This is a genomic window from Microbacterium sp. T2.11-28 (assembly GCF_950097975.1).
Taxonomy (GTDB): domain Bacteria; phylum Actinomycetota; class Actinomycetes; order Actinomycetales; family Microbacteriaceae; genus Microbacterium.
This window is the reverse complement of record NZ_CATNHF010000028.1, coordinates 168,788-225,267: the sequence shown is the minus strand read 5'-3', so window position 1 is coordinate 225,267 and position 56,480 is coordinate 168,788. Positions and strand designations below refer to the sequence as shown.

Here is a 56,480-nt window from a genome sequence, read left to right as displayed (position 1 = left end):
GTTCGACGGCCGTTGCCATGACGTCTTCAGTCTGAGCGTGGTCGACCTCGAAGATCGGAACCGTCGGCGCGTGTCGTGCGAACGCCGCGACGATCTCGGACCGCTCGACGCCGATGACCACCGCCGCCTTCGCCGCCGCGCCGCGCGCGGCGACCAGTTCGCCGATGTCCACGCCCTTGAGAAGACCCCCGACCACCCACACGGCGCCCGGGTAGGCCGCGAGCGACGAGGCGGCGGCGTGGGGGTTGGTCGCCTTGGAGTCGTCGACCCAGGTGACGCCCTCCGCGACCGCGACGACCTCGATCCGGTGGGGATCGAGCCGGAAGCCCTGAAGGGCGTCGTGGATGTCCTCCGGCGCCACGCCGAGCGATCGAGCGAGCGCCGCGGCGGCGAGGATGTTCGCCACGACATGGGGCGCCGCCAGACCGCGTGCGGCGAGGTCGGCGAGCGTCGTCAGCTCGAGCGCGCTGTGGTGCCGGTCGTCGTGGAAGGCCCGGTCCACCAGGATCCCCTCGACGATGCCGAGGTCGCTCGGCCCGGGCACGCCGAGATCGAAGCCCACCGCGCGGCACCCCTCGACGACCTCCGCCTGCTCCACCATCTCGCGGGTGGCGATGTCCGCCTTGTTGTAGACGCAGGCGATCCTCGTGTTCTCGTACACCTGCGCCTTCGCGTCCCGGTAGGCCGCGAAGGAGCCGTGCCACTCGAGGTGATCGTCGGCGAGGTTCAGGCACACGCTCGCGTGCGGCGAGAGCGGGTCCGGTCCGACCTGCTGGGCGAGATACCAGAGCTGGTGACTCGACAGCTCCACGACGAGGACGTCGAACCCGCCGGGATCGCGGACGGCGTCCAGGACGGGCACGCCGATGTTGCCGCAGGGCGCGGCCCGCAGGCCGCCCGCCTGCAGCATCGAGGCCGTCAGCTGGGTCGTCGTGGTCTTGCCGTTCGTACCCGTGATGAGCACCCAGTGGGCGGCGCTGCCGTCGGCGCGGAGGACCTTGTCGCGGACGCGCCACGCCAGCTCCACGTCGCCCCACAGAGCCGCAGGGCCCTCCAAGGCCCAGGCGACGACGGGGTGATGCGGCGGGAATCCCGGGGAGGCGATGACCACCTCCGGATCGAAGGCGACGAGCTCCCCGGGCACGGAGGTGAGCGCGCCCGTCCACAGCCGCGCGCCGATGACGGGCAGCAGCCGGGCGTACTCCTCGTCGGCGGACTCGGTCAGCACCAGCACGTCCGCGCCGAGCTCGGCCAGCGTGTCGGCGACCGAGAAGCCTGTCACGGACAGCCCCAGCACGGCCACGCGCAGGCCCTTCCAGTCGGCGTGCCAGCTGGTGAGCGCGTCGAGGCGGGCGGAGCCGCCGCTGTGCGGGCCGGTCGTCATAGCGCGGCCAGCCACGCGACGTAGAACAGTCCGACGCCCGTGACGGCGAGCATCCCCGCGATGATCCACATGCGCACGACGATGGTGATCTCGGGCCACCCCCTCATCTCGAGGTGGTGGTGGAACGGGCTCATGAGGAACAGCCGCTTGCCGCCGGTCGCCTTGAAGTAGTACCGCTGCAGGATCACCGACCCGGGCCCGATGATGAAGACGCCCGCGATGATGACGGCGAGGATCTCGGTGCGCGACAGCACCGCCATGGCGACGACGACGCCGCCGATGGACATGGAGCCGACGTCGCCCATGAAGACCTTCGCCTTCGGCGCGTTCCACCACAGGAATCCGACCAGCGCGCCGACGAAGGACGCGGCGATGATCGTCAGCCCCATCGGGTCGCGCGTCGGGTAGCACGCGTTCGCGTAGGCGTCGACGAGCGCGGCGGTGTGGCAGCGCTGCTGGAACTGCCAGAACGTCACCAGGCTGTACGCCGACACGGTGAAGATCCCTGCGCCGGTCGCCAGGCCGTCCAGCCCGTCCGTCAGGTTCGTCGCGTTGGACCACGCGACCGACATGAAGGTGATCCACGCCAGGTAGAGGATCCAGCCGATGACGGCGCCCAGCGCCATGAACGACAGCGCCGGGATGTCGCGGAAGAACGACACGTACGGCGAACCCGGCGTCTCCCCGTATGCGTTGGGGAAGTTCAGGGCCAGCACGGCGAAGGGCACCGCGACGATGATCTGGCCGACCACCTTGCGCCACCCCGAGAGCCCGAGGCTGCGCTGCTGACGCACCTTCATGTAGTCGTCGATGAAGCCGACGGCGCCGAGCCCCACCATCATCCAGATGACGAGGAGGCCGGAGGTCGTCGGAGGGGTGCCGCCCGCATAGCTCCCGACGAAGTAGCCGACGAGCGAGCCGACGATGAAGACGATGCCGCCCATCGTCGGCGTGCCGCGCTTGGTGTGGTGATTCGGGTTGTGCTGGTCCTCGGGCGTGCGGATCACCTGACCCCAGCCCAGCTTCTCGAAGAGCCGGATGAACAGCGGTGTCAGGAAGAGCGTGAATGCGAGCGAGATCGTCGCAGCCGCCAGCAGGGATCTCACGAGAACGATTCTCCCAGACGATCGCCGAGATGACGGAGTCCCGCCGAGTTCGACGACTTCACGAGCACGCGGTCGCCGTCGCGCAGTTCGCCGACGAGGTAGTCGTACGCCTCGTCCTGCGTCTCGAAGAACACCGCCTCGCCGTCCCACGATCCCTCGCCGATCGCGGCGAGGTACAGGCGTCGCGCGGCGGAGCCGACGACCACGATCCGCTCGAAGCGCAGACGCACCGCGAGCAGGCCGACGCGGTCGTGCTCCTCGCCCGCGTACTCTCCGAGCTCGCTCATGGCGCCGAGCACCGCCACCTTGCGCTGGCCGGGCTCGGCGATCTGCGCGATCGTGCGCAGGGCGGCCGCCATCGAATCGGGGCTCGCGTTGTACGCGTCGTTGATGATGCGGACCCGGTCCGACCCGAGGGGCTGCATGCGCCACCTCTCGGCGATGTCGACCGTCTCCAGCCGGGCGATCGAGGTCGCGACGGGAACGCCGAGCGTCTCGGCGACGGTGAGCGCGGCCAGGGCGTTCATGACGTGGTGCTCCCCCAGCACGCGCAGGCGCAGCGGCAGCCGCTCCTCGCCGACCACGATCGTGCACGTGGTGCCGGACGCGGTGACCTCGACGTCCTCGGCGCGCACCTGCGCGGCGCTCGAGCGTCCGAACCAGCGCACCGAGACGCCGCGAGCCTCGGCGACGGCGGCCATGGCCGCCACCCGCGGATCGTCCGCGTTGAGCACGGCCACTCCGCCCGGGCGGACGGCTTCGACGAGCTCGGTCTTCGCCCGCTGCGTCTCCTCGACGCCGCCGAAGCCGCCGGCGTGCGCGAGCCCGACCATGAGCACGGCGCCCACATCGGGGTGCACGAGGCCCGCGAGCTCGGCGATGCGGCCGATGCGCGAGGCGCCGAACTCGCTCACGAGGTAGCGGGTGTCCTCGGTGACGCGCAGCATGGTCACCGGAGCGCCGACCTCGTTGTTGAACGAGTCGCGGGGTGCCACGGTCTCGCCTTCGTCCTGCAGGATCCGGGCGAGGAGATTCTTGGTCGTCGTCTTGCCGTTGGAGCCGGTGATCCCGACGATCTCGAGCGCGCCGCCGGCCCGCACGCGCGCGACGACGTCGCGCGCGAGGTCGGCCAGCGCACGGACGGCGTCCGGCACGACGATCTGCGACACCGCGTCGTCGACCGGATGCTCGACGATCGCGGCGGTGGCGCCCGCCGCCACGGCCGCTCCGACGAAGCGGTGCCCGTCGGTGACCTCGCCGGGCTTGGCCACGAACACGCCGCCCGCCGTCATCGCGCGCGAATCGGTGTCGACGACCCCGGAGACGACCGTGTCGGGCGTGTCGGAGCCGTGGAGCTGAAGGGTTCCCGAGACCGCCTGGGCCACCTCGGCGAGCGTCATCCGGATCATGGGGTGGATCTCCTCGTGCGTGCTCGCGTCAGTCGGTCAACGGGAGCAGGGGGGTGTCCGACTCGGAGGGCATGATGCGGTAGTGCTTGAGCACCTGGGTCATCGCCTTCTTGAAGACCGAGCGGTTGGCCGACGACATCCGCTCCTTCTTGGGCTCGTCGAAGACCGTCAATACAACGTACTGCGGATCCTCGGCGGGCGCGTAACCCACGAGCGAGGTGAAATACAGGTTCTTCTTGTACCCGCCCTTGCCGTTGTAGATCTGCGCGGTGCCCGTCTTGCCCGCCATCCGGTATCCGTCGATCTTGATGTCGTCGGCGAGCGTGCCCTGTGCGAAGACGTTCTCGAGCATGAGCCCGACCTCGTCGGCCGTCGACTCCTCGATGACCCGAACCGGTTCGGGTAGGTCGGGGGTGACCACGGTCCCGTCGGCGTGGGTGCAGGACTCGACCAGCTGCGCCGGCATCCGCACGCCGCCGTTGGCGATCGTCTGGTACACACTGGCCACCTGGGTGGCGGTGACGGTGAAGGCCTGCCCGAAGGTCGTCGTGTAGTAGGTCTGGTTGTCCCAGTCCTCCGGGAGGAGGCGGAAGCCGGTGTCGGGCTCTGCCGACCAGTTCAGCGCCGTCTTCTCCCCCACCCCGAACTTGGTCAGGTATTCGTAGCGCGTCTGCGGGTCGACGAGGGCGCCGAACTGCGACATCGCGACGTTCGAGGATCGTACGAGGCCGCCGGTGAGCGTCATCGTCTCGGTGGCGTGCGACTCGGAGTCGTTGATGACCGCCCCGTTGTCGAACGTCATCTTGGACGGGACGACCACCGACGACAGGTGGGTGAGGCCGGCCTTCTCGATGACGGTCGCCGCCGTCACCGGCTTGTACGTCGAGCCGGGCTCGTAGGAGAACCGCGCGAGGCGGGAGCCCCGGTCCTCGGCCTTCGAGGCGGCCGGATCGTTGGGGTCGACGGAGGAGGTCTCGGCGAACGCGCGGATCTTCCCCGTGGCCACCTCCATGACGATGATGCCGCCCCACTCGGCCTTGTACCGCGCGGACTCCTCGGAGATGAGCTGCTGCATGTACCACTGCAGGTCGCTGTCGAGGGTGAGCTGCAGCGTGCCGCCGTCGACGGCCGCCTTCTCCACCTCGGTGCCCGGGATCTTCACGCCGTCGCGGCCGCGCTGATAGGTCAGCGTGCCGTTCTGCGCCGCCAGACAGGAGTTCTGGAGCTTCTCGACGCCCTCGAGGGCGTCCCCGTCCGAGTTCAGGAAGCCGATCACGTTGCCCGCGACCGCACCGTCGGGGTAGGTGCGCGAGGGCACCGCCGTGAAGGTGAGGAACGGCAGATCGAGGGCGGCCAGCTCGCGATAGGTCTCGGTCGACACGTAGCGCTTGACCTGCGCCCACTGGGAGTGCGGATCGGTGGCGAGCTTGTCGACGACGATCGCCGTGACGTCCTCCGTCTTCTGTCCCGTGACCGCCGCGATCCGCGCCGCCAGCTCCGGCCACGCGATCATCTCGGGCTTGCCGTCGGCCCCCTTCACGACGGTCCCGTCGGCGTCGCGCTTCTTGATGCCTTGTGCGGCCAGCTGCGGGTCGATCGACACGTCGTAGACGAGGGTGCTGGTCGCCAGCACGCTGCCGTCGGTGTCGACGATGTCGCCGCGGGTGCCGCGAAGGGTGATCTTGGTGCCGCTGGCGAGCTTCTGCGACTGCTCGATGTGATCGCTGGCGTTGACCACCTGGATGTCGACGAGGCGCACGACGAAGGCCGCGATCACCGACAGCACGACCAGCAGCGCGATGACGGTGCGGCGGCGCGGACTGCGAGTTGCTCGTGTGGTCATGGCTCAGTGGGTGTTCGGGGTCGGGAGGCCGTCGGCGACGGCGGGAGGGACGGCGGGGTCGATGACGAGCTCGGGATCCGAGGTCGCACCGGAGCCGAGGCTGGAGTCCGGATCGGTCGCCAGCGGCACGCCGCCGGCCAGCGCGTTGGGGACGGCGGCCTTCTTCAGCGCTTCGATGCTGGAGGTCCCCGACGCCGCCTTGCCGGCGCCGATGATCCCGCCGTCGCTCAGGCGCAGGTAGCTGGGCGCCTGGCCGGTGACCATCCCGAGCGCGGCCGCGTTGGCGGCCAGGTACTGGGGCGAGCTGAGCCCGGCGACGTCGTCCTCGAGGATCTGCTTCTGCCAGTCGACGGTGCGCTGCTGCGTTGTGAGCTCCTTGAGCTCGTACGAGCCCTGCGTCATGAGGATCGACAGTCCCATCTGGGCCCCGGCGATCGCCACCGCGCCGGCGACGGCGATCACGCCGTAGAGCAGCCTCGGCCGGCGCGCGGCCGCCGGTGCCGTGACGGCGTGGAGCCGGCGGTCGGCATCCTCCCGCCGCGACGGATCTGCCAACGGAAATGCCGCGAGGAGCGGTTCGCTGTCCCAGGCGTTGACGCTCATGAGGCCTCCCTCACCCGTTCGGCGGCGCGCAGACGCACCGGAGTGGCACGAGGATTGCGGGCGCGCTCCTCCTCGGAGGCCATCTCCGCACCACGCACGAGCAGCGAGAACCGCGGGGCGTGCTCGGGCGGCTCGAAGGGCAGACCCGCGGGCGCCGTCGACGTCGTCGCGTCGGCGAACGCGCGCTTGACGAGGCGGTCCTCCAGCGACTGGTACGACATGACGACGATGCGCCCCCCGACCCGCAGGAGATCCATCGCCGCCGGGATCGCCGTCTCGAGGACGGCGAGCTCGCGGTTGACCTCGATGCGCAGCGCCTGGAACACGCGCTTGGCCGGGTGACCGGACCGTTCCCGCTGGACCGCCGCCGGCGTTGCGGAGACCAGGATGTCGACGAGCTGCGCCGACCGCGTGATCGGCTCCCGGCTGCGGGCGGCGAGGATCGCCCGCGCGTAGCGGCCGGCGAGCTTCTCCTCGCCGTAGCGCTCGAAGATGCGCCGCAGATCGCCCTCACCGTACGTCGCGAGGATGTCGGCGGCGGTCGTCCCGGCGGTCTGGTCCATGCGCATGTCGAGAGGAGCGTCCTGCGAATAGGCGAACCCGCGGTCGGCCTCGTCGAGCTGCAGCGACGAGACGCCGAGGTCGAACAGGATGCCGTCGACCGCGCTGCGCCCCGTCGAGGCGACCGCGTCGGCGATGCCGTCGTAGACGGTGTGCACGAGGGTGACGCGCTCTCCGAACCGCGCCAGCCGCTGACCGGCGATCCGCAGGGCGTCGGTGTCGCGGTCGAGGCCGATGAGGTGCACCTGCGGGAAGCGCTCCAGCAGCGCCTCGGAGTGGCCGCCCATGCCCTCGGTGGCGTCGACGAGCACCGCGCCCTCGCGCTGGAGGGCGGGGGCGAGCAGCTCGACGCAGCGGTCGAGGAGCACCGGGGTGTGGATGTCGCGGAGGTTCATGATGTGCGGCAGGCGACCCGGGATCCTGATCCCCATCCGCCCCGACCTGGCACCGGGGAAGTGTGTCAGGGCGTGCGGCTGGGAGTCAGGATCACGGCTCAGAAGAGGCCGGGGATCACCTCCTGCTCCATGTCCGAGTAGGTGTCTTCGTTGTTCTGGGAGTACTCGTTCCAGGCCTCCGCGTCCCAGATCTCGGCGTGGGCTCCGACACCGGTCACGACGAGCTCGCGACCGAGGTTCGCGTAGGCGCGCAGGTGCGGCGGCACGGTGATGCGACTCTGGCTGTCCGGCTTCTCGTCGCTCGCTCCCGACAGGAACATGCGCTGGAAGTCGCGCGCCTGCTTGTTGGTCAGCGGAGCTTCGCGGATGCGCTCGTAGATGCGCTCGAACTCCTTGGTGCTGAAGACGTAGAGGCAGCGCTCCTGACCCCGCGTGACGACGACGCCGTCGCCCAGATCGGTGCGGAACTTGGCCGGGAGGATGACGCGGCCCTTGTCGTCGAGCTTCGGGGTGTAGGTACCCAACAACATCGAGCCTCACCCCCTTCTCTGCCCGGCCGCCTGAAGTTGTCGCCACTTTACTCCACTTTCCTCCACTTAACTAGGCAAACTCGCCCCTGATGAGCGCGGACTCCCCCACAACGCAAAAAAAGCACCGACCCGAAGGTCGGTGCTTTGAGTGGGTGAGCCGCGTGCGCGGCGCGTCAGGCGGTCAGTCGCGGTCCTGCCGGCGGTCCCAGCGGTCGTTCATGCGATCCATGAAGGAACCGGAGCCGGCCGGTCGCGACGCGCCTCCGGCCGGGGCCGTCTTGCGCGAGCCCTCGGTGCGCGGCCGTGCGATGCCGCCCCGCGTCGGCGTGACCGCGAGCACGACGCCGCCGACCATGAGGAGGAACGCGATGACCCCGACGATGACCAGCGAGGTCGACACGCCGATCACTAGACCGGCGAGGCCGAGGAGGACGAGCACGCTCCCGTAGACGATGTTGCGGTAGCTGAGGGACTGCCCCTCGCGGGGCGCGCTCACGACATCCGCGTCGTTGCGCATGAGATGGCGCTCCATCTCGTCCAGCAGACGCTGCTCCTGCTCTGACAGTGGCATGCATCCCCCTCTTGAGGTCTCGAGTGCTCCGATTGTACGCGGGAGCGTCAGAACTAGGCTAGGCCTGTGACACTCTCCGCAGATGCGATCGTGGCAGTTTCCCAGCGGATGGAGAGGTTCGCCGAGGACCGCCTCGCCGAGGCCGACGAGCTCGGCCCCGATGCCGTGTCCTTCGCCCGCTCGGCGGCCGACACGATCGACGGCGGCAAGCGTCTGCGCGCCCGCTTCTGCCTGACGGGATGGCAGGCGGTCGCCGATGCCGGGAGCGGCCGTCCTGCCCTCCCCGGCGACGACGTCGTGGCCGCGGCGGGCGCGCTGGAGATCTTCCACGCGGCGGCCCTCGTCCACGACGACCTCATCGACAACTCGGACACACGGCGCGGCCGGCCGGCGGCGCACCGCGCCCTCGAGGCCGCGCACGGCGCCGCGCGCTGGAACGGCCCCTCGGCGGTGTTCGGCCGTTCCGCCGCCATCCTGCTGGGCGACCTTCTGGTGGCGTGGAGCGACGATCTGTTCGAGGAGGGCCTGCGTGCAGCCCCTCATGCCGCCTCCGCGCGCGCCGAGTACGCGCGGATGCGGCGGGACGTGACGGTCGGCCAGTACCTCGACATCGCCGAGGAGGCTGCGGCGGCGACCGTCCCCGACGCTGAGCACGCGGGGCGCGCGCTGCGGGTGGCAACGTTCAAGTCCGCGCGCTACAGCGTGCAGCAGCCGTTGATCATCGGAGCGGCACTGGCCGGCGCCTCGGAGGCCCAGCGCGACGCGCTCGCGCGATTCGGGCTGCCGCTGGGGCTCGCGTTCCAACTGCGCGACGACGTCCTGGGCGTCTTCGGCGACAGCGCGGTGACCGGGAAGCCGTCGGGCGACGACCTGCGCGAGGGCAAGCGGACCCTCCTCATCGCCTACGCGCGAGAGACCGTCACCGCGGGCGCCCGCCGCACCATCGACGAGCTGCTCGGAGACCCGGCTCTGGACGATCAGCAGATCGCGTCGCTGCAGCGCACCATCGTCGACTCCGGCGCCCTCGAGCGCGTGGAGCAGCTGATCGCCCGCTACGCCGGCGAGGCCGACCGGGCACTCAGCGGCGCAGCACTGGACAACGCCGCCGTCGGCGCCCTGCGGGATCTGGCGCGCGCCGCCGTCGCCCGCGCAGCCTGACGGCTGCGACGGATCTGCTCAGGCCTCTGCCTGCGCGACGCGGCGGACTTCGCTCTTGCGCCCGGCGCGCAGCGCCTCGATGGGAGGCATCCCGATCGACTCGTGGTGCGCCAGGAGCCAGTCGATGACCTCGTCGTCCGAGAAGCCGGCGTCCTGCAGAACGATGATGGTCCCGCGGAGGTTGCCGAGCGGCGCCGCATCGACGAGGAAGACGGACGGCACCCGCAGCGCGCCGTCCCGGCGCGAGCCCACGAGCTGCTTCTCATCGAGGAAGCGGCGGATGCGCCCGAGCGGCTCGCCGGTCAGCTCGACGAGCTCAGGGAGCGACAGCCATTCCGTGGGATAGGAGGGGGTGGATTCACCGGTCACCCCTCCACTATCGCACCCGGATCGCCTCGTCGACGCCGCGATCGGTCTGAGGAAGTCACATCTTTCACTTTGGTCACTCTGGTTGACACCTGTATACATCCGTGACAGCGTGGCGAGGTCGAAACGAGGGGGAAGCTCTTGAGACGCACGACACCATTCACGACGACGACGGCACCGGTCGCCGTCATCGGGACGATCGCCCTGTCCCTGACGGGCAGCCCCGCGCACGCCGGGCCCAGCGCGCCCGCCGAGCGGGCTCAGCTGCGCGGACTCCCTGCGGCCGCCGGCACGGTGGAGGCGCTCGCCTCAGCGGCGACCGCCCTCGCACAGGCGTCCGCACGCCCGAAGAGCCACACCGTCGTCCGCGGCGACACCGTCAGCGCGATCGCTGCGCGGCACGGCCTGCGCACCGCCGACGTCCTGGCGTGGAACGGCCTCGGCTGGAAGTCGATCATCCACCCCGGCGACGTCCTCAGGCTCTCGCCGTCGGAGAGCGCGACGACGATGCACCGCGCGAAGGCGGTGTCACGGGACACGTCCCATGGAGCCTCAGACGCGCGCGGCGCAGGCACGCACACCGTGACGAAGGGCGACACCCTCTGGGCGATCGCCCGCAGCGAGGGGGTCAGCCTGGCGCGGCTCCTGCGCGCGAACGATCTCACGACCTCGTCGATCATCTACCCCGGTCAGAAGCTCGAGATCCCCGGGCGGGCGGCCGCACCGGCCGCGGCGTCGGCCGCGCGGAAGTCGGCATCCTCGTCCGGGTCCGCGGCCAAGCGGGTCGTCCTCGACGACGAGCAGGTCCGGGGCGTGAAGACGATCATCGCGGTCGGGCGGGAGCTCGGCGTCCCCGAGAAGGGCATCGCCATCGCGCTCGCGACGGCCATGGTCGAGTCCTGGATCCGCAACGTCGACTACGGCACCCACGATTCGCTCGGGCTGTTCCAGCAGCGGCCCAGCATGGGATGGGGCTCAGCCGACGAGGTGCGCGATCCGCGGCGGGCGACGGCCGCCTTCTTCGGCGGCCCCGGCGACCCCAACGGGACCGCCACACGCGGGCTCCTCGACATCGACGGGTGGCGCGACATGGAGTTCGGCGCCGCCGCGCAGGCGGTGCAGGTGTCCGCCTACCCGCATCGCTACGCGACGTGGGAGGACCAGGCGTACGAGTGGCTCGAGGCGTACGGCTGATAACGGTCTGGTCGCCGGGGGTGAGCCGCTGCCCGGGGTCGCGGTGCTGGCTCCGTAGACTCATCGCGTGAGCACGAGTCAGCAGGCGGATCCGCTGATCGGCCGTCTCGTCGACGGCCGATACCGCGTACGCGCCCGCATCGCGCGCGGGGGCATGGCCACCGTCTACGTCGCCACCGACCTGCGTCTGGAGCGACGCGTCGCCCTCAAGGTGATGCACGGCCATCTGTCCGACGACACCGTGTTCCAGAGCCGCTTCATCCAGGAGGCGCGGGCTGCCGCACGGCTCGCCGACCCGCACGTGGTCAACGTCTTCGACCAGGGTCAGGACGGCGACATGGCCTACCTGGTCATGGAGTACCTCCCCGGCATCACCCTGCGCGAGCTCCTGCGCGAGCAGCGGCGCCTCAGCATCCCGCAGACGATCACGATCATGGACGCCGTCCTGTCGGGCCTCGCCGCCGCCCACCGCGCAGGCATCGTGCACCGCGACGTGAAGCCGGAGAACGTCCTCCTGGCCGAGGACGGGCGCATCAAGATCGGCGACTTCGGGCTCGCCCGTGCGACGAGTGCGAACACCGCGACGGGCCAGATGCTCCTCGGAACCATCGCCTACCTCGCCCCGGAGCTCGTCACCCGCGGCACCGCGGACGCCCGCAGCGACATCTACGCGCTCGGCATCATGCTCTACGAGATGCTGACCGGCGAGCAGCCCTACAAGGGCGAGCAGCCCATGCAGATCGCCTACCAGCATGCGACCGACTCGGTGCCCCGCCCGAGCGCGAAGAACCCGGGCGTGCCGGAGCCCCTCGACGAGCTGGTGCTGTGGGCGACCGAGCGACAGCCCGACGAACGCCCCGTCGACGCGCGCGCGATGCTCGATCGCCTGCGCGAGATCGAGAAGGATCTCGGCGTGCACCCGCAGGTCGTCCGCCCCACCCAGATCGGCGTGGTGGTCGGCGACGGCGCCGCGGACTCGGGCGAGCTCACCAAGGTGCTGCCCGGCACGTTCACCGCGCCGGTCGTCTCCGCCGAGGTCGACAACGCCACGAAGCTGCGTCGGCGCACGCGCCGCAACAGCGCGAAGGGCATGTGGCTGCTGATCCTCGTGCTGCTTCTCGCAGGCGGCGCGGGCACGGCCGGATGGTGGTTCGGGTCGGGACCGGGCTCCCTCGTCGCCGTGCCCGGCCTCGCCGGTTCCACGTTCGACGAAGCCGAGGAGGCCCTCAGCGAGCTGGGCCTGGTGGCCGTCAGGGGCGGCGAGCACACGCTCGAGGTCGATGAGGGCCTCACCATACGCACCGAGCCGGGGACAGGCAGCCGCCTGGAGAAGGATGCCGAGGTCGAGGTGATCCTCTCTCTCGGGCCGGCGACCGTCACCCTTCCGAAGCTGCAGGACCGGACCGTGGACGAGGTCTCAGCCCTCCTCGCGGACGCCGAGATCGAGGTGACCGACTCCGTGCCGTACTTCACGTCGTTCGCCGAGGACCACGTCGTCCGCGTCTACGTCACCGAGCAGGGCCGCGACGAGCCCGTCGCGTGCGCCGACGGCTGCGATGTCCTCCAGGGCTCGACCGCGGAGATCCGCTACTCGCTGGGGCAGGTGCCGGACGTGGCCGGGGACCGTCTCGAGGACGCCCAGGCCACTCTCTCGGAGGTCGGCCTGAAGACCTCGACGACGGAGGAGTTCAGCTCCGAGGTCGACGAGGGCCGCGTGATCCGGATGCTCCCGCGCAAGGACGGCGGATCGTGGCGGCCCGGCGAGACGATCACGCTCGTGGTGTCCAAGGGCCCGCAGCTGTTCGAGATCCCGAGCGTCGTAGGACAGACGCGAGACACCGCCGCCCAGATGCTGCGCGACGCCGGCTTCGAGCCGAGCTACTCCGGTCTGTGGAACGCGTGGCCGGACGGCTTCACCGAGGTGACGAGCCAGGACCCCGCAGGCGGCGAGTACCGCGTGAGCGGGACGGTCGTGACCCTCCAGCTCACGGTGACCGGCTGACGCCCAGGCGGCGAGAGGGGTGGGGGCGGCGCGACCGCGATCGCGCCATCCCCGCCGCAGCCGTCAGCGCTTCTCGAGCTCCTCGGCCACGAGGAAGGCGAGCTCCAGCGACTGCATGTGATTGAGTCGCGGGTCGCAGAGGCTCTCGTAACGCGTCGCCAGAGTGGCCTCGTCGATCATCTCGGACCCGCCCAGGCACTCGGTGACGTCGTCGCCGGTCAGCTCGACGTGGATGCCGCCGGGGAAGGTGCCCACCGCGCGGTGCGCCTCGAAGAAGCCCCGCACCTCGTCGACGACATCGTCGAAGCGCCGCGTCTTGTACCCGGTGGGCGTCGTGATCCCGTTGCCGTGCATCGGGTCGGTCACCCACAGCGGGGTCGCGCCGGCATCCTTCACGGCCTCCAGCAGCGGCGGCAGGGCGTCGCGGATCTTCCCCGCCCCCATGCGCGTGATGAAGGTGAGACGACCCGGCTCGCGGTTCGGATCGAGCTTGTCGATCAGCGCCAGGGCCGTGTCGGTCGACGTCGTCGGGCCGAGCTTGACGCCGATCGGGTTGCGGATCTTGGAGAAGTAGTCCACGTGGGCGCCGTCGAGGTCGCGGGTGCGCTCGCCGATCCACAGGAAGTGGGCCGAGGTGTTGTAGGGCGTTCCGGTGCGCGAGTCGATGCGCGTCATGGGACGCTCGTAGTCCATGAGCAGGCCCTCGTGACCCGTGTAGAACTCGACGCCGCGGAGCTCGTCGAAGTTCGCTCCGGCCGCCTCCATGAACTTGATGGCGCGGTCGATCTCGCCGGCCAGCCGCTCGTACCGCGCGTTGGCGGGATTCTTCGCGAAGCCCTGGTTCCAGCTGTGGACCTCGCGGAGATCCGCGAAGCCACCCTGGGTGAAGGCGCGGATCAGGTTCAGCGTCGAGGCGGCCGTGTGGTACCCCTTCAGCAGCCGCCCGGGGTCGGCGGCGCGAGAGGCCTCCGTGAAGTCGTAGCCGTTGACGATGTCGCCCCGGTACGCCGGCAGGGTCACGTCGCCGCGGGTCTCGGTGTCGCTCGAGCGCGGCTTGGCGAACTGCCCCGCCATGCGTCCCATCTTGACCACGGGCATGGAGGCGCCGTAGGTGAGGACGACAGCCATCTGCAGCACCGTCTTGATGCGGTTCCGGATCTGCTCCGCCGTCGCCCCCGCGAACGTCTCCGCGCAGTCCCCGCCCTGGAGGAGGAACGCACGGCCGCCGGCGGCGCGCGCCAGGCGGTCGCGGAGGTTGTCGACCTCTCCGGCGAAGACGAGCGGCGGCAGTGTCGCGATCTCGTCGGAGACCGCCGCGACGGCGTCGAGATCGGTCCAGAGGGGCTGCTGCTTGATCGGGAGCGAGCGCCAGGTGTCGAGGGCGTCGAGCGGTACGGGCATCCGCTCAGTCTAGTGGCGACCGCGAGGAGGCCGGATCGGTGTGACGGGGCGCCCGGTCACGCGGTGCGCGGCGCGCGGTCCTTCACCGTCGATGCGTAGACGTCGTCGTACTGCTGCTCGCCGAGCCGCTGCAGGGCCACCATGATCTCGTCCGTGACGGAGCGCAGGATGTAGCGGTCGCCTTCCATGCCCTGGAACCGGCTGAAGTCCAGCGGCTCCCCGATGACCATGCCGACGCGTCCGATCCGCGGGATGGAACGGCCGATCGGCATGATCTCGCCCGTGTCGACCATGACCACGGGGATGACGGGGACACGGGCCTCGAGCGCCATGCGCGCCAGACCGGTGCGGCCCCGGTACAGCTTGCCGTCGGGGCTGCGCGTGCCCTCCGGGTAGATGCCCAGCAGGTCGCCCCGTCCGAGGACCTGCAGGCCGGTGTTCAGCGAGTCCTCGGAGGCCTTGCCGCCGGTGCGGTCGATCGGGATCTGGCCGGTCGCCTTCATGAACATCCGGGTGGCCCACCCCTTGAGGCCTTTGCCGGTGAAGTAGTCGCTCTTCGCAAGGAACGACATCGGGCGGTCGATCATGAGCGGCAGGAAGATCGAGTCGCTCACCGACAGGTGGTTGCTGGCGAGGATGGCGGCACCCGACGCCGGCACGTTGCTGCGGCCCACGATCCACGGCCGGAAGATCGCCTTGACGATCGGTCCGATCACGACGTACTTCATGAACCAGTAGAACATCGCTCAGCCCCGGATCCTGGCGAGATCGGCGACCCCGATGAGACCGGCGTCGTTGCCCAGGGTGGCGATGGCGAAGCCGGCCACGGGGCGCTCGCCGTACCCCGGCAGCGATGTCTCGTAGGCGAGGCGGACCGGCTCCAGAAGGCGCTCGCCGAGGTCGGCGACGCCGCCGCCGATGACGAACAGCTCGGGGTCGAGAACTGCCTGGAACTCCCCGCACGCCTCGCCCAGCGCCGTGGCCACCCGGCGGACGGCCTCGAGCGCTCCGGGATCGTCGGCCGCGACCAGTCGCGCCATGTCGGCGCCGTGCACGATGCCGCGCTCGTCCTGGGCGGCGGCGAGGGCCGCGCCGATGCCGCCCGCGTCGGCGATGTCGGCGATCTCTCGCTGCAGCGCGCGGCCGGAGGCGTACTGCTCGAGGCAGCCGTTCTGACCGCAGCCGCAGGGCCGACCGCCGCGGATGAACCGGATGTGGCCGAGCTCGCCGGCGATGCCGTTGCCGCCGACCAGCAGCCGGCCGTCGATGACGACCGCGCCTCCCACGCCGGTCCCGAGGGTCAGCATGACGAGGTTCGCGCAGCCGCGTCCGGCGCCGAAGCGGTACTCGCCCCAGCCGGCGGCGTTCGCGTCGTTCTCCAGGGTCACCGAGCGTCCGATGCGGGACTCCAGCTCGGCGCGCAGCGGCTCGTTGCGCCAGTCGATGTTGGGCGCGTGGATGATCACCGAGCGGGTGGCGTCGATGAAGCCGGCCGCGGCGACGCCCACGGTGCGCACGTCGTGCCGCGATGCCAGCTCCCGCACCATGTCGGCGACGGCGTCGGCGAGCTCGTCCGGGTTCTCGGGAGTGCTGACGCGCAGCTGCTCCACGATGGCGCCGTCCTCGGCGACGACTCCCCCGGCGATCTTCGTCCCGCCGATATCGATGCCGACGCTGTGCACGATGCTCCCTCCACGCCGGCGATCTGCGCACGGCATCCGCAGAAGTCTAGTGCGATGCTCTGCGGCGACGCGGGCCGGTGGACCGGGTATTGCCACCGGCTAGACTCAGTCCCATACCCGTCACTTCCGACGCTGTACCGGTACCGAAGGAGTTGCCGCCCATGAGCGCCGTCCAATTCGAAGTCCCTGCCGTGGTCCCCGCCGATCCGCAGGCCAATGTGAGCGATCTGCTCGTCGAACGCGTGAAGGCGACTCCGTCGCTCGCGCTCTTCGCCGTGCCCGACGGCCCCGACGGGGCGAGCTGGCGCGATATCACCGCTGCCGAGTTCCAGCGCGAGGTGATCGCGCTGGCGAAGGGCTTCGCGGCCGCCGGCATCCAGCCCGGGGACAAGGTGGGATTCATCGCGCGCACCACCTACGAGTGGACGCTGGTGGACTTCGCCCTCTTCTTCGCCGGGGCCGTGATGGTGCCGATCTACGAGACCAGCTCCGCCTCCCAGATCAGCTGGATCCTCTCGGACTCGGGGGCGATCGCCGTGATCGCGGAGTCCGAGGAGCACGCCTCCCGCATCGCCGAGATCCGCGGCGAGGTCCCCCTGGTCCGCGAGGTCTGGACGATGGCGTCCGGGGACCTCGACGATCTGCGCTCCCGGGGCGCGGAGGTCGCCGATGAGGAGATCGAGCGCCGTCGCAACCTCGCCGTGGGCGCCGACATCGCGACCCTTATCTACACCTCGGGATCGACCGGCCGGCCCAAGGGATGCGTGCTGACCCACAGCAACTTCGTGGAGCTGTCCCGCAACTCGGCCAAGGCGCTCTCGGAGGTCGTGACCACGCCCGGCGCCTCGACGCTGCTGTTCATCACCACGGCGCACGTCTTCGCCCGCTTCATCTCGATCCTCGACATCCACGCCGGGGTCAAGACCGGGCACCAGCCCGACACCAAGCAGCTGCTGCCGGCGCTGGGCTCGTTCCAGCCGACCTTCCTCCTCGCCGTCCCGCGCGTGTTCGAGAAGGTGTACAACTCGGCCGAGCAGAAGGCGGAGGCCGGCGGCAAGGGCAAGATCTTCCGCGCCGCCGCCCACACCGCGATCGAGCACTCCCGCCTGCTGCAGGAGGGCAAGAAGGTCCCCCTCGGCACGAGGATCAAGTTCGCCCTGTTCGACCGACTTGTCTACAGCAAGCTGCGCGCGGCGATGGGCGGCCGGGTCACGTACGCCGTCTCGGGCTCCGCGCCGCTCGGCGCCCGCCTCGGCCACTTCTTCCACAGCCTCGGCGTGACGATCCTCGAGGGCTACGGCCTCACCGAGACCACGGCACCGGCGACGGTCAATCTCGCGACGAAGTCGAAGATCGGCACCGTGGGTCCCGTCCTCCCCGGCGTCGGTGTGCGCCTCGCCGACGACGGCGAGATCGAGGTCCGCGGCATCAACGTCTTCAAGGAGTACTGGCGCAACCCCGAGGCGACCGCGGCGACCTTCGACGACGGCTGGTTCAAGACGGGCGACATCGGCTCGTTCGACGAGGAGGGCTTCCTCACGATCACCGGCCGCAAGAAGGAGATCATCGTGACGGCCGGCGGCAAGAACGTCGCGCCGGCCGCGCTGGAGGACCCGATCCGGGCCAACCCGATCGTCGGCCAGGTCGTGGTGGTGGGCGATCAGAAGCCGTTCATCTCCGCACTGGTCACACTGGACCCCGAGATGCTTCCCACGTGGCTGGCGAACAACGACCTGCCGGGCGACATGCCGCTGAAGGAGGCCGCCAAGAACGCCAAGGTGCGCGCGGAGGTCCAGCGGGCGATCGACATCGCCAACAAGGGCGTCTCGCGGGCGGAGTCCATTCGCAAGTTCGAGATCCTCGACTCGGAGTGGACGGAGGCCAGCGGCCACCTCACGCCGAAGATGAGCATCAAGCGCAACGTGATCCTCACGGACTTCGCCGCGCAGATCGATGACCTCTACGCGGTGCCGGTGACGACGACGAACGTCTCCCTGGGCTGACCGAGGGCGCGGGTCCGGCTGGTCAGAACCAGTCGGACTCGCGCACTTCCCGCATGGCGATGCGCCGGGTCGCGGGATCCAGCCGCTCCAGGTAGAGCATGCCGTCGAGGTGGTCGGTCTCGTGCTGCAGCGCCTGCGCGAACAGCCCGTCGCCCTCCAGGACGAGCTCGCGCCGTTCGAGGTCGACGCCCACGACCTTCGCGTGCGGATAGCGGACCGCGTCGTGCCACAGTCCCGGAACCGAGAGGCATCCCTCGCCCGTGGGCACCGGCTCGCCCGACAGCTCGACGATCCGCGGGTTGAGGACGTAGCCGATGTCGCCGTCGATGTTGTAGCTGAAGGCGCGCACTCCGACACCGATCTGGGGGGCGGCCACGCCCGCGCGACCGGGAAGCGCGACCGTGTCGAGCAGGTCCTGCACGAGGGCGCGCACACCCTCGTCGATGTCGCCGACGGGTGCTGCGGGGGCGCGGAGGACGGGGTCGCCGAAGAGGCGGATCGGACGGACGGCCATCAGACGGTGGCGAGGATCCGGAGACCCTCCACGACGGTCGCCGCCAGCTCGCGCGCGGCCTGGCGGGTGGCGGGCTGCAGCTCGCGGAAGGACACGGCGCTGCCGGCGGCCAGGTGCGGGTCGTACGGCATGCGGACGACGGTCCGCACGCGCGTGCGGAAGTGCGCCTCGAGCTCCGACGCGCGCACCAGAGGGGCTCCCGGGCGCGCGGTGTTGAGCACGACGACGGCGTTTCGCACCTGGTCCTCGAAGCCGTTGGTCTCGAGCCACGTGAGCGTCTCGGAGGCGAGGCGGGCCTCGTCCACGCTCAGGCCCGCGACGATCACCAGCACGTCGGCCAGTTCGAGGGTCGCCTCCATGACGGAGTGCACGATCCCGGTGCCCGTGTCGGTGAGCACGATCGAGTAGTAGTGCGCCGCGACCGAGGCGACGTCGTGGTAGTCGCGGTCGTTCAGGGCCTCGGACACGCGCGGGTCGGCGTCCGACGCCAGCACGTCCAGGCGGGTCTCGTCGCGGGCGACGATGGACGAAAGGTCGTTGAACCCGACGACGTCGCTGCGCACCCGGACGAGGTCGCGGACGGTCTTGCCGCTGGTCCTGCCGATGCGGTCGGCGAGCGTGCCGCGGTCCGGGTTCGCGTCGATGGCGATGATGCGGTCGTCGCGGGCGTCGGCCAGCGCCATGCCGAGCAGGGTCGACACCGTGGTCTTGCCCACGCCTCCCTTGCGCGAGAGCACGGGCACGAACTTCGCTCCTCCGCCGAGCGGTGCGGCGATGCGTCGATCGAGATCCTTGCGCGCACGCGCGCGCTTCCCGTCGCCGAGGTTGATACGGCGGCCCGACACGGCATACACGAAGTGCTGCCAGCCGCCTTCGGGCTCGGGCCGCACCACGTGCGCGGGGTCGAGCAGACGATCGGCGGTGAGCAGGTCGGAGCTCTCGCGCCCGGCCTCGAACTCGCCGAGCCGCCGCGACTGCAGCGGGACATCGGCGGTGCGGGGATGCACACGCTCGACCGCGTGCTTGGCGTCGTGCTCGTCGAGGTGGTGCGCCTCGCGCCGGGTCGCCGGCTGCGGCCCCGTCGCCACGGACTCGTCGACCACCAGCTCGGCGTCGATCGTGTTCTGGTCGCCCGCCGGGGCGTCGACGAGGAGGTCGTCGGCACCGAGGAGGTCGTCGTCGCCCAGCAGGTCGTCGTCGCCGTCGGCGAGCGTGGGGAGGTCGACGTCGACCTGCGCGGTCGAACCTCCGACCAGGCCGATGCCGGCGGTGTCGATGCTGCCCGCGGTCAGCACCCCGTTCTCGAGTTCGTCGGGCGTCTTGTCGTTGCGCTCAGGCGTCACTGCTGTTCACTCCAGGTGGTGTCCGGGCCGGGACGTGCGGATGCGCGCCACGGTCCAGAGTGCAAGGCTACTCGGAGGGCCTGATCACGAGCAAAAGATCGCCCGCCTCCACCTGCGCCGTGGCGGGGATGACCACCCGCTCGACGGTGCCGTCGACGGGTGCGGTGATGGCCGCCTCCATCTTCATGGCCTCGATCGATGCCACCGGCTGCCCGGCCGTGACCGTGTCCCCCACCGCCGCTTTCAGGGTGACGACGCCCGAGAACGGCGCCGCGACCTGTCCGGGACGGGAGGTGTCGGCCTTCTCGGCCTGGCGCGCCTCCACCGTGATGCTGCGGTCCCGCACGAAGACGGGGCGGAGCTGGCCGTTGAGCGTCGTCATCACCGTGCGCATGCCCTTGTCGTCGGCCTCGCCGATGGCCTCCAGCCCGACGTAGAGCTGCACGCCGCGCTCGATCTCGACGACGTGCTCCGTCCCCGGAGCGAGCCCGTACAGGTAGTCCGCCGTCTCCAGTGCGCTGAGGTCGCCGTAGGTCGAGCGGACCTCGCGGTAGACGCGGGTGGGCGCGGGGAAGAGCAGCTCGTTCAGCGTGGTGCGACGCGTCGCCGAATCCCCCGCGAGGGCCGCCTCGTCGGCCGCGGAGATCTCGGTGACCGCGATCTTCACCTCGCGCCCCCGGAGGACCTTGGTGCGGAAGGGCTCGGGCCAGCCGCCGGGGAGATCGCCGAGCTCGCCCGCCATGAATCCGACGACGGAGTCCGGCACGTCGTACTTCTCGGGGTTGGCGGCGAAATCGGCGGGGTCTGCCTTCACCGCTGCCAGGTGCAGCGCGAGGTCGCCCACGACCTTCGACGACGGCGTCACCTTCGGCACGCGACCGAGGATGTCGTTGGCCGCCGCGTACATGTCCTCGATGAGCTCGAAGTCGTCGGCGAGGCCCAGCGCGATCGCCTGCTGACGCAGGTTGGAGAGCTGGCCGCCGGGGATCTCGTGCGTGTAGACGCGACCGGTGGGTCCGGGCAGTCCGGACTCGAACGGACGGTACAGGTGGCGCATCGCCTCCCAGTAGGGCTCGAGGTCGGCGACGGCCGGAAGGCTGAGGCCCGTATCGCGCTCGGTGTGGGCCAGCGCGGCGACCAGGGCCGACAGCGAGGGCTGGCTCGTCGTGCCCGCCATCGGAGCGGCGGCGGCGTCGACGGCGTCGGCCCCCGCGGCGCTGGCGGCGAGCAGGGTCGCGAGCTGCCCGCCCGCGGTGTCGTGGGTGTGGACGTGGACCGGGAGGTCGAAGCGCTCGCGCAGGGCCGCGACGAGGCGCGACGCGGCCTCGGGGCGCAGCAGACCCGCCATGTCCTTGATCGCGAGGACATGGGCGCCGGCCTCGACGATCTGCTCCGCCAGTCGCAGGTAGTAGTCGAGCGTGTACAGGTCCTCGCCGGGATCGAGGAGGTCGCCGGTGTAGCACAAGGCCACCTCGGCCACGGAGGTGCCCGTCGCGAGCACCGCGTCGATGGCGGGACGCATCTGCGACACGTCGTTGAGAGCGTCGAAGATGCGGAAGATGTCGACCCCCGACGCCGCCGCCTCGTGCACGAACGCGTCGGTCACCGCCGTGGGGTACGGGGTGTAGCCGACGGTGTTGCGACCGCGCAGGAGCATCTGGATCGCGACGTTCGGGAGGGCTGAGCGGAGCGCGTCCAGGCGCTCCCAGGGGTCCTCGCCGAGGAAGCGGAGAGCCACGTCGTACGTCGCGCCGCCCCAGGCCTCCACCGAGAGCAGCTGCGGGGTGAGCCGCGCGACGTAGGGCGCGACAGTGGCGAGGTCGCGGGTGCGCACGCGCGTCGCCAGGAGCGACTGGTGCGCGTCGCGGAACGTCGTCTCGGTGACCGCCAGCGCCGTCTGCGCGCGGAGGGCGGCGGCGAATCCGGCGGGTCCGAGCTCCTGCAGGCGCTGGCGGGACCCGGCCGGCGGCTCGCCCGTCAGGGCGAGGGCCGGGAGCTTGGTGGCCGGCGCGATCGCGATGGGGTTCTCGCCGTGGGGCTTGTTGACCGTCACATCCGCCAGCCACGCCATGATCTTCGACCCGCGGTCCTTGGACTCGCGACCCCGGAGCAGCTGGGGCCGCTCGTCGATGAACGCGGTGCTCAGGTCGCCGGCGACGAAGGCGGGGTCGTCGAGGACCTGCTGCAGGAAGGGGATGTTGGTCGAGACGCCGCGGATGCGGAACTCCGCGAGCGCGCGCCGCGAGCGCACGACGGCGGCCTGGAAGTCGCGGCCCCGGCAGGTGAGCTTCGCGAGCATCGAGTCGAAGTGCGGACTCACCTGCGAGCCCGCCGCGGTGGTGCCGCCGTCGAGCCGGATGCCCGCGCCGCCGGGCGAGCGGTACGTCGTGATCTTCCCGGTGTCGGGGCGGAAGCCCTGCGTGGGGTCCTCGGTGGTGATGCGGCACTGCAGCGCCGCACCGCGCAGCCGGATCTGCTCCTGCCGCAGTCCGAGGTCGTCCAGGGTCTCCCCCGCGGCGATCCGCATCTGCGACTGCACGAGGTCGACGTCGGTGACCTCCTCGGTGACGGTGTGCTCGACCTGGATCCGCGGGTTCATCTCGATGAAGACGAACTCCCCGGTGCGCGGGCCGGCGGTCTCGAGCAGGAACTCCACGGTCCCCGCGTTCTGGTAGCCGATCGACTCGGCGAACGCCACGGCGTGGCCGTGGAGGGCGTGGCGGATCTCGTCGGACAGGTTGGGCGCGGGAGCGATCTCCACAACCTTCTGGTGGCGCCGCTGCACCGAGCAGTCGCGCTCGAACAGGTGCACGGTGTTGCCGGCGCCGTCGGCGAGGATCTGCACCTCGATGTGCCGGGGCCGCTGGACGGCCTGCTCGAGGAACACCCGTGCATCCCCGAACGCACTGTCGGCCTCGCGCATGGCCTCCGCGAGGGCGGGGGCGAGCTGCTCGGGCGTCTCCACGCGCCGCATCCCCCGGCCTCCGCCGCCCGCGACCGCCTTGACGAAGATGGGGAAGCCGATGTCGGCGGCCTGTGCGACCAGGACATCGACGTCGTCGGATGCCGGTGTCGAGCGCAGCACGGGCACGCCGGCGGCGATCGCGTGCTCCTTGGCCGTGACCTTGTTGCCGGCCATCTCCAGCACCCGCGAGGGCGGGCCGATGAAGGTGATCCCGGCGGCGGCAGCCTCGGCGGCGAGTTCCGGGTTCTCCGAGAGGAAGCCGTAGCCCGGGTAGATGGCGTCGGCCCCGCTCTCCTTCGCGACCCGGATGATCTCCGAGACGTCCAGGTACGCACGCACCGGGTGACCCTTCTGGCCGATCTCATACGCCTCGTCGGCCTTCAGCCGGTGCAGCGAGTAGCGGTCCTCGTAGGGGAACACGGCGACGGTCCTCGCCCCGAGCTCGAAGGCGGCACGGAAAGCGCGGATGGCGATCTCTCCGCGGTTCGCGACCAGGATCTTTCGGAACATGCTCACCTCACGTGGGATGACCGGGGCGTTCACACCATCGGACGCCCGATGCCAGCAGGCGCCGGAGTGCCTGAGTGTGCTCACAGCCTAGGGGAAGGTAACGTAGTGCCTCGTGCACGTACTCTCCGTCAGCTCCCTCAAGGGAGGGGTCGGCAAGACCACCGTGACCCTCGGACTCGCCTCAGCGGCGTTCGCCCGCGGCGTCCGGACTCTCGTCGTCGACCTCGACCCGCAGTCCGACGTGTCGACGGGGATGGACATCCAGGTCGCGGGCCGGCTCAACATCGCCGACGTCCTCGCGAACCCGAAGGAGAAGGTGGTCCGTCAGGCCATCACCTCCAGTGGCTGGGCCAAGGTGCACCCGGGGACCATCGATGTGATGATCGGCAGCCCGTCGGCCATCAACTTCGACGGACCGCACCCGAGCGTGCGCGACGTGTGGAAGCTCGAAGAGGCGCTGGCGACGATCGAGGCCGACTACGACCTCGTGCTCGTGGACTGCGCGCCCTCGCTGAATGCGCTCACGCGCACCGCATGGGCCGCCAGCGACCGCGTCATCGTGGTGACCGAGCCCGGCCTGTTCTCCGTGGCCGCGGCCGACCGCGCGCTCCGCGCGATCGAGGAGATCCGTCGCGGCCTCTCCCCCCGTCTGCAGCCGCTCGGCATCGTCGTGAACCGCGTGCGGCCGCAGTCGATCGAGCACCAGTTCCGCATCAAGGAGCTGCGCGACATGTTCGGGCCGCTCGTGCTCACTCCTCAGCTTCCGGAGCGCACCTCGCTGCAGCAGGCGCAGGGCGCTGCGAAGCCGCTCCACATCTGGCCGGGCGACTCCGCCCAGGAGCTGGCCGGCGACTTCGACGCGCTGCTGGACCGTGTCATGCGGACGGGCCGCATCATGACGGCCGGCGAAGCACGCGCCTGATCGACGGCATCGCCGTACGCGCGTCCGCGGACGCGCACCACCGTGCATGGGTCCGCGTCTGCAGCGCGGAGCGTGAGGCCGCTCAGGCGGAGCGGACGGCGCGGCGAGCGGCGAGCTCGTCGACGGGATCCGGCGCCTGCGGGTCGAAGTCGAGCAGCGTCGACTCGACCTCGTGGAGGACCTTGCCCACGGCGATGCCGAAGACGCCCTGACCGCGGCTGACGAGGTCGATCACCTCGTCGTTGGACGTGCACAGATAGACCGACGCACCGTCGCTCATGAGCGTGGTCCCGGCAAGATCGCGGATACCCGCCGCGCGCAGCTGATCGACGGCGGTGCGGATCTGCTGCAGCGAGATGCCGGTGTCGAGGAGGCGCTTCACGAGCTTGAGCACGAGGATGTCGCGGAAGCCGTAGAGACGCTGCGAACCCGAGCCGGAGGCTCCGCGCACCGTCGGCTCGACGAGCTCGGTACGTGCCCAGTAGTCCAGCTGGCGGTAGGTGATGCCCGCCGCGCGCGCGGCGACCGCACCGCGGTACCCGACCTCGTCGTCCATCTGCGGGAGGCCGTCGGTGAACAGCAGATCTGTCATGAACTGCGGCTCGCCGATCGCGTCATGCGCGGTCATTTCGCCTCCTACGGTCGGGTTGTCTTCTCCACGCTAGATGAGGGATGCCCACCCGGCAACGACATCGGGCCGTGTCGTCTCGGCGTGTCGCGCTGCCCGTCAGGGCGTCAGCCGCTCGAGCGCCGTCAGCACGATGCCGGCACGGAGCTCATCGAGACGCCGCACGAGCTCGGGAGCCAGCTCGTGCGCACGGCCGCGAGCGGCGGCATCCGACTTGCGCAGCAGGGGCGCCAGCGCGTTCTCGACGAGGGCGACGTCGCGCTCGGCCGCCTGCCGCAGCGTGCGGAGGTGACGGGGCTGGATGCCGTGCGCGTCGAGGGCGACGAGCGCCCGGAGCATCGTCAGCGCGCGGTCGTCGAACGTCTCGCCCGCCGGAAGGAGACCCGCGCTGATCGCGTCGTTGAGCAGGCTCGCCGACGCGCCCGACGCGGAGAGCATCTCGTCGCGGCGGTGACGGCGGGCGGTGTGCACGATCGATGCGGGCATGGCGCCCAGGTCGTGCGACGGGTCGTCGAGGTGCTCGCGGATGCGTGCCAGCGGGATGCCGTAGTCGCGCTGCATGGTGAGCGTCGTGCGGAGCCGCTCGACGTCCGTGGGCGAGAACTTGCGGTAGCCGGACTCCGTGCGCACCGGCGTGACGATCCCCTGCACCTCGAGGTAGCGGAGCTTGCTGGCGCTGAGAAGGGGGAACTCGGGGGTCAGTCGCGCGAGGACCTGACCGATGCTGAGGTGACCCGTGGACGTCGCGCGTCCACGGGGAGCTGCCGCCGGACTCACCCGGCCGACTCGCGATCGGCCGGCGAGGCGAAGAAGTTGAGGCGGAACTTGCCGATGCGAAGCTCCGCGCCGTTGGTGAGGGCGGCACGATCGACCCGCTCGCCGTTGACATAGGTGCCGTTGAGCGAGCGCTGATCGACGAGCTCGAACGCCGTGCCCGCGCGGGTGATCTCCGCGTGACGGCGCGAGACGGTGACGTCGTCGAAGAAGATGTCGGCCTCGGGATGGCGCCCGATCGTCGTCACGTCGTTGTCGAGCAGGTACCGTGCGCCGGCGGTGGGCCCCGAGCGCACCAGCAGCATCGCCGAGCGCGACGGCAGCGCAGAGATGGCTTCGAGCTCGACCTCGCTCAGATCACTGCCGAACGGGATGAAGGACAGATCGGAGTCGTGTCCGAAAGTCTGCGTCGTGTCCGACGAGGCGCGCTGAGGCGGCTCGGCTCCACGCCTGATCTCGTCGGGGCGACGGTTCTCGTCCACGATGTCCTCCTCCTCTTCACCCTAACGGATCGCGACCTCTGCGGAAGAGTCGATCCCAGGGTGGACCGCCGCGTCGCGGGCACGACTCGGGCGGATTGTTTCGCCCCGTTTCCTCGGCGGAGACGGAGCGGCGGGTGTCCGCCTAGCCTGTCGGAATCCGCGCTCTACGACAAGGAGTCATCGTGTCCGCCTCGCACAACCGCCTCACGCCCGCCCCGGTGCGTCAGGACGCGCCGTGCATGTGCGCCCGCGGCGGCGCGTGCTCCTCTTTCGCGCCGGGGCACGCCGTCCACCTGATCCAGGCGCGACTGGTCTCGGCGACGCCGGCGGAATGGGTCGATGCCATCGTCGCCGCCGTCGATCCCTCCGGGGCCGTCACGCTGCACGCACTGGAAGACGGCGACGTCGTCGACCTGTGGAGCGGCGCGGGCGCCGCTGAGGCGGCCTCGCCCGGGGAACCCGTCGCCTACCACCCGCGGTATCACGCGCTGAGCGTCGGCGGGCGCCTCTACAACGTGCTCGACCTGCCCTGAGACGGCAGGCCCGCACGAGCGGCGTGACTCACGCCATCGACATCGCCGACTTCAGCGCCATGCAGGCATCCATGCAGGCGCGGCACGCGTCGGCGCACATCTTGCACACCGGACTCATGTCGGCGTGCATCATGCACATGTCCATGCAGGTCTGACACATGGCGATGCAGGCGTCGAGCATCGACATCATCGATGCCGGCGTCATCCCCTGCATCCGCATGAGGGAGCGCATCATCGTGTTGCACATGTCGGCGCAGTTCATGCACGCGGGCGCGCAGTCCATGGGATGCCCGTCCATCATCTGCACGGAGCAGACCGTGCACGCCTGCTCGCACGCGGCGCACGCGTCCATGCAGGCCTGCGCCGCGGACTGCATGGCGGCCATCGCCGCCTCCGACAGGCCTTCCATCGACATCATGTCGTGGGACATGGCGTCCCTCATCATCGCGTCCACTCCGATACCCGCTCTCCGGCTGCGGCGGTCCGCCGCCCTGCCGCCCGATGGCAGTTCCGTCGCGGGTTCCGTCTGATCGCCATGGTAGGCCGACGGCCCGTCGCACAACAGGGATCGGTAGGCTCGATCGGGTGTCGTCACCACGGATCTCCACACGTCTGATCGCCGCGCTCGGAGTGCTCGCCGGTCTCCTGCTCGCCGGGAGCGCCTCTCCGGCCCTCGCCCACGACGAGCTGCTCGGCACCGACCCCGCCGAGGGCGCGGTGCTGGACGAGGCCCCCGAGGCGATCACCCTGACCTTCAGCGGCGTCCTCCTCGACGGCGACGGGGCCACGGAGATCGTCGTCACCGACGCCGCGGGCACCGACCTCACTGCCGGAGAGCCGGTCCTCGACGGCGTCCGGGCGACCCAGCCGCTCGACGGAGCCGCGTCGGGAACGATCGAGGTGGCCTGGCGGGTGGTCTCCAGCGACGGCCACCCGATCTCGGGCGAGTTCTCCTTCGCTGTCGGCGAGGCCTCGTCCCCGACGTCGGAGTCCCCCGCGCCCGGCGGTCCCGCGAGCCCCGGCGCGGGTGGAGAGCTCCTCCCGGTGTGGATCGGCGTCGGCGCGATCGTGGTCGTGGGAGCGGTCGTGACCGTCCTCCTCACGCGGAGACGTCCCTCCCACGAGGACTAGGCTGGAGACATGCCTCATTACAACGTCGTCGTCCTCGGTGCCGGCCCCGGTGGCTATGTCGCAGCGGTCCGCTCCGCGCAGCTCGGACTGTCCACCGCCATCATCGAAGAGAAGTACTGGGGAGGCGTCTGCCTCAACGTCGGCTGCATCCCCTCCAAGGCACTGCTGAAGAACGCCGAGATCGCCCACACCCTGAAGCACAAGGCCGAGTTCTTCGGCATCTCGGGTGAGTTCTCGCTGGACTTCGGGGTCGCCTGGGACCGCAGCCGCGACGTCGCCGACGGCCGCGTCAAGGGCATCCACTACCTGATGAAGAAGAACAAGGTCACGGAGTACGACGGCCGCGGCACCTTCACCGGCCCCAAGGCCATCTCGGTCGCCAAGAGCGACGGCCAGGTCGAGGAGGTCACCTTCGACAACGTGATCATCGCGACGGGCTCGACCGTCCGCCTGCTCCCCGGGGTCACCCTCAGCGAGAACGTCGTGACGTACGAGGAGCAGATCCTCTCGCGCGAGCTGCCGGGCTCGATCGTCATCGTGGGCGCCGGTGCGATCGGCATGGAGTTCGCCTACGTCATGTCGAACTACGGCGTGAAGGTGACGATCATCGAGTTCCTCGACCGCGCCCTGCCCAACGAGGACGCCGACGTCTCGAAGGAGATCGCACGGCAGTACAAGAACTACGGCATCGATCTGCTCGTGTCGACGAAGGTCGAGACGGTCGTCGACTCCGGCGACAAGGTCACCGTGACCTACACGGACAACAAGTCCGGTCAGCAGGGTTCGATCGAGGCCGACAAGGTGCTCATGTCGATCGGCTTCGCGCCGCGCGTCGAGGGATTCGGCCTGGAGAACACCGGGGTCGCCCTGACCGACCGCGGTGCGATCGAGATCGACGACTTCATGCGGACCAACGTCGAGGGCATCTACGCGATCGGCGACGTCACCGCGAAGCTCCAGCTCGCGCACGTCGCGGAGGCGCAGGGTGTCGTGGCGGCCGAGACGATCGGCGGCGCGGAGACGATGGCGCTGGGCGACTACAAGATGATGCCGCGTGCCACCTTCTGCTCGCCCCAGGTCGCCTCGTTCGGCTACACGGAGGCGCAGTACAAGGAGACGGGACGCGAGTACAAGGTCGCGACCTTCCCGTTCATGGCCAACGGCAAGGCCCACGGCCTGGGCGAGCCCGTCGGCTTCGTGAAGCTGATCGCCGACGCGGAGCACCTCGAACTCGTCGGCGGCCACCTCATCGGCCCCGATGTGTCGGAGCTCCTCCCCGAGCTCACCCTCGCGCAGAAGTGGGACCTGACGGCGCTCGAGCTGGCGCGCAACGTCCACACCCACCCGACGCTGTCGGAGGCGCTCCAGGAGGCGTTCCACGGCCTCGCGGGACACATGATCAACTTCTGATCCGCCCGCCGAGTTCCATTTGACTGCATAGGTCCACGGAGTACTCTGGACTTCCATCACTGACGCCGCCCCGCCGAAGCCGGGGGCGGCGTCAGTGCATGTGAGCCGGCGATCCCGGCAGGTCAGACCCCGAGGGCGCGACCCAGCTTGGAACCGGATGCCGAGGGCGACCCGCCGGCGGCCGCCACCAGGGCATCGGCCGCCGCGAAGAGCTCCTGCTGGGCCGCGGGGTCGGCCGGCGCCGCGGGGCCCAGTTCGAGCTCCCATTCGCGCCAGCGGGTCTCGATGCCGCGTCGCAGATCCATGGCGACCACCCGGTCGTCGACGAACTCGGCGACGAGCATCCCGTCCGCGTCGCGGAGCGCGTAGGCGGTGCGTTCGTTGCGGATGCGCGCGATCACCGAGACGGCGCCGATGTCGATGCCGGACAGGGCGGGATCGGACGCGAGCGCCGCGGCCACGGCGGGCGGGACGATCACGTCGTCGTCCACAGCATCCAGCGGCCAGCGCGCCTCGTGCTTGCCCTCGGCCGTCGCCCGCTTGATGTGCCAGCCCTCGTCCGGCCCGCCGACCCGGCGCCGCAGGGCGATGGCAGCGCGTCCGAGAGCACCGTCGCCGGTGTCGAGGTACCGTGCGTCGAGCGAGCGAGCCTCGGCGTCGCCGATCGTCACGACGCCCGGAAGTCTCGTCCAGTCAGGGAGCGACACGGCGTCGTCGGCGTCGTACTTGCGCTCGATCTCGATCGAGCGCTCGGCGCCGTCCGCCGTCACTCGTCGCGGCCGTCCGGATCGGGGTCGATGTCGTCCTGCGCCTCGAGATAGTGGAAGTCGGTCGACGTGGGACCGTCGCCCTCGCCGGTGTTCTCGGGCGCACCCTCGCGCTCGTACACGACCTGGGTCTCGCTGTAGGGCAGGATCAGCCGATCCTGGTCCGCATCGTCCAGCGGGATGACCTGGCCGTCGAGCGGTCCGCCGTGAAGTCGTGCAATAGCCATGATGTGCTCCTTGTCCCCGTCCGCTCCAGCCTAGTGCGGCGGTCGCGCGCCGCAGCGGACGTGGATCAGTGCGTCGGGAAGCCGAGGCTGATCTGACTCTCGCTCGCCTCGGGCCATCGTGTCGTGATCACCTTGCGACGCGTGTAGAACGAGAAGGCCTCGGGCCCGTACATGTGCGTGTCGCCGAACAGCGACTCCTTCCACCCGCCGAACGAGTAGGCGCCCACCGGCACGGGGATCGGCACGTTCACCCCCACCATCCCGACCTCGATGTCGTACCCGAACTGACGCGCGGTCTTGCCGTCGCGGGTGAACACTGCGGTGCCGTTCGCGTACCGGCTCGCGTTGATGAGGGCGACCGCTTCGTCGTAGTCGCGGACGCGGACGACCGAGAGCACGGGGCCGAAGATCTCCTCGTCGTACACGCGCATGCTCGGCGTCACCCGGTCGACGAGCGACGGCCCGATGAAGAAGCCCTCGTCGCCGGCGGGTCGGCGTCCGTCCACGACGAGGTCGGCCCCCTCCCCCTCGGCACCGGCGACGAACCCGGTCACCCGTTCGAGCGCCTCCCGCGTGATGAGAGGTCCCATCTCGGTGGTCGGGTCGGCCCCGTCTCCGACCACCAGCCCCGGCAGCCGGCGCGCGATCCGCTCGACGAGCGCGTCGCCGACTGCGCCGACCGCGACGACGACCGACACGGCCATGCACCGCTCGCCCGCGGAGCCGTAGGCGGCCGAGACGGCCGCGTCGGCGGCGGCCTCCAGGTCGGCGTCCGGCATGACGATCATGTGGTTCTTCGCTCCCCCGAGCGCCTGCACCCGCTTGCCCGCCGCTGCGGCCCGGGTGTAGACGTGGCGCGCGACCGGTGTCGAGCCGACGAACGAGACCGCCCGGATGATCGGGTCGTCCAGGATCGCGTCGACCGCCTCCTTGTCGCCGTGCACCACGTTGAGCACGCCGTCCGGCACCCCGGCCTCCCGGAAGGCGTCGGCGAGCCACACCGCCGCCGAGGGATCGCGCTCGCTGGGCTTGAGGATCACCGCGTTGCCCGCGGCGATCGCCGTCGTGACCATCCACAGCGGGACCATCGCGGGGAAGTTGAACGGGGTGATGCAGGCGACCACCCCGACCGGCTGACGCAGCTGATGCACGTCGAGTCCCGACGCGACCTGCTCCGAGTGGTCGCCCTTGAGGTGATGCATGAGGCCCGTGCAGAACTCGACGTTCTCGAGCCCGCGCGCGACCTCGCCGAGCGCATCTGCCACGGTCTTGCCGTGCTCGGCGGTGATGAGACGGGCGAGGTCCTCGGCGCGCGCGGAGACGATCTCGCGCAGCCGGAACATGATCTGCTGCCGGCGGGCGAGTCCCGTGTCGCGCCACCCGCGCTGCGCCTCGCGCGCGACCCGGGCGGCCTCGTGCACGAGTTCGGCCGAGGCGAGGGCGACCGCGCCCGTCTGCCGCCCGGTGGCGGGGTTGAACACCGGGCTCGTCCTCCCGTCGCCGGTCGTGCGGACACCGCCGATGACGTGCGGGACGGTGGTGGGGGGCGCGGTCGTGGCCGTGGTCATGCGGACTCCTCGGAAGCGGTGGCCGGAGCGGGGTCGAAACCGCGCAGCGTGCCGTCTGGTGATGGGAAGCGGGCGACGAGGGTGCAGTCCTTCGCGCCCCACCCCTCGTCGACGAGCTGATCGAGCTGTGCCAGCGCGAGCCGCGCCGCCGGCAGTCGCATGCCGGACGATTCGCCCGCGGCCACGGCCAGCGCGCAGTCCTTGCGGGCGAGGTCGACCGAGAAGGTGGCGTCGAAGTTGCGGTTCGCGGCCGCCGTGTCGACGACGCCCGGCACCGGGTACCAGGTGCGCACCGCCCACGAGGATCCGGACGATGCGCTCGCCACCTCCCAGAACGTGCGCGCGTCGAGCCCCAGTTCCTCGGCGAGCCGGGCGCCCTCGGCCATGGCCATCACGTTGATGAAGAGCATCATGTTGTTCGCCAGCTTGGCGGCGATGCCTGCGGTCGGCCCCCCGCAGGCGACGACGGCGCCCGCCATGGGGGCGACCAGCTCGGCCGCCCGCGCCACGGCCTCGGGCTCTCCCCCGAGCATGAACGTCAGCGTGTGGGCGGCGGCGCCCGCCGTACCGCCGGAGATCGGCGCGTCGACGAACGCCGCACCGCGGGCGAGCGCCTCGTCGTGGCACCAGCGCGAGGTCTCGACGTCGACGGTCGAGGTGTCCAGCAGCAGGGCGCGCGGCGCGGCGTGGGCCAGGATCCCGTCCGGCCCGCCGTAGACGGCACGGACGTGCTCGGGCCGCGGCAGGGACGTGAAGACGGCGTCGGCGCCGTCGACCGCGTCCGCGACGGCCGGGACGATCTCGACCCCCGCCGAGGCGGCGGACGCGGTGGCCGCCGGATCGACGTCCACCCCGCGGACGCGGTGGCCGGCCCGCACGAGGTGCCCGCTCATCGGGAGGCCCATGTGACCCAGTCCGATCCATGCGATCGTCGCCATCTCGGCCCCCTTCATCGCGAGCGCGTGTGAAGGCCACGGTACGCAGGCCCGGAGAGGTGATCAATGCACAGCGAGTGCGAATTCTTGCACCCGTGGTGTGCGCCGATGCACACTCGAGGGATGACAGTGCTGTCCGACGAGCCCTCCGTCGATGCCCTCCTCACCTTCCTCGCCGTCGCGCGACTGGGACGGCACACCGCGGCGGCGGACGAGCTGCGGGTCAACCACTCGACCGTGTCCCGCAGGATCGCCGGGCTCGAGGCGGCACTCGGCGGACGCGTGCTCATCCGCACCCCGGGCGGATGGGAGGTCACCGAGCTCGGCCGCCGGGCCGTCGCCATCGCGGAACGGATCGAGGACTCGATGCGAGAGCTCGTGGAGGAGGCTCCCGGCTCCGCCGGCGAGCTGCGCGGAGTGGTGCGCGTCGCCGCCCCCGATGCGTTCACGGCCACGATCCTCGCGCCGGCCATGGCCGGACTCCGGCGTGATCACCCGAACCTGGCGGTCGAGCTGGTCGCGGTCACCCAGCGGGCCCGCCAGCATCGTTCGGGGGTCGACCTCGAGATCGTCGCCGGGAGGCCGCGGGTGCTGCGGGCATACGCCACCCCCGTCTTCTCCTACTCGCTGCGTCTCTACGCGACGCCCGCCTATCTCGCCGCGCACGGCACTCCCGCTCAGAAGGCGGACCTCGCGCGGCATCCCCTCGTCTACTACGTCGAGTCGGCACTCCAGGTGGACGAGCTCGACCGCGCGCTGCAGGAGCTGCCGCCCTCACCGCCGTCCCTGCGATCCACCAGCGTCTTCGCTCACATCGAGGCGACCGCCGCGGGCGCCGGCATCGGGCTGCTGCCCGATTTCGTCGCCGACGCGGACCCGCGGCTCATGCGGGTACTCGACGGATCCTGGGCCCATCCCCTCGCCTACTGGGCGGTCGCGCGCGACGAGGGACGGCGGAACGCGGCGGTCGCGCGCACCCTCGGCGCGATCGCCGAAGCGATCGCGCATAGACTCGACAGCCGATGAAGCCCTTCCTGCTCCTGGCCACGCGTGCCGAAGACCTGCCCGCCGACGAGGAGTACGCGCTCTTCCGCCGGTTCAGCGGGCTGCCCGAAGACGGTCTCGTGCGCGTCCGGATGGAAGCCGCGCCCTTGGGAGAGATCGATCTGGACGACTGGTCCGGCATCTTCGTCGGCGGCGGGCCGTTCAACGCCTCCGATCCGCCGGAACGCAAGTCGGCTGTCCAGCACCGCGTGGAGGCGGAGTTCGCCCGGCTGCTCGACGACGTCGTCGCCCGGGACTTCCCCTTCCTCGGCGCCTGCTACGGCGTGGGGACGCTCGGGGCCCACCAGGGCGCGACGATCGACCGGACCCATCAGGAGCCGATCAGTGTCGTCGAGGTCGAGCGCACCGCCGCCGGCGCAGCCGACCCGCTGCTGGCGGATGTCCCCGACTCCTTCACCGCGTTCGTCGGGCACAAGGAGGCCATCTCGATGCTGCCGCCGTCGGCGACGCTGCTGGTGCGCGGCGCGGCGTGCCCGGTGCAGATGTTCCGCGTCGGCCAGAACGTCTACGCCACCCAGTTCCACCCGGAGCTCGACCTCGACGGCATCACCACTCGCATCCACGCCTACGCGGACCACGGGTACTTCGCCGCCGATGAGCTCGACCTCACGCTCGCGGCGGTGAGGCGGCTCCCGGTGACGCACACCGGCACCATCCTGCGCGCGTTCGTCGAGCGCTACGCGCGGTAGCGGACCTCAGATGACCGGCGGCGTGTGCCAGATGCGGTCGATGTAGTCGCGCATCGAGCGATCCGAGGAGAAGAAGCCGCAGCGGGCGATGTTGAGGATCGCGGAGCGCGTCCATGCCTCTTCGTCCTGGTAGGCGGCGTCGACCTCGGCCTGCGCGGCGATGTACGACGAGTAGTCGGCGAGGACCATGAACCGGTCGTCGTAGAGGAGATTCGAGACGACAGGCTCGAAGACGCTCTTGTCACCGCCGGAGAAGGCTCCCGAGGCGATGAGGTCCATGGCGCGGCGCAGATCGTCGTCGGCCTGGTAGAACTCGGCCGGCTTGTAGCCGCGCGCCCACAGCGCCTCGACCTCGGGCTCGCTCATCCCGAACAGGAAGAAGTTGTCGTCTCCGACGAGCTCGCGGATCTCGACGTTCGCCCCGTCGTCGGTGCCGATCGTGAGCGCGCCGTTGAGCGCGAACTTCATGTTGCCGGTGCCCGAGGCCTCCTTGCCCGCCAGCGAGATCTGCTCCGACAGGTCGGCGGCGGGGATGACGCGCTCGGCGAGGGTCACGTTGTAGTTCGGCGGGAAGAGCACCTTGAGGCGCCCCTCGACCCGCGGATCGTCGTTGACCACCGAGCCCACGGCGTTGATGAGGTGGATGATCTGCTTGGCCATGACGTAGCCGGGCGCCGCCTTCGCCCCGAAGATGAACGTGCGCGGCTGCAGCTCGGACGCCGGTACACGACCCGACACGACACCCTCGTACGCGGTGACGATGTGGAGGAGCTTGAGCATCTGCCGCTTGTACTCGTGGAGGCGCTTGACCATGACGTCGAGCATGTGGCCGTCGCTCACCTCGAAGCCGTCGCGCTCGCGCAGCACCGAGGAGAGCCGTCGCTTGTTGGCCGCCTTCACCTCGCGGAAGCTCGCACGGAAATCCGGGTCCTCGGCGTACGCCTCCAGCTCGCGCAGCCGCTCGAGGTCGGTCACCCAGCCCGCGCCGAGCGCGTCGGTGATGAGCCCCGACAGCTCCGGGTTGGCCAGGCGCATGAAGCGACGCGGCGTGACGCCGTTGGTCACGTTGGTGAACTTGCCGGGGAAGAACTCGTTGAAGTCGGGCAGCACCTTGTCGCGCAGGAGCTGCGAGTGCAGCTCCGCGACGCCGTTGACCTTCGCGCCGGCGACGGTGGCGAGGTAGGCCATCCGCACCGACCGCACCGGCACCTCGCCGATGATCGACATGTTGCGGATCCGCATCTCGTCGTCGCCGAAGCGCTCCCGCACCTCGGCGAGGAACTCCTCGTTGATCCGGTAGATGATCTCGAGGTGACGCGGCAGCAGACGCCCGAGCAGCTCCACCGACCACACCTCGAGCGCCTCGGGGAGGAGCGTGTGGCAGGTGTAGGCGAAGCACTCCCGCGTGATGGCCCATGCGGCGTCCCACTCGAGCTTCCGCTCGTCGACCAGCACGCGCATCATCTCGGGCACGCCGATGACGGGGTGGGTGTCGTTGAGCTGGAAGATCACGCGCTCGGGCAGCTTCGTCATGTCGAAGTCGTCCGCGAGCTGGTGCTGGAAGAAGTCGGCGATCGAGGCCGCCACGAAGAAGTACTGCTGCTGGAGGCGGAGCTCCTTGCCCTGGGGCGTGGAGTCCTCGGGGTAGAGGACCTTCGAGATGTTCTCGGCGAACGTCTGCGCCCGCACCGCCTCCTCGTAGTCCCCCGAGTTGAAGACGCGCAGGTCGAACGAGTTCGTCGCCTTCGCGCTCCACAGCCGCAGCGTGTTCACGCGGCCGTTCTGGTAGCCGGGGACCATGTAGTTGTACGGGACCGCCTGGACGTTCCAGCCCGGGATCCATCGCGTGCGCGTGACGCCGTCGTCGTCGTAGGTCTCGGTGTGTCCGCCGAAGGAGATGGACTGCGCGGCCTCGGGGTGCGGGAACTCCCACGGCGAGCCCATGGACAGCCACGCGTCGGGCTGCTCGACCTGCTGCTCGTCGACGAACGTCTGCCGGAAGATGCCGTACTCGTAGCGGATGCCGTAGCCGATGTTGGGCACGCCGAGCGTGGCGAGCGAGTCGATGAAGCACGCGGCGAGCCGGCCCAGTCCTCCGTTGCCGAGCCCGGGCTCCACCTCCTCCGCGCGGAGCTGGTCGATGTCGATGCCGCAGGAGGCCATGGCTTCGCGCGCGATGTCGGTCAATCCGGACGCCAGCAGGTTGTTGTCGAGCTGCCGGCCCAGGAGGTACTCCGCGGACAGGTAGCAGACGCCCTTGGCCTGCTGCTCGCGCTGCCGGCGCTGATCCTCGAGCCAGCGCGCCATGAGGTAGTCGCGGACGGTCATGGCGAAGGCGAAGTAGCGGTCGTTGTCGCTGGAGGCGGACAGCGGCACGCCGCGCTCGTAGTTGAGGTTGCGCAGGAACTGCCGGACGAAGCCGTCGACGGTGCTCGCCGGCCCGGTGACCGGCGCGAGCGCCAGCGGATGCGTCACGGGGAGCGCACCGTCGTTGCGCGGGGTGGTCACTGCGGCGGAAGTCTGGTTCTCGGGCACGATACGACCGTACACACTCCCCCACTGCGCTGTGACCGCTCACAGCCGGATTCGAGGCGACTGTTTACACGTCCGTTGCATTGCGCTCAGCGGATATTGCCGGTGCAGCGACGCTCGGGAGGGATGCGCTCCGTCGGCCTCAGCCCGCCCGCTCCGCCTTCAGAGCCTCGCGGGCCCGCTGGAGCTCGGCCGTCGTCACCCCGACGGCGTCCTCCGCCTGCTGCACGCGGCGCTCGGCGAACGTCGTCGCGCCATGCCGCGACCGCACCCCGTCGTGGCGCTCGCGGACGCCCTCCACGACGTACGCGGACGCGATGAGGATGACCTGCGACGACAGATTCAGCCAGAGCAGGAGCGCGATGAGCGCCGCGAAGGTGGCCAGGAGCGGATTGGACGTCGCGCCGCCGACGAAGAGACCTGAGAGCGTCTGCAGCACCGTCAGCCCGGTCGCGCCCAGGAGCGCGCCGGACCACAGCGAACGCCGATCCGGTCGCAGTCCCGACAGGAGGCGGAACACCGCCACGAGGATCAGTGCGTCGAGGGCGAACGTGACGAGGATCGCGACCGCGCGCCCGCCGAAGGCGACCAGGGGATGGTCGGCGGACAGCCCCACCCACCCGGCGATCGTGCCGACGCCCGCCGTGCCGATCACGGTGACGACGGCCGAGGCCCCGAGGGCGCCGCCCACGCCCACCGCGAGGCCCAGGTTGCGGAGGATCACCCAGTACCACGCCAGGTCGTCGAGGGGTCGGTCGGCGATGGTGTGGAGCGCCGTGCGCAACGAGCCGATGGCGCCGATCGCCGCACCGACCAGTCCGACGAGGGCGACCGCGCCGGCGATCGAGAGCCCGGCGGGCGCGGTGATCGCGTCGGGGTCGATCAGGCCGCCCTCGCCCACCAGCCCGGGAATGGCGCGATCGACGGCGGAGATGAGCGCCCCCCATGCGGCGGGGTTGCCCGCCAGCCACAGCGCTGCCGCCGAGAATCCGAGCAGGACCCCCGCGAAGATGCTGAACAGCGCACGGTAGGTCACGCTGTCGGCGAGCATCGGGCCGCGGTGCTCGCTGTAGCGGAGGAAGGCGCGCACGGGCTTGCGCGCGAGCGCCCAGGCGGTCAGGCGAGCGGTGAGCCGAGCGACGTCCATCGCGCCAGACTAACGAGACTCCGGCCGTCGCAGGCCGGGGGTTGACAGCGGGGCCGGGGCCCACGAGGAGTGAACATCTGTCACATGCGCCCCACTGATCTTCTTCTTCCCCAGGAGCACCGCGGCGCAATAGAATACCGGCGGGGAGAGGATGGGCCGTGAAGGGACTCGCGGAAAGCCTCGTGCAATCGGGCGCGATCAGTGCGGACGACATGTGGGATGCCGTCGCCGAGTACGGCGAGGGTCCCGAGCTGCGTCGACGCCTCGTCGAGGCGAACCTCGTCTCGCAGACGCAGCTGGCCATCGGCATCGCGCGGCAGCTGGGTCTGAAGTTCATCGATCTGCCCGAAGAGGAGCTGACCGCCGAGACGATCGCCTCGGTCCCGCCGGCGCTCTGCCGCCGCTACCAGATCATCCCCATCGAGCGCGGCCGCCGGAGTCTCACCATCGGCATGGTCGATCCCACCGACCTCATCGCCATCGACGACATCGCGACGGCGACCGAGTTGAACGTCCGCCCCGTGGTGGTGGCCGCCGACGCCCTCGAGGCCGCCTTCGCACGCTTCCTGCGCTCCGACGAGGAGATGATCGATCTCTCCGAGCAGATCGGCGAGATCGCCGCCGCCGACGGCGCGGGCACGGAGTCGATCGAGGAGCAGGTCGACGACGCGCCGGTGGTCCGATTCGTCAACCTCCTCATCGCGCAGGCGATCAACGACCGCGCCAGCGACATCCACATCGAGCCCGGCGAGAAGAACCTCACCGTCCGGTACCGCATCGACGGCGTCCTCCATGAGATGCAGCGCGCCGACCGGGCGATCCAGGACGGCGTCATCTCGCGACTGAAGATCATGGCGTCCGTCGACATCGCCGAGCGCCGCAAGCCGCAGGACGGCCGCCTGTCGGTCCACCACGACGGTCGGCAGATCGATCTGCGCCTGGCGACGCTTCCGACGGTGTGGGGCGAGAAGATCGTCATGCGCATCCTCGACAGCTCGGCGCAGTCGCTGACGATGTCGGATCTGCGGTTCTCGATCCGCAACGAGCAGAAGTTCCGCTCGGCGATCACCCGCCCGCACGGCATGATCCTCGTCACCGGGCCGACCGGCTCGGGAAAGTCCACCACGCTCTACACCGCGCTCAACACCGTCGCCAATCCGCGGATCAACGTCATCACGGTCGAGGACCCGGTGGAGTATCGCATCGCCGGCATCAACCAGGTGCAGGTCAATGCCCGCGCAGGCATGACCTTCCAGGCCGCGCTGCGTTCGATCCTCCGCTCCGACCCCGACGTCGTGCTCGTGGGCGAGATCCGCGACGAGGAGACGGCGACGATCTCGATCGAGGCGGCTCTCACCGGTCACCTCGTGCTGTCGACGCTGCACACCAACGACGCCCCGAGCGCGCTCACCCGCCTGGTGGAGGTCGGCTGCGAGCCCTACCTCGTCGGAACGGCGCTGTCCGCCGTCGTCGCGCAGCGCCTCGCACGCCGGCTCTGCATGAAGTGCCGCGAGGCGTACACCGAGACGCGCGAGGTGCTGACGTCGGTGAAGTTCCCGCACAATCCCCTCGATCCGCCGGTGCTGTACCGCGCTGTCGGCTGCCAGGAATGCTCCGGCACCGGATACCGCGGCCGCGTGGCGCTGCACGAGGTGATGGAGGTCACCGAGAAGCTCGAGCAGCTGGTCGTGTCGCACGCAACCGGCACGGAGCTGCGTGCCACCGCGCTGGAGGAAGGCATGATCTCGCTGCGTGAGGATGGCTTCAGCAAGGTCGCCGAGGGCATCACGACCATCGAAGAGGTCATGCGCGTCTCGATCTGAGCACGGCGCGCGGCGCTGCACGACGTGGAGGAAAGAGCAGGGCGCGCGTCCCTCCCCAGTTCCGCGCGCCCTGCCGTCTGTGACGGAGTCAGCCGGTGTTGCCCAGCTCTCCGTAGATCGAGAAGATCGGCAGGTACAGCGAGATCACCATGCCGCCGATGATGATGCCGATGGCGACGATGAGGATCGGCTCGATCGCCGACGTCAACTGCTCCGTCGCCGTCTTCACCTCGCCCTCGTAGAAGTCGGCGATGGACGCCAGCATCTCGGGCAGGGAGCCTGATTCCTCTCCCACCGCTGCCATCTGCGAGACCAAGGTCGGGAAGACGTCGGCCTTCGCCAACGGAGCGGAGAACGAGCGTCCTTGCTTGACGGACTCCTGTACGGACCGCACCGCGGCCTCGATCTTGTAGTTGTTCGACGCCGCGCCGACGATGCTGAGCGCCTGCACGAGCGGCACTCCCGCCTTGAGCATCATCGAGAGCCCCCGACTGAACCGCGCCACGGCGATCTTGGTGGCGAGGGGACCCACCACCGGCAACCTCAGCTTGATCGGGTCGACGACCTTGCGGACCTTCTCCTCGTTGCGGTTCTTCAACCACCAGAAGGTGAACAGCACGCCCGCGACGATCATGAGCGGAAGGATCCAGATCATGTTGTTCGACAAGGTCACAAGTATCTGCGTCGGGACAGGAAGGGCCGAGTCCAGCCCTTTGAACATGCCCTCGAACACCGGAACGACGAACGTCACCATGGCGATGACTCCGACAATGGCGATCGACAGGACGATGAGCGGATACGTCGTGGCTGACTTGATCTTGTCCTGCAGTTCCGCCTCTTCCTTATAGGTGTCGGCTACCGTCTTGAGCGAAGCCGCGAGAAAGCCGCCCGCCTCACCGACCTTCACCATGTTCACCATCAGCGGGGGGAACACGTCCGGGTGCTGCGCCAGCGCGGCTGAGAATGCCGTGCCGGACTCGATCGATGCGTACACCTTCGCCAGGGCCTGCCGCAGTGATTTGTCCTGAGCCTGCTCCGTCAGAATCGACAGCGATCGCATCAGCGGGAGACCTGCATTGATGAGGCTCGACATCTGCTTTGCGAACACCGCGAGGACCGCGACCTTCACCGGCCGCTGCAAACCGGGAATCGTGATCTCACGATTGAGTCCGGTCTTGGAGGTCAGCCCCACTTCGAGTGGTGCCAACCCCTGAGCGCGGAGCTTCGAGGCCACAGCGCTCTGGCTCGTCGCTTCGATGACGCCCTTGACGATGCTGCCGCCGTTCGGGTCGACGGCACGGTAGGTGTACTCCTCGACGAGCGACATCAGTTCCTCCACCCCGTGCCAGTCCGCTCGGACGCATGCATCGTCCACGCCTCCGCGTCGTAGTCGACGGGACGCACGCGCGCTTCGTCGAAGGTTCTGGGATCCTCCGCGATCTCCTTCGCTGCGGCGAGGCTGATGGTTCCGCTTTCCACGAGCCGCTTCAGATCCTGATCGAGGGTGTGCATGCCGATCGCGCCGCCCGCCTGCATCATCGAATAGATCTGACTGATCTCGCCCTCCCGGATGAGGTTGGCGATGGCCGGCGTGTTCACGAGCACTTCGGTCGCGATCACGCGGCCCTCGTTCTGCGCACGGGGCAGGAGCGTCTGAGTGATGACGCCCCGGAGCGTGTCGCCCAGCTGCGTGCGCACCTGGTTCTGCTGGTCCGACGGGAACGCGTCGACAATGCGGTTGATCGACTTCGCCGCGCTCTGCGTGTGCAGAGTCGACATGACGAGGTGGCCGGTTTCGGCCGCGGTGAGTGCCGTCGAGATCGATTCCGGATCGCGCAGCTCGCCGATGAGGATGATGTCGGGGTCCTGGCGGAGGACACGCCGCAGCGCTTCGGCGAATGACGCGGTGTCGCTGCCGATCTCGCGCTGGTGGATGAGGGCGCGCTTGCTGGTGTGCTGGAACTCGACGGGGTCCTCGACGGTGACGATGTGGGCGGGCGTGGTCTGGTTGACGATGTCGATCATCGAAGCCAGCGTCGTCGACTTGCCCGATCCTGTGGGACCGGTGACGAGCACGAGGCCGCGCGGCTTCATCACGAGCTCCGCGGCCACCTGTGGCACACCGAGCTCGGAGAAGCTCTTGATGCGGTCGGGGATGAAGCGGAGAGCGACTGCGACGTTTCCGAGCTGGCGGAAGACGTTCACGCGGAACCGCGCGACATTGGGGACGGTGATCGACAAGTCCACCTCGCCGTTCTCACGGAACTCGGCGATCTGATCGTTGGTGAGGAGCCCGCCGAGGGTCGCATCCAGCCAGTTGGCGGTCGTCGGCTCGAAGTAGCCGGGGATCTCGACCAGGTCGCCGTCGACGCGCACGAGCGGGCGGTGGTTCGCGGTCAGGTGCACATCGGAGGCGCGGCACGCCTGCGCGGCGGCAAGCATCTCGAAGAGCGGCAGGACGCTGGGGTTCGTCATGGAGTGTCCTCAGTCCGGATGAAGGTGAAAGCGGTCAGCGTCAGCGTCCCGTCGGCGAGAGTGGCGTTGATGGGCAGGATGAGACGCGGACCGACGCGGAGGAGGTCGACGAACGCCATCGCGGCGTCGGCGTCGTCAGTCTGCGCCTCGATCGTGATCAGCGCCTGGAGCTGGCCCTGGGCCGGCGCAGTCGGGTCAGCAGGCGGCGCTGTCGGCTCCGCGACGCCGGATTCTTGTCCCGCAGACTCACCCTCCGCCGAAGAGTCACTCTCCGTCGGGGCGGCATCTTGCTCGGTCGGCAAGCCGGTTCCCGCCACGTCGACCACCTCGGCACGGGGCGTGAACGCTTCCGGCTCGGTCATCGTGATCTTGCCGACGGCGACTTCGGTCTCTCCGGCTGCTGCAGCGATGATCTCGAAGACGTCGTCGTACTTGGTCTCCGCGGAGATCTCCGTACGCAGGGCAGCAAGCTGCCCGTCGATCTCCCCGATGCGCGCCTCCGCGGTCGCTAGTTGGGTCACCTGAAGCTCATACACGTCGTTAGAGGCCGCAACACTCCTCGTGCTGCCGTTCGTAGTCTGCGCCTGCGTGTACATCGGCAGCGCTATGAGCACAAGACCGGAGACGAGTATCCCCAGCACGACGATCACCCCGAGAAGGTTCACGAGCTGCTTGCTGGCGGTCACGGGGTCACCCCTTCCTCGTACGCATGGGTGTAGAAGGACTGGTCGAAGACGATCCGCACGGTGTACTCGAAGAGCCCGGTCTCAGCGGATGCGCTCCAACTGTCGACACTCCGGACGCCCGTGACGTCGCGGAGCGATCGGACGAGAGCGACGACATCGGTCGGGTCCTCGCTCGTCAGTGTCAGCGTTCCGTAACTCCCGACTTCCGCGGATGGGTCGTCGGCGACTGGTGCACCCCCCGCGGTGAGCGCGAACCCGGACACGGAGACAGACTCGGGCAAAGCGGCCCCGACGGTGGAAGTGAGAGCAGCCCATTCGAGGTCCGTGGACATCGCCTCGGCGCGTAGGTCGCGGAGCTCCGCCTCGAGCTGGAGTTTCGCGCTCACTGGCTGAAGCTCCGCAAGCTGGCCGAGCAGATCCGTCGTTCGCATGTTCTCGGCGTTCAGCTGCTGCGTAGCTGAGGACTGGAGCCAGAAGGTCACCGCAGCGGTCACCACGACAAGGAGGAGCGCGAGAACCGTGCCTCGACCCCACAGCCCGATCAACTTCCGATTGGCGCGCCTCTCGATCTCAGCGCGCGGCATGAGGTTGACGCGGGGGGCGGCACCGAGCACCAAGGCGGGGGTTGCGGTATAGGTCATCAGCGCACCTCCGTGAGCGCGAGCCCCGCCGTGGTGAGCAGATCGAGGTCATCGGCGCCGAGAGGCTGGTCATTCTTCCGGGCGAACACCGTCGACGCGCCCACGACCTGCACCGGCATCGGCAAGCTCGCCGCGAGCGCCCCGGCGATACCGTCGACTCCTGCACCGGCCCCCGTGAGGAGCACGCGGGTGATCGGGGCGTCAGCCGATCGATCGGCATAAAAGCGCAGAGTACTGCCGAGGCGCATGACCAGATCATCGATGGCCGCCGACGACATCGTCGATACGGCCATTCGGCCAGCCGCTCGCGCAGCCGCGCGCCGACGGAGCGGAGCGTCGTCGACGTGTGGATCGCCCGGCGGAACGGTCTCCAGGATCTCCTCGAAGGCCGGGGCTGCGTCGTCGCCACGCTGAGCGGCGACCTCACGAGCACGGACCGCCTCGGTCGCGATCTCGACGGGGATGATCCGCACGAAGCGCGGAACCCGGTCTTGCACGACGACGACGTAGCTCGTGTGATCACCGAGGTGCAGCGCGGCGACGGTCTCCCCCGGCGCAGCGAGTCGGGTCACCGCGCGTGCCAGTGCGAAGGGCGCGAGGTCGACGACATCGACGCGAACCTTCGCTTTGCCGACCGTCGCAACCAGGTCCTCCACGGTCTCGGCCACGGCGGCGACGAGCAGGCCCGTCACCTGATCGCCGTCCTGCGAGACCGGATAGAAGTCGAGCACCGCCTGGTCCGCGGGCACGGGAAGCAGGTCCTGGACCTGGAAGGGCAGGGCAAGAGCCAGCAGATCAGGGCGCATCGCGGTGGTCGTGTAGTCGCGGACGAGGATGCGACGGCTTCCGAGGCCGAGCGTCACGCGATTTGCCTTGATGCCCGCACGGCTCCACAGCTGACGAATGGCGAGGACGACCGCGTCGCGGTCGAAGACCTCGGAGTCCTTCGCAGCACCCGGAGGAAGTGGCACGGATCCGGCGGCGACGATGGTGGGGTTCTTGCCCACCGTCACCTCCGCAGCCCGGACTCCTTCCTCCGTGATCTCGAGCCCGACGATCGTCTTCGCCATGCGACTCTCCTTCCTCGACCGTCGGCTCAGCCGACGGTCACCAATCCCAGGTACCAGCGGGCGATCTGCTCGCCCGAGAACAAACCGACCCACGCGCCCAGGAGCATGTAGGGGCCGAACGGAATCGCGCTCTTGCGCGTCGCGCGTCCCACAGCCATGAGCACGATGCCGACCACACCCCCGATGACGAAGGCGGCGAAAGCTCCCACGACGAGTGCACCCCACCCGGTCCACGCCAGCGCCGCACCGAGCACGCCCGCGAGCTTCACGTCTCCCCCGCCCATCCCTCCCGGACGGACAAGACGCAGCAGCCAGTAGAACGCGAACAGAGCGCCACCGCCGACCGCCGCGCGAAGAAGCCACTCCCACGACGCGCCGAGCAGGCATGCCAGGACGAAAAGGACGAAGAGGACGACGTAGCTCGGAAGCACGATGCTGTTGGGCAGTCGTCGGGTGTCCAGGTCGATGAGGGCGAGCGCGACCGTCACTGCGGCGAGGTAGAGATGGGCGACGAGAACAGGCCAGAAAAAGGGGGTCGGCGCCACGCCGTATATCTCCACCAACCACGACGCGACGGCCACGAACGCGAGTCCGGTCGCTGACTCGACGAGAGGGTATCGTGCCGAGATCGCCGTGCCGCAGTGCGCGCACCGGCCGCGGAGCAGCAGCCACGAAAGGATCGGAACGTTCTCCCACGGGCGGACCGGCGCTTCACACGCGGGGCAGCGGCTCTCTCGCATCAGCGAGATGCCCGCAGGAACGCGATACACGACGACGTTCAGGAAGGAGCCGATCAACAGACCGAGAACACCGCACATCACCAGAACGACGGCGATCCACACCACCCCTTCGGTCATGGCGTCACCACGTCATGCGTCGAGCGGAGGGTGAACATCGTGCCCGACGAGCCGCCGCCGGTCCCCGGCCAGGGCGCGGTGTTCTGTCCGAAGTCGTAGCCGGGGATGTTTCGCGGCGCGAAAGCGACCTTCACTCCGCCTCCGAACGCGAGCGATCCCGAGTAGACCTGGCCCCGGAAAGTCGCCGGGCTGCTGTTGAACTTCATCTGGCAGGGAGTGTAGATGTACACGGCGATCTTGGGGTCGACCGTCGAGTCGTTCAACTGCTCCGAGTTACGAGCAGGCGACGTGCACTGCGGGCCCGCCACCGACGGCGAGCTGTCGGGGGTGATCAGGAAGATCGTCCGGTCGTTCCCGTCCGCGCTCTTGAACTTGGTGCCGGAGAGATACCAGTGATTCGCGATGATCGCGATGTCTCGGTTGACCTTGACCTCCTTCTTGGCTCCACCCGCGTTCGTATCGAAGCCACCGGAGCACGCACGGATGTCGAAGATCATGCGGCTCGTCAGAGTGCTGGCGAGCGAGGTGACGTCGCTGGAGTTGCCGGACCACTTGTCGCAGGCGGCGCCTGTCACGGTGGTCAGCTTGTATCCCTCGGCGACCCATGCGGCGGCCGGGGTCGTGGCGTTCACCGGCACGAAGGAAACATCCTGCCAGTCCGGGATCGCCGGCAGCGTCGGTGCCGTGAGGGCTGTGTCCTTAACGATCGCGCCCTTCACGATCGTCGTCGCCGGGGTGCCCCAGATGCCGTACCCGCCCTTGTAGCGGAAGTTGCCCTTGATGATGCCGCTCCCGAGCGTGCTGTTGCCGGTTCCCGCCGCCGTCACACTGCCGAAGACGGTGCCGCTGTTGAGGGTGAAAGTGCCTCCGAGGAACGCGTTCCCCTCCGTGCCGCCGGTCTTTCCGATGGTTCCCGCGATGGTGTGGTTTGTGTTCTTGGGCGCGACGAGGCTGCCCTCGATGGTCCCGCCGTTGACGACCGCGGTGTCGCCGATGTAGGCGCTGCCCTTGACGACGCAACCACTGTCGATCTGAAGACCTCCGGTCTTCGTGTAGATGTCGGCGGGAAAGACGGAGCCCGAGCCGCACTCGATCTTGCCGGTGGAAGCGAAGACGCCCGCCGACCCCGTGAACTCGTCGATGCCGACCTCGCTGTTCACATCGTCGAAGACGTAGGAGTTGAGACGCGTGTTCATCCCATAGGTGTAGAACAGTCCGGGCCCGCCCGCCGTCGGCGGATCGTTGTTCTCGACGACATCGAAAACGGCCTGGCGCGACACCGTTTCGCCCGCGACCGTCGCAGTCGAGCGGAGCGTTGCCAGTCCGGCGCCGCACGTCAGGGTGTACGTGTAGACGGGCGTCCCCGTGCCGTCGACATTCGCCGTCCCCGAGGCGCTGCCGCAGGTGAGCTCGCCCGTCTCGAGTCGCGCCGTCTGAGCGGCGATGCCCGCGTCAGCGGCGGCCTGAGCGCGCGAGAGATTGCCGGATTCGGCGAGCATTCCGGTCGTGTTCATGATAACGGTGCTGAGCGCGAGCCCGCCGATCGTGAGAACCAACAGGACGATGAGCACGGACACGAGGGCGGAACCGGCGTCGGTTGAGCGGCGAGTAGGCGGGGTGACAGCAGGCTTTACCAGCACGAGGGACCTCCCGACTGGACAGCCAGCGAAACGGCGCCATCTGTGACGCGAATGGTCGATTCTCCTCGGGTGAGGGTGAACCCGAGAGAGACTTGAGTGCCCGCACGGACGAACGCCGCGCCGGAGGCAAGGTTGCCGGACAGACCGGAGCCGAGCGATTTCCAGCTGCCGGACGCCGCCGGTCGCGCGCTGGCACCAGAGCTGTATCGAAGCTGTCCCGACTGGATCTGCCACGCGCGGCATTCCCAGGTGACGCCGTCGGGAGCGAGAACCTTGGCGTCGAGACGCTGACCGCTCTCGGTGACGCGCGTGTCGACGGACGCACGCACCGACTCGGTGATCGACGCGGTCGTCGCATTGAGCATCGCTGTCGCTGCATTTCGCTCGGTTGCCCGGCGCTGAGTCGTGAGGCCGTTGGCGAAGACGAGCACGAGGATGGAGAGCACGATCGCACCGACCATGAGCGCCACCATGAGCTCAATCAATGACATGCCGGACTCCCGAGAGGATGACGTGATCACGCGGCCCCCACTCTCACGCGGGTCGCGACGGATGTGATCGTCGTCAGGCCCTTCTTGACGGTGACGACGACAGGGATAGAGGCCGGGAATGTACTCGGGCAACCACCAACCGTGACGGTAGAGGTGAAGCCGCTTGCGGCATCAGTGGTCGGGAGCGCGGCGCCAAGGCCGCGAAGCGTCGCGCAGCTTGTCGTCGCTGTGCCCGGGGTGGACGGATAGGACGCCTGGATCGTGGCGATGCGCTCGTTGGCGTAGGCCGTCGCCGACAGCAGTTCGCGGTTCTCCACGCTGCGAAGCGTGACACCGATCAGCAGCGGCAGCACCGCGAGCGACAGGACCCCGAACAGGAACATCGCAATGACGACCTCTACGAGACTGAAGCCGTCGTCTCGCTGGAACACGGCGAACCTCCGGGGGGAAGGTCAGGTGGGGGGAGGAGGAAGATGCGTCGAGGCCGGCCCGTTCGGGCGGGCCGGCCTCGATGCGTGGTGGTGCTTAGCAGCCCGGGCCGGCCTCGGACGTCTTCGCGGGCGTGCCGCTCGTGTCCGTCGCGACGACGCACACGCCGTCGACCTGGGTCGGAGCGGCACCGCTCTTGTGCGAGAACGTGAACTCGTCGGTCGCGTCCGGGAGCTCGACGGTCTTGCCCGCCGCGAGCTGCGAGGACACCTGGGCAGCGCCGTTGGCGGCCGCAGCCGCCCGGGCGTTGTCCTTCGCGGTGTCCTGGATGCCGTTGAAGATCGGGATGGCGATCGCGGCGAGGATGCCGAGAATGACCACGACGACGATGAGTTCGACGAGCGAGAAGCCCTCGTCACCGTTCTCCTCGCGGCGGGCCTTCACAGCCTGGACATAGTTACGGATAGTGCGCATGTGCGTGCCTTCTCCTAGGGGGGTGAACAGGACACCGGCACGGTAGGAGTGCACTTCGGGGGGAAGGTGCACAACTGGGGGGATCTCGGAATCCGGGGGGATGACTCCGAGACTTGTGCCGGGTTGGATTGGAAGGCCCGCCGCGAGGACGTGTCTCCCTCTCCGTCACCAATCATTAGAGGTCTCTCATGTTGTTGTCAATGAGAAATCTGGGAGGAATGTGAATTCTGTGTTTCGTGAGACGGATGTGACGAACGATGTGCAAGCCGCCGACCCGGGTCGGTCAACCGTCGAGCACCTCTAGACGGACCGTCACTTCGTCCCCTTCGAACACACGCTCGGCATCCCTCACGGCACGCTTGAGCGGAAGCACGTAGGCGCCCCTTCCGGCATCGGGGAAGATGGACGTCCGCCACGTCGTCGAGCCGATCGTCGCCTGCACCCGGGTGGCGCCGAAACCCCTGGGAATCCGCGGAATCTCGCGGATTTCGGCGGAGAGATCCGCCGGCACGGCGACGAAGAACCAGGCGTCGGAACGGGCGTCCCAGCGGAACGCCTCGGCGCGGAATTCGACGATCACAGGGCCACCCTATCGATCCGGGGCAACCCCTTTCCGATCCTCTATCGGCGGGGTCGGCGAAGGCGTAAGTCGACACGTCGCAGACGCCGTCGACGCGGCTTCGGCGACGGCGCGAGAGACGCCGTCACCTCACTGCGAGCACGACGAAAAAACTTCTCCACCGGCGCTCCCGAGGGCGTCGGACGTCGAAAATGAGAACCGCGAGCCCTCCTCGGGCCCGATTCACGTCACCACTGAGGGTGGATATCGGCCTTCAGAAGACGGTCGTAGACGTCGTGCACGGCGGTGTCGAACCCGCTGAGGTCGACCTCCATCTCCCCCGCCGCGGCATTGGCGACGGCCTGGCGCACGTTGCGAGCCCCCGGGATGACCGAGGTGACTCCGGGCCGGGACGCGATCCAGGCAAGCGTGGCCGCCGGAAGCGAGACTCCGTCCGGGAGCGCGGTCTCGAGCTCGTCCACGGCCCTCAGCCCGGTCTCGTAATCGACGCCCGAGAACGTCTCGCCCTTGTCGAACGCCTCGCCGTGCCGGTTGTACGAACGGTGATCGTTGTCGGCGAAGCGGGTCGCGGACGAGTACTTGCCGCTCAGCAGCCCGGACGCGAGCGGAACGCGGGCGAAGACCGCGACGTTCGCCTCGGCTGCTGCAGGCAGCACCTCGTCCAGGGGCTTGAGGCGGAAGGGATTCACGATGATCTGCACATTCGTGAGCCCGGGGCGGGCGATGGCCGACAACGCCTGCGCCACCGTCTCGACCGACACACCGTACGCGGCGATCGCGCCTGCGGCGACGAGGTCGTCGAGGGCGTCATAGGTGACATCCGCGTCGATCACCTCGGACGGCGGGCAGTGAAGCTGGACGAGATCGAGCGTCTCGACGCCGAGGTTGCGGCGGGAGCGATCGGTCCACGCGCGGAAGTTCTCGGGCGTGTAGTTGGCCGGCTCCTGTGCCGCCCGACGCCCCATCTTGGTGGCGACCGTGATCTCATGGCCGGGCCGATCGGCCAGGAACCGGCCGATGATCTGCTCGCTGCGCCCGTCGCCGTACACGTCGGCGGTGTCGAACAGCGTCACGCCCGCATCGGCCGAGGCCTCGAGCACGGCCCGCGCGTCGTCCTCAGAGACGTCGCCCCAGTCGGCGCCCAGCTGCCAGGTGCCGAGGCCGATGGCGGAGACGGAACGACCGGTGGACCCGAGGCTGCGCTGCTGCATACGCCCAGCCTAGAGCCGACCGCGGACACCCCGCGGACGCCAGCGAGGGCCGGGTATGCTCCCCCGGCCCTCGCTTCGGCTCCGATCAGGCGTTCGTCTTGGCGCGTCCCTTCGTCTTGACGGTCTTGATCGTGCCGGTCACTGCGTCGCTCTCGGCGTGGGTGCCCGAGCGCTGCGCGCGGACCGCGTCGAACGACGTGCCGTAGTAGGCCGCCTCCATGAGGGTCTTCATGTCCGCGATCATCGGCATCCGCGGGTTGGCGGGCGCGCACTGGTCGCCGTACGCGGCCATCGCCAGGTCGTGCAGACCGGCGATGAACGCCGCCTCGTCCACGCCCTGCTGCTGGAACGACCGCTCGATGCCGACCCGGTCGCGCAGCTCCTCAACGGCGCGGGCGTAGCTCTCCACGCCCTCCTCCGGGGTCGACGCCGGCAGACCGAGGTGAGCGGCGATCTCCTGGAAGCGCTCGGGGGCGATGTAGCGCTCGTACTTCGGCCAGCTCGTGAGCTTCGTGGGGATGCGGCCGTTGTAGCGGATCACGTGCGGCAGGTACACCGCGTTCGTCCGTCCGTGGATGAGGTGGTACGTCGCACCGGTGACGTGCGCCATGGCGTGGACGATGCCGAGGAACGCGTTGCCGAAGGCCATGCCGGCGATGGATGCCGCGTTGTGCATCTTCTCGCGGGCCTTGAGCTCGGCGGCGTCCGTGGAGTTCGGCTGGGCCTTGGCGCTCAGCTCGATGTTCTCGAAGATGAGCTTGATCGCGTGGAGGCACAGTCCGTCGGTGTAGTCGTTCGCGTAGACGGACACATAGGCCTCGGTGGCGTGCGTGAGGGCGTCGAAGCCCGCGTCGGCGACGAGGAATCCGGGGAGCACCTTGGTGAGCTCCGGGTCGATGATCGCGACCGACGGCGTGAGGGCGTAGTCGGCGAGCGGGTACTTCATGCCGCTCTCGTCATCGGTGATGACCGCGAACGGCGTCATCTCCGAACCGGTGCCCGACGTCGTCGGGATGCACACGAGCTTGGCGAGCTTGCCCATCTCGGGGAAGGTGAACGCGCGCTTGCGGACGTCGAAGAACTTCTCGCGCATGTCGGAGAACTCCACCTCGGGGTTCTCGTAGAGCAGCCACATGACCTTCGAGGCATCCATCGGCGAACCGCCGCCGAGCGCGATGATCGTGTCGGGCTTGAACTGCCGCATCGCCTCCGCACCCGCCCGGACCTCGGAGACCTTCGGCTCGGGGCGCACCTGGTTGAGCAGCTGCACCTGGACGCGGTTCTCACGCCGGTTGAGGACGTCCATGACCTTGTCGACGTAGCCGAGCTTCGTCATGGTCTCGTCGGTCACGATGGTCACCCGCTCGAGGCCGCGCATGTCGGCCAGGTAGCGGATGGCGTGGGGCTCGAAGTAGGTCTTGGCCGGGATCTTGAACCACTGCAGGTTGTTGTTGCGTCGACCGATGCGCTTGACGTTCAAAAGGTTCACCGCCGAGACGTTGTTGGAGACCGAGTTGTGGCCGTAGGAGCCGCAGCCCAGGGTGAGCGACGGCATGAAGGCGTTGTAGATGTCGCCGATGCCGCCGAGCGCCGACGGGCTGTTCTCGATGATGCGGACGGCCCGGACGACCTCGCCGAACTTGGCGATGACGGCTTGGTCGTTGGAGTGGATGGCGCCCGAGTGACCGAGTCCGTCGAAGTCGACCATCTGCCTGGCGAGGTCGATGCCCTCGTCGGGGGTGGCGGCGCGCAGCACGGCGAGCACCGGCGCGAGCTTCTCCCGCGTGAGCGGCTCGTGGGGTCCGACGCCCGAGACCTCGGCGAGGATGATCGAGGTGTCCTCGGGGACGGTGAAGCCGGCCTGCTCGGCGATCCACACCGGCGACTGGCCCACGACCTTCGCGTTGAGCTTCGCATCGGCGCAGTTCACGCTGTCAGCGGCGACGCCGAAGATGAACTCCTCCAGCATGCGCTTCTCGGCGGGGGTCGCCATGTAGGCGTGCAGCCGGGCGAACTCGGCGAGCGCTTCCTCGGCGATGGGCGCGTCGAGGATGACCGCCTGCTCGCTCGCGCAGACCATGCCCATGTCGAAGGACTTCGAGAGCACGATGTCGTTCACGGCGCGGCCGACCTTGGCGGTGCGCTCGATGAAGGCCGGCACGTTGCCGGCGCCGACGCCCAGCGCGGGCTTGCCGCACGAGTAGGCGGCGCGGACCATCGCGTTGCCGCCCGTGGCGAGGATCAGGGCGACGCCCGGGTGATTCATGAGCTCGCCCGACGCCTCCATCGACGGCTCCTCGATCCACTGGATGCAGTCCGCCGGCGCGCCGGCGGCCACCGCGGCGTCGCGCACGATGCGGGCGGCGGCGACCGAGCAGTTCTGCGCCGACGGGTGGAAGCCGAAGACGATCGGGTTGCGGGTCTTCAGCGCGATGAGCGACTTGAAGATGGCGGTGGAGGTCGGGTTGGTGACCGGGGTGAGCGCGCAGATCACGCCCACGGGGTCGGCGATCTCCGTGATGCCGGTGAGCTCGTCGTGCGAGATGACGCCGACCGTCTTCTGGTTGATGATCGAGTTCGTCACGTGCTCGCACGCGAACATGTTCTTCACGGCTTTGTCCTCGAAGAGGCCGCGGCCGGTCTCCTCGACCGCCATGACCGCGAGGTCGCCGTGGTGGTGGAGCGCTGCCACAGACGCCTTGCGGACGATGTGGTCGACCTGCTCCTGCGTGAATGATGCGTACTCCGCGAGGGCAACCTGCGCCCGTTCGACCAGAGCATCGATCGACGTAGACATTGTGGGTCTCCTACCCGGCGCGGATGCTTCATCCGCACCCTTGCTGGTTCGGGTCGGGATGGTTCCCCGCCCTTCTGATGCCATTATCCTCACTGTGATCTGACCACACAAGGGGGCGAGGTGTGAACAAATCGAAGACGGGTTATGCACGCCGATGACCGCTCCGCCGGGGCGCGGATCGGCGCACACTGGGGTCATGTCGAAGGTGCCGCTCTACTACTACTCGTCGACCTCGAACCTCACGGGTCGGTTCGCGGCGAGCCTCGCGCGCACCGACGGGCGCCCCGTGCGGAACCTCGCCGATCCGGCCGTGCGGAAGACCGAGGCACCGGGCCCCTGGGTGCTGCTGACTCCGTCGTACAAGGCGGGCAACGCCAACGAGGTGACCCTGCCGGCAGGCGTGCGGAGCTTCCTCCGCTCCCCCATGAACCGGCGCCGTCTGATCGGGATCATCGGATCGGGCAATCGCAACTTCGGCGTCTACTACCAGGCGGCGGCGCGGCAGCTCGCGCAGCGGTCAGGACGGCCGATCCTGTTCGAGTTCGAGCTGTCGGGCACCGCCGAGGACGTCGCGCGCTGCGCCGCCATCCTCGCCGACCTCGACGCTGCCCTGAACGCCTCCGACTGACCTCTCCCGCCGCGCTTCGGTCGGAGGCGCTTGACCCTCACACTGTGTCAGGGTCGATCGTGTGGACATCATGTACACCATCGGAGAGTTCGCCGCCCTGGGACGGGTGAGCGTGCGCATGCTGCGGCACTACGACGCGATCGGGCTGCTGGTCGCGGCGAGGGTCGACGGACGCACGGGCTACCGCTCGTACACCATCGACCAGCTGCCGCTGCTCCTGCGGATCGTCGAACTGCGGGAGCTGGGCGTGGGCCTGGACCGCATCGCCGACCTGGCCGCCGCCGCGGACCAGGACGAGGCGCTGCGGACGGTGCTCGTCGAACGACGCCGCGCCCTGGCCGCGTCCGTCGCCGAGGATCGCCTGCGCATCGCCCGGATCGAGCGTCGCCTCCGTCTTCTGGAAGGAACCACCATGTCGGATGTCCACTACACGCGCATCGCGCCCGTCACCGTCTACGCCGCCCGCACCGTCGCCCCGGGCATGGGACCCGAGAACATCGGCCCGGCGATCGGTCCGCTCATCGAGGAACTGGACCGTGCCCTGCAGGCGGCCGGACGTCCGCTCCTCGAGCCCGGCATCTTCTGGTACGACGCCGAGGACGACGAGCGCATGACGGTGCACGTCTCCTATGTCGCCGAGCCGGAGCCGGTTCCCGGTGACGGCTACGACGTCGTCGAGCTGCCCGAGCTCGCCACCGCCGCGACCCTCCAGCACCGTGGCGACATGAGCGGCATCGGCGAGTCCTGGTCGACGCTCATGGAGCAGATCGTCGCCGACGGCTACCGCGTCGTCGGGCCGTGTCGCGAGGTGTACCTCGAAGCCGACGGCCACGTTCCCGGCCCCGACTGGCTGACCGAACTGCAGGCGCCGGTCGAGCGCGTCTGACTCACGCCGCCGCCGCGTCGTCCTCGTCTTCGACGGGGCGCGCGGCGGCGATGTGCGCGATGGGCCGCCAGACGAGAAGCAACGTGAGCGCGGCGCCGAAGAAGGCGAACCACCACGGCGCCGTCAGTCCCCACACCTGGGCGATGACGCCACCGAGTGCCTGGCCGATCACGAGGCCGCCGAAGACGCCGACCATGTTCACCGAGGCGATGCGCCCCTGCAGCTCGTGCGGGACGAGGCGCTGACGCACCGTCGTCGAGATGGTGCCCCACACGAACGCGTACGCCCCGAACGCGAACATGATCACGAAGGCGATCGCCCCCGACGTCGTGAGCGCGAACGCGAGGTGCATGAGCACCTCCGCTGTCAGGCACACCCGCATGAGCGCCTTGAACGAGAAGCGGCTCTCGAGCCAGCCGAAGCTGAGAGTGGACAGGAGGCCGCCGATCGCCGACGCCGTGGTCAACGCGCCGTAGCCCACCGGACCCATCTGCAGGTGCTCGGTGGCGTAGAGCACCAGCACACCCCAGGGCGCTGCCCACGTGATGTTGAACGTGAGGATGATGATGACGAGGGTGCGCACCGGCGGGTTACGCCAGAGCCACCGCATCCCCTCGAGGATGTCGGTGTGCACCGCCGTGCGCGGACCCGCCGCGTCCGCCGACGGGACGCGGGTGGTCGCGATCCGTGAGATGAGCACCACCGCGAGCGCGACACAGATCGCCTGGACGGCGAACGGCCAGAAGGAGCCGAGCGCGAAGAGGAAGGCGCCCAGGGGCGGGCCGCCGAACTGGTTCGCGACGAGGAATCCCGCCTGCAGTCGGGCGTTGCCGATGCCGAGGTCCTTCTTGCGCACCATCATCGGCAGGAGCGTGCTGCTTGTCGTGTCGACGAAGACCTCCGCGCAGCCGTAGACGAAGGCCACCACCAGCACCACCCAGATGGTGGCGACGCCGGTCACCAGGAAGGCGCACAGCGCGACGAGCACCAGCGCACGGATGCCGTTGGCGACCATGATCAGCACGCGACGGTCCACGCGGTCGGCGATGGCGCCGGCGTGGAGGCCGAACAGCAGCCAGGGCAGGAACTGGAGGACCGCGCCCGATGCGACGAGCACGGGCGAGTCGGTCATCGAGGCGATGAGAAGCGGCGAGGCAGCGAGCGCGATGCCGTCGCCGACGTTGCTCGTCCACGACGAGGCGAGCAGCCACCGGAAGTCCCGCCCCAGCCGCCGCGGCGCGACCCACTCTCCGATGCTCACCGGTCGAGCCTAGGACACGCCGCCGACACGGTCGGTACGCGGATGTCCCGGGAGCGCTGCGCCGCCGGCACGCCCGGGATTTGCTGCAGTGATACCCCCGGGTGTATTTTGGGGATACCCCCTGGGGTATAACGACGAGATGAGGAGTTCCCGATGTGCAGCAGAGTGACCTGCGCGGAGT

53 protein-coding genes (2 of these 53 running past the window's edge) are annotated in these 56,480 nt (G+C 69.5%); 14 read left to right on the top strand and 39 right to left on the bottom strand.

The features are described 5' to 3' along the window. The 8 genes from murD to QQZ13_RS12180 form a co-directional block, all read right to left on the bottom strand. Positions 1 to 1,384, bottom strand: partial view of a UDP-N-acetylmuramoyl-L-alanine--D-glutamate ligase gene (murD, locus tag QQZ13_RS12215; RefSeq protein WP_284529486.1) — the 5' portion only. It extends 179 nt beyond the left edge of the window; only the first 1,384 of its 1,563 coding nucleotides appear in the window; it begins with the start codon at positions 1,382 to 1,384; its stop codon lies off the left edge, out of view. Next, positions 1,381 to 2,490 (bottom strand): phospho-N-acetylmuramoyl-pentapeptide-transferase, encoded by a 1,110-nt coding sequence (gene mraY / locus QQZ13_RS12210; RefSeq protein WP_284529485.1) that lies wholly within the window; start codon positions 2,488 to 2,490, stop codon positions 1,381 to 1,383. The genes murD and mraY overlap by 4 nt, the downstream gene beginning before the upstream one ends. Continuing rightward, a complete protein-coding gene (gene murF / locus QQZ13_RS12205) occupies positions 2,487 to 3,899 on the bottom strand; it encodes a UDP-N-acetylmuramoyl-tripeptide--D-alanyl-D-alanine ligase (RefSeq protein ID WP_284529483.1) in 1,413 nt (470 codons plus the stop codon). Before murF ends, mraY begins: the two co-directional genes overlap by 4 nt. Positions 3,900 to 3,927: 28 nt before the next feature. Continuing rightward, a complete protein-coding gene (locus tag QQZ13_RS12200) occupies positions 3,928 to 5,742 on the bottom strand; it encodes a penicillin-binding protein 2 (protein WP_284529482.1) in 1,815 nt (604 codons plus the stop codon). Between the two features lie 3 nt (positions 5,743 to 5,745). After that, entirely contained in the window at positions 5,746 to 6,345 is a 600-nt protein-coding gene (locus QQZ13_RS12195; protein WP_284529480.1) for a hypothetical protein, read from the bottom strand. Beyond that, on the bottom strand, positions 6,342 to 7,301 hold the full coding sequence (gene rsmH, locus QQZ13_RS12190) for a 16S rRNA (cytosine(1402)-N(4))-methyltransferase RsmH (RefSeq protein ID WP_284529602.1): 960 nt from the start codon (positions 7,299 to 7,301) through the stop codon (positions 6,342 to 6,344). Before rsmH ends, QQZ13_RS12195 begins: the two co-directional genes overlap by 4 nt. Before the next feature lie 98 nt (positions 7,302 to 7,399). After that, positions 7,400 to 7,831 carry a division/cell wall cluster transcriptional repressor MraZ gene (gene mraZ / locus QQZ13_RS12185; protein ID WP_284529478.1) on the bottom strand — a complete coding sequence of 144 codons (432 nt, stop codon included), beginning with the start codon at positions 7,829 to 7,831 and terminating at the stop codon, positions 7,400 to 7,402. Between the two features lie 181 nt (positions 7,832 to 8,012). Beyond that, entirely contained in the window at positions 8,013 to 8,402 is a 390-nt protein-coding gene (locus QQZ13_RS12180) for a DUF3040 domain-containing protein (RefSeq protein ID WP_284529477.1), read from the bottom strand. A 66-nt stretch (positions 8,403 to 8,468) separates the two neighbouring features. On the opposite strand from QQZ13_RS12180, the gene QQZ13_RS12175 reads away from it, so the two are divergent. After that, positions 8,469 to 9,560, top strand: a complete 1,092-nt coding sequence (locus QQZ13_RS12175; RefSeq protein ID WP_284529474.1) for a polyprenyl synthetase family protein — start codon at positions 8,469 to 8,471, stop codon at positions 9,558 to 9,560. A gap of 18 nt (positions 9,561 to 9,578) precedes the next feature. Here QQZ13_RS12175 and QQZ13_RS12170 read toward each other — a convergent pair whose 3' ends face one another. Next, positions 9,579 to 9,929: an Rv2175c family DNA-binding protein gene (locus QQZ13_RS12170; RefSeq protein WP_284529473.1), complete on the bottom strand. Its 351-nt coding sequence runs from the start codon at positions 9,927 to 9,929 to the stop codon at positions 9,579 to 9,581. Between the two features lie 138 nt (positions 9,930 to 10,067). Here QQZ13_RS12170 and QQZ13_RS12165 point away from each other — a divergent pair, with 138 nt between their 5' ends. Together QQZ13_RS12165 and pknB are read left to right on the top strand one after the other, a co-directional pair. Next, positions 10,068 to 11,120: a LysM peptidoglycan-binding domain-containing protein gene (locus QQZ13_RS12165; RefSeq protein ID WP_284529472.1), complete on the top strand. Its 1,053-nt coding sequence runs from the start codon at positions 10,068 to 10,070 to the stop codon at positions 11,118 to 11,120. A gap of 67 nt (positions 11,121 to 11,187) precedes the next feature. Then, on the top strand, positions 11,188 to 13,122 hold the full coding sequence (gene pknB / locus QQZ13_RS12160; protein WP_284529471.1) for a Stk1 family PASTA domain-containing Ser/Thr kinase: 1,935 nt from the start codon (positions 11,188 to 11,190) through the stop codon (positions 13,120 to 13,122). A gap of 63 nt (positions 13,123 to 13,185) precedes the next feature. On the opposite strand, the gene QQZ13_RS12155 is transcribed toward pknB, so the two are convergent. The 3 genes from QQZ13_RS12155 to QQZ13_RS12145 are packed head-to-tail and all read right to left on the bottom strand — an operon-like array spanning position 13,186 to position 16,205. Beyond that, positions 13,186 to 14,523: a class II 3-deoxy-7-phosphoheptulonate synthase gene (locus tag QQZ13_RS12155; RefSeq protein ID WP_284529470.1), complete on the bottom strand. Its 1,338-nt coding sequence runs from the start codon at positions 14,521 to 14,523 to the stop codon at positions 13,186 to 13,188. Positions 14,524 to 14,579: 56 nt separating this feature from the next. Further along, positions 14,580 to 15,266: a 1-acyl-sn-glycerol-3-phosphate acyltransferase gene (locus QQZ13_RS12150; RefSeq protein WP_284529469.1), complete on the bottom strand. Its 687-nt coding sequence runs from the start codon at positions 15,264 to 15,266 to the stop codon at positions 14,580 to 14,582. A gap of 3 nt (positions 15,267 to 15,269) precedes the next feature. Further along, the gene (locus tag QQZ13_RS12145; RefSeq protein WP_284529601.1) at positions 15,270 to 16,205 is read right to left on the bottom strand and encodes an ROK family glucokinase; all 936 of its coding nucleotides are present in this window, start codon (positions 16,203 to 16,205) and stop codon (positions 15,270 to 15,272) included. A 161-nt stretch (positions 16,206 to 16,366) separates the two neighbouring features. On the opposite strand from QQZ13_RS12145, the gene QQZ13_RS12140 reads away from it, so the two are divergent. Continuing rightward, on the top strand, positions 16,367 to 18,208 hold the full coding sequence (locus QQZ13_RS12140) for a long-chain fatty acid--CoA ligase (RefSeq protein WP_284529468.1): 1,842 nt from the start codon (positions 16,367 to 16,369) through the stop codon (positions 18,206 to 18,208). Positions 18,209 to 18,230: 22 nt separating this feature from the next. Here the strand turns inward: QQZ13_RS12140 and QQZ13_RS12135 are convergent, their stop codons facing one another. From QQZ13_RS12135 to QQZ13_RS12125, 3 genes are all read right to left on the bottom strand, one after another. Further along, positions 18,231 to 18,722 (bottom strand): peptide deformylase, encoded by a 492-nt coding sequence (locus QQZ13_RS12135; protein ID WP_284529467.1) that lies wholly within the window; start codon positions 18,720 to 18,722, stop codon positions 18,231 to 18,233. After that, entirely contained in the window at positions 18,722 to 20,065 is a 1,344-nt protein-coding gene (locus tag QQZ13_RS12130; RefSeq protein ID WP_284529466.1) for a MinD/ParA family protein, read from the bottom strand. Before QQZ13_RS12130 ends, QQZ13_RS12135 begins: the two co-directional genes overlap by 1 nt. Positions 20,066 to 20,132: 67 nt before the next feature. Then, a complete protein-coding gene (locus QQZ13_RS12125; protein ID WP_284529465.1) occupies positions 20,133 to 23,540 on the bottom strand; it encodes a pyruvate carboxylase in 3,408 nt (1,135 codons plus the stop codon). 112 nt (positions 23,541 to 23,652) lie between these two features. On the opposite strand from QQZ13_RS12125, the gene QQZ13_RS12120 reads away from it, so the two are divergent. Continuing rightward, positions 23,653 to 24,462 (top strand): ParA family protein, encoded by an 810-nt coding sequence (locus tag QQZ13_RS12120; protein ID WP_284529463.1) that lies wholly within the window; start codon positions 23,653 to 23,655, stop codon positions 24,460 to 24,462. Positions 24,463 to 24,544: 82 nt separating this feature from the next. Here the strand turns inward: QQZ13_RS12120 and QQZ13_RS12115 are convergent, their stop codons facing one another. The 3 genes from QQZ13_RS12115 to QQZ13_RS12105 form a co-directional block, all read right to left on the bottom strand. Then, positions 24,545 to 25,090: a MerR family transcriptional regulator gene (locus QQZ13_RS12115; protein ID WP_284529462.1), complete on the bottom strand. Its 546-nt coding sequence runs from the start codon at positions 25,088 to 25,090 to the stop codon at positions 24,545 to 24,547. Between the two features lie 99 nt (positions 25,091 to 25,189). Next, positions 25,190 to 25,867, bottom strand: a complete 678-nt coding sequence (locus tag QQZ13_RS12110; RefSeq protein WP_284529460.1) for a MerR family transcriptional regulator — start codon at positions 25,865 to 25,867, stop codon at positions 25,190 to 25,192. Then, positions 25,864 to 26,346, bottom strand: coding sequence for an FHA domain-containing protein (locus tag QQZ13_RS12105; protein ID WP_284529458.1), 483 nt, complete (start codon positions 26,344 to 26,346; stop codon positions 25,864 to 25,866). Before QQZ13_RS12105 ends, QQZ13_RS12110 begins: the two co-directional genes overlap by 4 nt. Before the next feature lie 182 nt (positions 26,347 to 26,528). Between QQZ13_RS12105 and QQZ13_RS12100 the strand changes: the two genes are divergently transcribed. After that, positions 26,529 to 26,879 carry a hypothetical protein gene (locus QQZ13_RS12100; RefSeq protein ID WP_284529457.1) on the top strand — a complete coding sequence of 117 codons (351 nt, stop codon included), beginning with the start codon at positions 26,529 to 26,531 and terminating at the stop codon, positions 26,877 to 26,879. Positions 26,880 to 26,907: 28 nt separating this feature from the next. On the opposite strand, the gene QQZ13_RS12095 is transcribed toward QQZ13_RS12100, so the two are convergent. Further along, the gene (locus QQZ13_RS12095; RefSeq protein WP_284529455.1) at positions 26,908 to 27,474 is read right to left on the bottom strand and encodes a hypothetical protein; all 567 of its coding nucleotides are present in this window, start codon (positions 27,472 to 27,474) and stop codon (positions 26,908 to 26,910) included. Between QQZ13_RS12095 and QQZ13_RS12090 the strand changes: the two genes are divergently transcribed. Together QQZ13_RS12090 and lpdA are read left to right on the top strand one after the other, a co-directional pair. Next, a complete protein-coding gene (locus QQZ13_RS12090) occupies positions 27,465 to 28,010 on the top strand; it encodes a copper resistance CopC family protein (RefSeq protein ID WP_284529454.1) in 546 nt (181 codons plus the stop codon). The genes QQZ13_RS12095 and QQZ13_RS12090 overlap by 10 nt on opposite strands. 9 nt (positions 28,011 to 28,019) lie before the next feature. Further along, the gene (gene lpdA / locus QQZ13_RS12085; protein ID WP_284529453.1) at positions 28,020 to 29,420 is read left to right on the top strand and encodes a dihydrolipoyl dehydrogenase; all 1,401 of its coding nucleotides are present in this window, start codon (positions 28,020 to 28,022) and stop codon (positions 29,418 to 29,420) included. 122 nt (positions 29,421 to 29,542) lie between these two features. On the opposite strand, the gene QQZ13_RS12080 is transcribed toward lpdA, so the two are convergent. The 4 genes from QQZ13_RS12080 to QQZ13_RS12065 all read right to left on the bottom strand — a co-directional run bounded on the left by QQZ13_RS12080 (position 29,543) and on the right by QQZ13_RS12065 (position 32,920). Further along, complete coding sequence (locus tag QQZ13_RS12080; protein WP_284529452.1) at positions 29,543 to 30,190, bottom strand: CYTH domain-containing protein; 648 nt, start codon at positions 30,188 to 30,190, stop codon at positions 29,543 to 29,545. Beyond that, complete coding sequence (locus tag QQZ13_RS12075; RefSeq protein ID WP_284529450.1) at positions 30,187 to 30,414, bottom strand: response regulator; 228 nt, start codon at positions 30,412 to 30,414, stop codon at positions 30,187 to 30,189. Before QQZ13_RS12075 ends, QQZ13_RS12080 begins: the two co-directional genes overlap by 4 nt. A 65-nt stretch (positions 30,415 to 30,479) precedes the next feature. After that, the gene (locus QQZ13_RS12070; protein ID WP_284529448.1) at positions 30,480 to 31,982 is read right to left on the bottom strand and encodes a CoA-acylating methylmalonate-semialdehyde dehydrogenase; all 1,503 of its coding nucleotides are present in this window, start codon (positions 31,980 to 31,982) and stop codon (positions 30,480 to 30,482) included. After that, complete coding sequence (locus tag QQZ13_RS12065; RefSeq protein WP_284529447.1) at positions 31,979 to 32,920, bottom strand: NAD(P)-dependent oxidoreductase; 942 nt, start codon at positions 32,918 to 32,920, stop codon at positions 31,979 to 31,981. Before QQZ13_RS12065 ends, QQZ13_RS12070 begins: the two co-directional genes overlap by 4 nt. A 120-nt stretch (positions 32,921 to 33,040) precedes the next feature. On the opposite strand from QQZ13_RS12065, the gene QQZ13_RS12060 reads away from it, so the two are divergent. Beyond that, on the top strand, positions 33,041 to 33,943 hold the full coding sequence (locus QQZ13_RS12060) for a LysR family transcriptional regulator (RefSeq protein ID WP_284529446.1): 903 nt from the start codon (positions 33,041 to 33,043) through the stop codon (positions 33,941 to 33,943). Then, positions 33,940 to 34,671: a glutamine amidotransferase gene (locus tag QQZ13_RS12055; protein ID WP_284529445.1), complete on the top strand. Its 732-nt coding sequence runs from the start codon at positions 33,940 to 33,942 to the stop codon at positions 34,669 to 34,671. Before QQZ13_RS12060 ends, QQZ13_RS12055 begins: the two co-directional genes overlap by 4 nt. Positions 34,672 to 34,677: 6 nt before the next feature. Here QQZ13_RS12055 and QQZ13_RS12050 read toward each other — a convergent pair whose 3' ends face one another. Beyond that, positions 34,678 to 37,146 (bottom strand): glycogen/starch/alpha-glucan phosphorylase, encoded by a 2,469-nt coding sequence (locus QQZ13_RS12050; protein WP_284529599.1) that lies wholly within the window; start codon positions 37,144 to 37,146, stop codon positions 34,678 to 34,680. A 199-nt stretch (positions 37,147 to 37,345) separates the two neighbouring features. Further along, positions 37,346 to 38,350, bottom strand: a complete 1,005-nt coding sequence (locus QQZ13_RS12045) for a YihY/virulence factor BrkB family protein (RefSeq protein ID WP_284529444.1) — start codon at positions 38,348 to 38,350, stop codon at positions 37,346 to 37,348. A 158-nt stretch (positions 38,351 to 38,508) separates the two neighbouring features. Here QQZ13_RS12045 and QQZ13_RS12040 point away from each other — a divergent pair, with 158 nt between their 5' ends. Further along, positions 38,509 to 40,173: a GspE/PulE family protein gene (locus QQZ13_RS12040; protein ID WP_284529442.1), complete on the top strand. Its 1,665-nt coding sequence runs from the start codon at positions 38,509 to 38,511 to the stop codon at positions 40,171 to 40,173. 88 nt (positions 40,174 to 40,261) lie between these two features. Here QQZ13_RS12040 and QQZ13_RS12035 read toward each other — a convergent pair whose 3' ends face one another. The 13 genes from QQZ13_RS12035 to adhE form a co-directional block, all read right to left on the bottom strand. Continuing rightward, positions 40,262 to 41,500: a type II secretion system F family protein gene (locus QQZ13_RS12035; RefSeq protein WP_284529440.1), complete on the bottom strand. Its 1,239-nt coding sequence runs from the start codon at positions 41,498 to 41,500 to the stop codon at positions 40,262 to 40,264. Beyond that, positions 41,500 to 42,648: a type IV pilus twitching motility protein PilT gene (locus tag QQZ13_RS12030; RefSeq protein WP_284529439.1), complete on the bottom strand. Its 1,149-nt coding sequence runs from the start codon at positions 42,646 to 42,648 to the stop codon at positions 41,500 to 41,502. Before QQZ13_RS12030 ends, QQZ13_RS12035 begins: the two co-directional genes overlap by 1 nt. Beyond that, positions 42,645 to 43,334, bottom strand: coding sequence for a hypothetical protein (locus QQZ13_RS12025; protein WP_284529438.1), 690 nt, complete (start codon positions 43,332 to 43,334; stop codon positions 42,645 to 42,647). Before QQZ13_RS12025 ends, QQZ13_RS12030 begins: the two co-directional genes overlap by 4 nt. Continuing rightward, on the bottom strand, positions 43,331 to 43,975 hold the full coding sequence (locus tag QQZ13_RS12020) for a hypothetical protein (protein ID WP_284529437.1): 645 nt from the start codon (positions 43,973 to 43,975) through the stop codon (positions 43,331 to 43,333). The genes QQZ13_RS12025 and QQZ13_RS12020 overlap by 4 nt, the downstream gene beginning before the upstream one ends. Then, positions 43,975 to 45,045 (bottom strand): type IV pilus biogenesis protein PilM, encoded by a 1,071-nt coding sequence (gene pilM / locus QQZ13_RS12015; protein ID WP_284529435.1) that lies wholly within the window; start codon positions 45,043 to 45,045, stop codon positions 43,975 to 43,977. The genes QQZ13_RS12020 and pilM overlap by 1 nt, the downstream gene beginning before the upstream one ends. 26 nt (positions 45,046 to 45,071) lie before the next feature. Beyond that, positions 45,072 to 45,902 (bottom strand): A24 family peptidase, encoded by an 831-nt coding sequence (locus QQZ13_RS12010; RefSeq protein WP_284529434.1) that lies wholly within the window; start codon positions 45,900 to 45,902, stop codon positions 45,072 to 45,074. Then, positions 45,899 to 47,416 (bottom strand): hypothetical protein, encoded by a 1,518-nt coding sequence (locus QQZ13_RS12005; protein WP_284529433.1) that lies wholly within the window; start codon positions 47,414 to 47,416, stop codon positions 45,899 to 45,901. The genes QQZ13_RS12010 and QQZ13_RS12005 overlap by 4 nt, the downstream gene beginning before the upstream one ends. Before the next feature lie 116 nt (positions 47,417 to 47,532). Beyond that, on the bottom strand, positions 47,533 to 48,063 hold the full coding sequence (locus QQZ13_RS12000) for a type II secretion system protein J (protein ID WP_284529431.1): 531 nt from the start codon (positions 48,061 to 48,063) through the stop codon (positions 47,533 to 47,535). After that, positions 48,060 to 48,464, bottom strand: a complete 405-nt coding sequence (locus tag QQZ13_RS11995; protein ID WP_284529429.1) for a prepilin-type N-terminal cleavage/methylation domain-containing protein — start codon at positions 48,462 to 48,464, stop codon at positions 48,060 to 48,062. Before QQZ13_RS11995 ends, QQZ13_RS12000 begins: the two co-directional genes overlap by 4 nt. A 94-nt stretch (positions 48,465 to 48,558) precedes the next feature. Beyond that, positions 48,559 to 48,936 (bottom strand): prepilin-type N-terminal cleavage/methylation domain-containing protein, encoded by a 378-nt coding sequence (locus tag QQZ13_RS11990; RefSeq protein WP_284529427.1) that lies wholly within the window; start codon positions 48,934 to 48,936, stop codon positions 48,559 to 48,561. 283 nt (positions 48,937 to 49,219) lie between these two features. Then, the gene (locus QQZ13_RS11985; protein WP_284529426.1) at positions 49,220 to 49,516 is read right to left on the bottom strand and encodes a DUF1905 domain-containing protein; all 297 of its coding nucleotides are present in this window, start codon (positions 49,514 to 49,516) and stop codon (positions 49,220 to 49,222) included. A gap of 227 nt (positions 49,517 to 49,743) precedes the next feature. Further along, on the bottom strand, positions 49,744 to 50,727 hold the full coding sequence (locus tag QQZ13_RS11980; protein ID WP_284529425.1) for an aldo/keto reductase: 984 nt from the start codon (positions 50,725 to 50,727) through the stop codon (positions 49,744 to 49,746). A gap of 85 nt (positions 50,728 to 50,812) precedes the next feature. After that, a complete protein-coding gene (gene adhE, locus QQZ13_RS11975; protein ID WP_284529424.1) occupies positions 50,813 to 53,524 on the bottom strand; it encodes a bifunctional acetaldehyde-CoA/alcohol dehydrogenase in 2,712 nt (903 codons plus the stop codon). Between the two features lie 196 nt (positions 53,525 to 53,720). Between adhE and QQZ13_RS11970 the strand changes: the two genes are divergently transcribed. Further along, positions 53,721 to 54,152 carry a class Ib ribonucleoside-diphosphate reductase assembly flavoprotein NrdI gene (locus QQZ13_RS11970; RefSeq protein WP_284529423.1) on the top strand — a complete coding sequence of 144 codons (432 nt, stop codon included), beginning with the start codon at positions 53,721 to 53,723 and terminating at the stop codon, positions 54,150 to 54,152. A 70-nt stretch (positions 54,153 to 54,222) separates the two neighbouring features. Continuing rightward, positions 54,223 to 55,038, top strand: coding sequence for a MerR family transcriptional regulator (locus tag QQZ13_RS11965; RefSeq protein WP_284529421.1), 816 nt, complete (start codon positions 54,223 to 54,225; stop codon positions 55,036 to 55,038). Between the two features lies 1 nt (position 55,039). Here the strand turns inward: QQZ13_RS11965 and QQZ13_RS11960 are convergent, their stop codons facing one another. Next, a complete protein-coding gene (locus QQZ13_RS11960; RefSeq protein WP_284529419.1) occupies positions 55,040 to 56,299 on the bottom strand; it encodes an MFS transporter in 1,260 nt (419 codons plus the stop codon). Positions 56,300 to 56,452: 153 nt separating this feature from the next. Here QQZ13_RS11960 and QQZ13_RS11955 point away from each other — a divergent pair, with 153 nt between their 5' ends. Then, a protein-coding gene (locus QQZ13_RS11955) for a hypothetical protein (RefSeq protein ID WP_284529417.1) crosses the window boundary here: on the top strand, positions 56,453 to 56,480 show its beginning. It continues 104 nt past the right edge of the window; the window shows 28 of its 132 coding nt (coding positions 1–28); the start codon lies at positions 56,453 to 56,455; the stop codon falls past the right edge of the window.

Bases quoted from the DNA above. Each gene is read 5' to 3' on its own strand.
- murF (WP_284529483.1), bottom strand. From the start codon at position 3,899: ATGATCCGGATGACGCTCGCCGAGGTGGCCCAGGCGGTCTCGGGAACC.
- QQZ13_RS12200 (WP_284529482.1), bottom strand. From the start codon at position 5,742: ATGACCACACGAGCAACTCGCAGTCCGCGCCGCCGCACCGTCATCGCG.
- QQZ13_RS12195 (WP_284529480.1), bottom strand. From the start codon at position 6,345: ATGAGCGTCAACGCCTGGGACAGCGAACCGCTCCTCGCGGCATTTCCG.
- rsmH (WP_284529602.1), bottom strand. From the start codon at position 7,301: ATGAACCTCCGCGACATCCACACCCCGGTGCTCCTCGACCGCTGCGTC.
- mraZ (WP_284529478.1), bottom strand. From the start codon at position 7,831: ATGTTGTTGGGTACCTACACCCCGAAGCTCGACGACAAGGGCCGCGTC.
- QQZ13_RS12180 (WP_284529477.1), bottom strand. From the start codon at position 8,402: ATGCCACTGTCAGAGCAGGAGCAGCGTCTGCTGGACGAGATGGAGCGC.
- QQZ13_RS12155 (WP_284529470.1), bottom strand. From the start codon at position 14,523: ATGCCCGTACCGCTCGACGCCCTCGACACCTGGCGCTCGCTCCCGATC.
- QQZ13_RS12150 (WP_284529469.1), bottom strand. From the start codon at position 15,266: ATGTTCTACTGGTTCATGAAGTACGTCGTGATCGGACCGATCGTCAAG.
- QQZ13_RS12140 (WP_284529468.1), top strand. From the start codon at position 16,367: ATGAGCGCCGTCCAATTCGAAGTCCCTGCCGTGGTCCCCGCCGATCCG.
- QQZ13_RS12135 (WP_284529467.1), bottom strand. From the start codon at position 18,722: ATGGCCGTCCGTCCGATCCGCCTCTTCGGCGACCCCGTCCTCCGCGCC.
- QQZ13_RS12125 (WP_284529465.1), bottom strand. From the start codon at position 23,540: ATGTTCCGAAAGATCCTGGTCGCGAACCGCGGAGAGATCGCCATCCGC.
- QQZ13_RS12115 (WP_284529462.1), bottom strand. From the start codon at position 25,090: ATGACCGCGCATGACGCGATCGGCGAGCCGCAGTTCATGACAGATCTG.
- lpdA (WP_284529453.1), top strand. From the start codon at position 28,020: ATGCCTCATTACAACGTCGTCGTCCTCGGTGCCGGCCCCGGTGGCTAT.
- QQZ13_RS12075 (WP_284529450.1), bottom strand. From the start codon at position 30,414: ATGGCTATTGCACGACTTCACGGCGGACCGCTCGACGGCCAGGTCATC.
- QQZ13_RS12070 (WP_284529448.1), bottom strand. From the start codon at position 31,982: ATGACCACGGCCACGACCGCGCCCCCCACCACCGTCCCGCACGTCATC.
- QQZ13_RS12065 (WP_284529447.1), bottom strand. From the start codon at position 32,920: ATGGCGACGATCGCATGGATCGGACTGGGTCACATGGGCCTCCCGATG.
- QQZ13_RS12060 (WP_284529446.1), top strand. From the start codon at position 33,041: ATGACAGTGCTGTCCGACGAGCCCTCCGTCGATGCCCTCCTCACCTTC.
- QQZ13_RS12055 (WP_284529445.1), top strand. From the start codon at position 33,940: ATGAAGCCCTTCCTGCTCCTGGCCACGCGTGCCGAAGACCTGCCCGCC.
- QQZ13_RS12045 (WP_284529444.1), bottom strand. From the start codon at position 38,350: ATGGACGTCGCTCGGCTCACCGCTCGCCTGACCGCCTGGGCGCTCGCG.
- QQZ13_RS12035 (WP_284529440.1), bottom strand. From the start codon at position 41,500: ATGTCGCTCGTCGAGGAGTACACCTACCGTGCCGTCGACCCGAACGGC.
- QQZ13_RS12030 (WP_284529439.1), bottom strand. From the start codon at position 42,648: ATGACGAACCCCAGCGTCCTGCCGCTCTTCGAGATGCTTGCCGCCGCG.
- QQZ13_RS12020 (WP_284529437.1), bottom strand. From the start codon at position 43,975: ATGACCTATACCGCAACCCCCGCCTTGGTGCTCGGTGCCGCCCCCCGC.
- pilM (WP_284529435.1), bottom strand. From the start codon at position 45,045: ATGGCGAAGACGATCGTCGGGCTCGAGATCACGGAGGAAGGAGTCCGG.
- QQZ13_RS12010 (WP_284529434.1), bottom strand. From the start codon at position 45,902: ATGACCGAAGGGGTGGTGTGGATCGCCGTCGTTCTGGTGATGTGCGGT.
- QQZ13_RS12005 (WP_284529433.1), bottom strand. From the start codon at position 47,416: ATGAACACGACCGGAATGCTCGCCGAATCCGGCAATCTCTCGCGCGCT.
- QQZ13_RS11990 (WP_284529427.1), bottom strand. From the start codon at position 48,936: ATGCGCACTATCCGTAACTATGTCCAGGCTGTGAAGGCCCGCCGCGAG.
- QQZ13_RS11980 (WP_284529425.1), bottom strand. From the start codon at position 50,727: ATGCAGCAGCGCAGCCTCGGGTCCACCGGTCGTTCCGTCTCCGCCATC.
- adhE (WP_284529424.1), bottom strand. From the start codon at position 53,524: ATGTCTACGTCGATCGATGCTCTGGTCGAACGGGCGCAGGTTGCCCTC.
- QQZ13_RS11970 (WP_284529423.1), top strand. From the start codon at position 53,721: ATGTCGAAGGTGCCGCTCTACTACTACTCGTCGACCTCGAACCTCACG.
- QQZ13_RS11965 (WP_284529421.1), top strand. From the start codon at position 54,223: ATGTACACCATCGGAGAGTTCGCCGCCCTGGGACGGGTGAGCGTGCGC.